The organism is Nonomuraea sp. NPDC050790 (assembly GCF_044456745.1).
Classification (GTDB): Bacteria; Actinomycetota; Actinomycetes; order Streptosporangiales; family Streptosporangiaceae; genus Nonomuraea.
The window spans coordinates 166830-224500 of the sequence record NZ_JBITGF010000011.1; the positions used below are offsets into that span (position 1 = coordinate 166830).

The 57671-nt window shown below is 73.6% G+C and carries 30 protein-coding genes (2 of these 30 cut by a window edge); 25 read left to right on the top strand and 5 right to left on the bottom strand.

Annotated features, from left to right (window positions below):
• The 16 genes in view from ACIBEJ_RS43370 to ACIBEJ_RS43445 are tightly spaced (at most 11 nt apart) and all read left to right on the top strand, a layout consistent with a single transcriptional unit that may run on beyond the window.
• Positions 1-2228, top strand: the 3' portion of a protein-coding gene (locus ACIBEJ_RS43370) for a beta-ketoacyl synthase N-terminal-like domain-containing protein (RefSeq protein ID WP_397188803.1). The gene continues 76 nt to the left of window position 1, outside the view; the window shows 2228 of its 2304 coding nt (coding positions 77-2304); its start codon lies off the left edge, out of view; its stop codon occupies positions 2226-2228.
• Positions 2225-2974 (top strand): nitroreductase family protein, encoded by a 750-nt coding sequence (locus ACIBEJ_RS43375; protein WP_397188804.1) that lies wholly within the window; start codon positions 2225-2227, stop codon positions 2972-2974. The genes ACIBEJ_RS43370 and ACIBEJ_RS43375 overlap by 4 nt, the downstream gene beginning before the upstream one ends.
• Positions 2971-4203, top strand: coding sequence for an NAD(P)/FAD-dependent oxidoreductase (locus ACIBEJ_RS43380; protein ID WP_397188805.1), 1233 nt, complete (start codon positions 2971-2973; stop codon positions 4201-4203). Before ACIBEJ_RS43375 ends, ACIBEJ_RS43380 begins: the two co-directional genes overlap by 4 nt.
• Complete coding sequence (locus tag ACIBEJ_RS43385; protein ID WP_397188806.1) at positions 4200-5066, top strand: alpha/beta fold hydrolase; 867 nt, start codon at positions 4200-4202, stop codon at positions 5064-5066. Before ACIBEJ_RS43380 ends, ACIBEJ_RS43385 begins: the two co-directional genes overlap by 4 nt.
• A gap of 10 nt (positions 5067-5076) precedes the next feature.
• Positions 5077-5982, top strand: coding sequence for an ACP S-malonyltransferase (locus tag ACIBEJ_RS43390; protein ID WP_397188807.1), 906 nt, complete (start codon positions 5077-5079; stop codon positions 5980-5982).
• Positions 5979-6395: a phosphopantetheinyl transferase gene (locus ACIBEJ_RS43395; RefSeq protein ID WP_397188808.1), complete on the top strand. Its 417-nt coding sequence runs from the start codon at positions 5979-5981 to the stop codon at positions 6393-6395. The genes ACIBEJ_RS43390 and ACIBEJ_RS43395 overlap by 4 nt, the downstream gene beginning before the upstream one ends.
• 1 nt (position 6396) lies before the next feature.
• A complete protein-coding gene (locus ACIBEJ_RS43400; protein WP_397188809.1) occupies positions 6397-7236 on the top strand; it encodes an ester cyclase in 840 nt (279 codons plus the stop codon).
• 11 nt (positions 7237-7247) lie between these two features.
• On the top strand, positions 7248-8030 hold the full coding sequence (locus tag ACIBEJ_RS43405) for an alpha/beta fold hydrolase (RefSeq protein WP_397188810.1): 783 nt from the start codon (positions 7248-7250) through the stop codon (positions 8028-8030).
• Complete coding sequence (locus tag ACIBEJ_RS43410; RefSeq protein ID WP_397188811.1) at positions 8027-8467, top strand: hypothetical protein; 441 nt, start codon at positions 8027-8029, stop codon at positions 8465-8467. Before ACIBEJ_RS43405 ends, ACIBEJ_RS43410 begins: the two co-directional genes overlap by 4 nt.
• Positions 8467-9453 (top strand): nitrous oxide reductase family maturation protein NosD, encoded by a 987-nt coding sequence (locus tag ACIBEJ_RS43415; RefSeq protein ID WP_397188812.1) that lies wholly within the window; start codon positions 8467-8469, stop codon positions 9451-9453. Before ACIBEJ_RS43410 ends, ACIBEJ_RS43415 begins: the two co-directional genes overlap by 1 nt.
• Positions 9450-10388 carry an ABC transporter ATP-binding protein gene (locus ACIBEJ_RS43420; protein ID WP_397188813.1) on the top strand — a complete coding sequence of 313 codons (939 nt, stop codon included), beginning with the start codon at positions 9450-9452 and terminating at the stop codon, positions 10386-10388. The genes ACIBEJ_RS43415 and ACIBEJ_RS43420 overlap by 4 nt, the downstream gene beginning before the upstream one ends.
• A 5-nt stretch (positions 10389-10393) precedes the next feature.
• The gene (locus ACIBEJ_RS43425) at positions 10394-11518 is read left to right on the top strand and encodes an ABC transporter permease (RefSeq protein WP_397188814.1); all 1125 of its coding nucleotides are present in this window, start codon (positions 10394-10396) and stop codon (positions 11516-11518) included.
• The gene (locus ACIBEJ_RS43430) at positions 11515-12729 is read left to right on the top strand and encodes an ABC transporter permease (RefSeq protein ID WP_397188815.1); all 1215 of its coding nucleotides are present in this window, start codon (positions 11515-11517) and stop codon (positions 12727-12729) included. The genes ACIBEJ_RS43425 and ACIBEJ_RS43430 overlap by 4 nt, the downstream gene beginning before the upstream one ends.
• 5 nt (positions 12730-12734) lie before the next feature.
• Positions 12735-13664: a dTDP-glucose 4,6-dehydratase gene (gene rfbB, locus ACIBEJ_RS43435; RefSeq protein ID WP_397188816.1), complete on the top strand. Its 930-nt coding sequence runs from the start codon at positions 12735-12737 to the stop codon at positions 13662-13664.
• Positions 13661-14545 carry a glucose-1-phosphate thymidylyltransferase RfbA gene (gene rfbA / locus ACIBEJ_RS43440; protein ID WP_397188817.1) on the top strand — a complete coding sequence of 295 codons (885 nt, stop codon included), beginning with the start codon at positions 13661-13663 and terminating at the stop codon, positions 14543-14545. The genes rfbB and rfbA overlap by 4 nt, the downstream gene beginning before the upstream one ends.
• A 3-nt stretch (positions 14546-14548) precedes the next feature.
• Positions 14549-15547 carry a hypothetical protein gene (locus tag ACIBEJ_RS43445; protein WP_397188818.1) on the top strand — a complete coding sequence of 333 codons (999 nt, stop codon included), beginning with the start codon at positions 14549-14551 and terminating at the stop codon, positions 15545-15547.
• Positions 15548-15845: 298 nt separating this feature from the next.
• Here ACIBEJ_RS43445 and ACIBEJ_RS43450 read toward each other — a convergent pair whose 3' ends face one another.
• The 3 genes from ACIBEJ_RS43450 to ACIBEJ_RS43460 are packed head-to-tail and all read right to left on the bottom strand — an operon-like array spanning position 15846 to position 19583.
• Complete coding sequence (locus tag ACIBEJ_RS43450) at positions 15846-17012, bottom strand: cysteine desulfurase family protein (protein WP_397188819.1); 1167 nt, start codon at positions 17010-17012, stop codon at positions 15846-15848.
• 4 nt (positions 17013-17016) lie between these two features.
• Positions 17017-17877: an LPD16 domain-containing protein gene (locus tag ACIBEJ_RS43455; RefSeq protein ID WP_397188820.1), complete on the bottom strand. Its 861-nt coding sequence runs from the start codon at positions 17875-17877 to the stop codon at positions 17017-17019.
• Positions 17874-19583, bottom strand: a complete 1710-nt coding sequence (locus tag ACIBEJ_RS43460; RefSeq protein ID WP_397188821.1) for a condensation domain-containing protein — start codon at positions 19581-19583, stop codon at positions 17874-17876. Before ACIBEJ_RS43460 ends, ACIBEJ_RS43455 begins: the two co-directional genes overlap by 4 nt.
• Before the next feature lie 139 nt (positions 19584-19722).
• On the opposite strand from ACIBEJ_RS43460, the gene ACIBEJ_RS43465 reads away from it, so the two are divergent.
• Entirely contained in the window at positions 19723-19965 is a 243-nt protein-coding gene (locus ACIBEJ_RS43465) for a phosphopantetheine-binding protein (protein ID WP_397188822.1), read from the top strand.
• Here the strand turns inward: ACIBEJ_RS43465 and ACIBEJ_RS43470 are convergent.
• On the bottom strand, positions 19933-21309 hold the full coding sequence (locus tag ACIBEJ_RS43470) for an AMP-binding protein (protein WP_397188823.1): 1377 nt from the start codon (positions 21307-21309) through the stop codon (positions 19933-19935). The genes ACIBEJ_RS43465 and ACIBEJ_RS43470 overlap by 33 nt on opposite strands.
• 20 nt (positions 21310-21329) lie before the next feature.
• Positions 21330-22682, bottom strand: coding sequence for a condensation domain-containing protein (locus ACIBEJ_RS43475; protein WP_397188824.1), 1353 nt, complete (start codon positions 22680-22682; stop codon positions 21330-21332).
• 175 nt (positions 22683-22857) lie between these two features.
• Here ACIBEJ_RS43475 and ACIBEJ_RS43480 point away from each other — a divergent pair, with 175 nt between their 5' ends.
• The 8 genes in view from ACIBEJ_RS43480 to ACIBEJ_RS43515 are tightly spaced (at most 33 nt apart) and all read left to right on the top strand, a layout consistent with a single transcriptional unit that may run on beyond the window.
• The gene (locus tag ACIBEJ_RS43480) at positions 22858-31521 is read left to right on the top strand and encodes an SDR family NAD(P)-dependent oxidoreductase (RefSeq protein WP_397188825.1); all 8664 of its coding nucleotides are present in this window, start codon (positions 22858-22860) and stop codon (positions 31519-31521) included.
• Positions 31511-36754, top strand: coding sequence for an SDR family NAD(P)-dependent oxidoreductase (locus ACIBEJ_RS43485; protein WP_397188826.1), 5244 nt, complete (start codon positions 31511-31513; stop codon positions 36752-36754). The genes ACIBEJ_RS43480 and ACIBEJ_RS43485 overlap by 11 nt, the downstream gene beginning before the upstream one ends.
• A 24-nt stretch (positions 36755-36778) precedes the next feature.
• The gene (locus tag ACIBEJ_RS43490; protein WP_397188827.1) at positions 36779-41974 is read left to right on the top strand and encodes an SDR family NAD(P)-dependent oxidoreductase; all 5196 of its coding nucleotides are present in this window, start codon (positions 36779-36781) and stop codon (positions 41972-41974) included.
• Between the two features lie 33 nt (positions 41975-42007).
• Positions 42008-46876, top strand: coding sequence for an SDR family NAD(P)-dependent oxidoreductase (locus ACIBEJ_RS43495; RefSeq protein WP_397188828.1), 4869 nt, complete (start codon positions 42008-42010; stop codon positions 46874-46876).
• Entirely contained in the window at positions 46869-56330 is a 9462-nt protein-coding gene (locus tag ACIBEJ_RS43500) for an SDR family oxidoreductase (RefSeq protein ID WP_397188829.1), read from the top strand. The genes ACIBEJ_RS43495 and ACIBEJ_RS43500 overlap by 8 nt, the downstream gene beginning before the upstream one ends.
• A gap of 13 nt (positions 56331-56343) precedes the next feature.
• Positions 56344-57186, top strand: a complete 843-nt coding sequence (locus ACIBEJ_RS43505) for a 3-hydroxyacyl-CoA dehydrogenase family protein (protein ID WP_397188830.1) — start codon at positions 56344-56346, stop codon at positions 57184-57186.
• Positions 57187-57201: 15 nt separating this feature from the next.
• Entirely contained in the window at positions 57202-57450 is a 249-nt protein-coding gene (locus ACIBEJ_RS43510) for an acyl carrier protein (RefSeq protein WP_397188831.1), read from the top strand.
• A protein-coding gene (locus ACIBEJ_RS43515) for an acyl-CoA dehydrogenase family protein (RefSeq protein WP_397188832.1) crosses the window boundary here: on the top strand, positions 57447-57671 show its beginning. The gene runs 900 nt beyond the window's last position; only the first 225 of its 1125 coding nucleotides appear in the window; the start codon lies at positions 57447-57449; its stop codon lies off the right edge, out of view. The genes ACIBEJ_RS43510 and ACIBEJ_RS43515 overlap by 4 nt, the downstream gene beginning before the upstream one ends.

Below are 57671 nucleotides of genomic sequence, written 5' to 3' on the forward strand. Positions count from 1 at the left end.
AGCGGCTCCTCTCCGGCCAGGGCGGTCTCGCCCCGGTCGCGGACGAGGCCTACGCGGTGTTCGAGGCCAGGTACGCCGGCCAGGTCCCGGACGAGTGGATCACCAGTCAGCTCACCGGCCCCGACGCCGACCTGGACCGCACCGCCCAGCTCGCGCTCATCGCGGCCCGGCAGGCGGTCGAGGAGGCGGGCCTGAACGGGTACGACCCCGACCGGTTCGGCATCATCCTCGGCAAATGCCAGGCCACCCCCGACGCGGCCGGGCTGTACCAGCCCATGCACCGCACCCAGGACGTCGTCGCCGAGCGACTCGGCCTGGGCGGACCCCGCATCCTCGTGTCCACGGCGTGCGCGGCCGGCGGCAACGCCGTCGGCCTCGCCAAGGACAAGATCCTCACCGGCGAGGCCGACATGGTGCTCGCCGGCGGCGTCGACCCGCTGCTGTTCGGCACGTACGCGGGCTTCGCCGGCCTCCAGGCGCTCAGCACCGGACCCTGCCGCCCCTACAGCCACTCCGACGGCCTCAACCTGGGCGAGGGCGCCGCCTTCCTCCTGCTGGAGCCGCTCGACCTGGCCCTGGCCAGAGGCGCGAGGCCGCTGGCCGAGGTCGCCGGGTACGGGCTGTCGGCCGACGCCTACCACGCCACCGCCCCCGACCCCACCGGCCGAGGCGGCGCCAGCGCCGTACGGCGGGCCCTGGCCGACGCCGGCCTCACCACCGCCGACGTGGGCTACGTCAGCGGCCACGGCACCGGCACCCCCGCCAACGACGCCATGGAGGCCAAGGTCATGCGGGTCGTGTTCGGCGAGCGCGCCGGACAGGTCCCGACCAGCAGCATCAAGTCGTACGTCGGCCACACGCTCGGCGCCGCCGGCGCCGTGGAGGCGGTGGCCAGTGTGCTGGCGCTGCGTCACGGCATCGCGCCGCCCACCATCGGCTTCGACGACGACGCCGAGCCCGGCGACCTGGACTTCGTGCCCAACAAGGCCAGGCCGATGCCCATCGACACCGTCGTCTCCAACAACTACGCCTTCGGCGGCAACAACGTCTCGCTGGTGCTGACCACCCCCCAGTCGCCACGCGAGTACGAGGAGCTCCCGAGGCGCGAGGCCGTCATCACCGGCCTCGGACCCGCTCTCGGGACCGCCACCGGCATCGCCGAGCTGAGCGCCGCCATCCTGACCGGCCGCGAGGCCACCGGCGAGGCGCCCTCGCTCGAAGGCCGCACGTTCGCGCCGCGCTCCCTTTGGCGGCACATGAACCACCTCTCCCGCATGGCCATCGCCGCCTCCCGGCTGGCCTGGGAGGACTCCGGGCTCAAGCTGCCCAGGAAGGCGCTCGACGACGTCGGCCTGGTCTTCGCGACCGGCGCCGGATCGGCCGAGAGCACCGGCGGCTTCGACGAGAGCATCGCGCTCAACCCCAACAAGCCCGCGGTGCTGAGCTTCTCCAACGTCGTGCTCAACGCCACGGGCGGCGCGGTCTGCCAGACCCTCGGGCTGCGCGGGCCGACCACCACGATCTGCAACGGCGCCGCCTCCGCCTCGATCGCGCTGGACTGCGCGGTCGAGATGATCAGGGCGGGCAAGGCGGAGGTCGTGCTCGTGGTCGCCGCCGACGAGGCCGCCCACGGTACGGCCCAGCCGCCCGGCGAGCCGGTCAAGGCGTCGGGGGCGGTGGCCTTCGTGGTTGAGTCCGCCGAGCACTGCGCCGGGCGGGACGGCACGCCGTACGCCAAGATCCTGGGGACCGGCCACCACCCCGGCGACCTCACGGGACCCGGGCTCACCCGCGACCTCGACCGGCTGCACGGCCCCGAGCCCGCGCTCACCCGCGGTCTCGACCGGCTGCACGACGGCGGGTCCGCGCTCGTCCTGGGCACGGGCGCAGGGGGAGAGGCGGCGGCGGTGCGCGAGGCGCTGCCGCACGCGGTCCTGACCACGAGCACCCGGCTGGCGGGCGACTGCCAGGCGGCCACGGGCGCACTCAACCTGGCCCTGGGCGCCCTGGCGATCCGCGACGGCATCGCCCCCGCCCACGAGAGCACGACGGCGGACTCGCCCGACGGCAGCGCGCCCGCCCACGACGGGTCGCGTGACGGCAGCGCGCCCGCCCTGGAAGGCGGGTTCGTGGGTGAGCCGGAGCTTGGGGCGCCGGTGGAGCGGGCGCTGGTGTTGTCGGAGTCGCCGGGATCGGTGCGCGGCGCGGTGCTCCTGGGGGCGGCATGACCGCGCCCGTGGAGATCATGACCGGCCTGCCGTTCGACGTGTCGGAGACCGACCGCCTGCTGACCACCACGAGGTCGGTACGCCGCCGCCTCGACCTCGACCGGCCGGTGCCGCGCGAGGTGGTGGAGGAGGCGCTGGAGATCGCCATCCAGGCGCCCAGCGCCAACAACCACCAGAACTGGCGGTGGATGGTCGTCACCGACGACGCCGTCAAGGCGCGCATCGCCGAGCTGACCACGCTGTCGTGGCAGTTCCACCGCATGGACATGTGGACCAACGCCGGCCGGCGGCGCACCGACCGGCAGGCCCGCAAGAACTACGAATCGGCGCAGGCGCTGGCCGAGGCGATCGCCCGGGTACCCGTCCTGGTCATCCCCTGCGTGCTGGGGCGGCCGCCGGACATCTCGGCCATCGACGAGGCGTGGCGCAGGCGGATGGCGACCAAAGAGGACGACGACCCCGGCCACCGTTCCACCCACGGCTCCATGCGGGCCAGCATCTTCTACGGGTCGATCTTCCCCGCCATCTGGTCCTTCCAGCTCGCGCTGCGCAGCAGAGGGCTCGGCAGCACGATCACCTGCCTGCACGTGGCCCACGAAGGCCCGGTCGGCGAGCTGCTCGGCATCCCGTCCGGCGTCACGCAGGTGTGCATGATCCCGGTCGCCTACACGGTGGGCACCGACTTCCGCCCGGCCGATCGCGTCAGCGCCAAGGAACGCACGTTTTGGGAGAGGTGGGAGTCATGACCGACGTCGTGATCGTCGGCGGTGGCATCGCGGGAGCGTCGGCGGCGTGCAAGCTGGCCGCCGGAGGGCTCTCCGTCGTGCTGCTGGAGAAGCAGGAGAGCTACAACGACCTGGTACGCGGCGAGTGGCTGGCCCCCTGGGGCATCAGGGAGGCCCAGCGCCTGGGCGTCTACGACTGCTTCGGAGCCGGTGGCGCCTGGGAGATCCGCGAGTGGATGACCTGGGACGAGGCGGTCGAGCCGCACGAGGTCGAGGCCGTGGACATGACCCGGTTCATCCCGGGGATCGGCGGGCCGTACTCGTTCCCGCACCACCAGGTCTGCGAGCTGATGGCGGCCCAGGCCGTCGACAGCGGCGCCACGCTGATCATGGACGCGGCCAAGATCGAGGTGACCGCGGGCCCGCGGCCGTCGGTCAGCTACATGAGCTCCGAGGGCCGCCGCGAGGAGATCCGGCCCAAGATCGTGCTCGGCGCCACCGGCCGAGGCTGCACGGTCGGCCGCCAGGTCGGCATCACCATGCGCAACCACATGCACCACTGGGGCGGCGGGGTGATGGTCGAGGGCCTGGACGACTGGCCCGCCGACGTGCAGGCGATGGGCACCGAGGGCGACGTCATGTTCATGGTCTTCCCCCAGGGGTACGGCCGCGCCCGCCTGTACCTCAACTTCGGCACCAAGGACAGCCGCAAGTACCGGGGCCCCGGCGCCATGGACCGCTTCCTCAAGGCGTTCGAGCTGGAGTGCCTGCCCGACCGGGGCCGCGCCGTGGTGGAGTCGCGCCAGGCGGGCCCGTTGTCGGTGTGGCCGTCGGTCTCCAGCGTGCCCGAGGGCCCGCCGCTGACCGAGGGCGTGGTGCTGATCGGCGACGAGGCGGGCAACGCCGACACCGTGCTCGGCACCGGCCTGTCGTGCGCCATGCGGGACGCCAGGACCGTCTGCGAGATCCTCCTGGACGGCGACGACTGGTCGCCGCCGGTCTTCGAGCCGTACGTGAAGGAGCGCGAGTTCCGGCTGTCCCGCCTGGACTTCGGCGCCCAGATCATCAGCCGGCTGCACGTGGAGTTCGGCCCGGCCGCCACCGAGCGGCGGCGCAGGGTGCGCAAGCTGATGGCGAAGAACTTCGCCGCACAGGTGACCGGCCTGCTCAACATGGTCGCCCCCGAGGAAGTGCCCGAGTTCGGTTTCAGCGAGTTCTTCGCCGAGCGGTTGTTCAGGGAGTCGGCATGACCGAGAAGAAGATCATCCACGTCAACGACGTGGACATCGCCTACGTGGACGAGGGGGAGGGCGAGACCGTCTTCCTGCTGCACGGCTTCCCCGACTCCTCCTACCTGTGGCGGCACCAGATCCCCGCGCTCGTCGAGGGCGGCTTCCGGGTGATCGCGCCGGACCTGCGCGGCTTCGGGGACTCCAGCAAGCCGCAGGAGGTCGAGGCGTACACGATGCAGACGATCGTCAACGACATCGTCGCCATGACCATCCAGCTCGGCGTCAAGAAGCCGCACGTGGTCGGCCACGACTGGGGCGCGGCGATCGCCTGGATGTACGCCTTCCTGATGCCCCGCCGCATCGACCACCTGGCGGTGCTGTCGGTCGGTCACCCGGGCGTCTTCTCCTACCCGACGCTGGAGCAGCGGGCGGCCTCCTGGTACATGCTCTTCTACCAGTCGCCGGCCGCCGAGGAGCTGCTCAAGCGCAACGGCTGGCGGCTGTGGAAAGAGATCATGGGCCGCGAGGGCGACTACGACCGGCACCTGCGCGACATGGCCAGGCCGGGCGCGCTGACCGCGGGCCTGAACTGGTACCGCGCCAACCGCTCGCCCGAGGCGGAGCTGCGCCACCAGCGGCCCTTCCCGCCGATCTACGCCCCGACGCTCGGCATCTGGTCCACCGACGACAAGGCGCTGCTGGAGGAGGGCATGGCCAACTCCGGCAAGTTCGTCAAGGGCCCGTGGCGCTACGAGCGCGTCGAGGACGCCGGCCACTACATCCCGCTCGACGCCCCCGACACGGTCAGCAAGCTCCTGCTGGGCTTCCTCGGCACCGAGCAGCCCGCAGAGCCGGAGCGGCGGCCCCGGCGCCGCCTCTAAGGAGCAGATCATGGTCGGCTACCTCTTCCCCGGGCAGGGCACGGTCCGCGTCGGCATGGGCGCGTGGCTGCGGCGCAACCCGGTGGCCAGGAGAGTGCTCGACGAGTTCGACGAGCGGCTGTCCCGGCCGATCTCACCCATCTGCACGCGCGGGCCGCTCGACCGGCTGGTCTCGACCGAGCACGCCCAGATCGCCGTCACCGCCTGCAACCTGGCCACGCACGCCGTGCTGGCCGAGGAGGGGTTCGAGCCGCACGTGGTCGCCGGGCACAGCGTCGGCGAGCTGAGCGCGCTCTACGCCGCGGGCGTCCTGGACCTGGCCGAGACCGCCCGGCTTGTGGAGCTGCGGGCCCGGCTGATGTCGCGGGTGCACGTCATCGGCGGCATGCACGCGGTCATGGGACTGGAGGTCGAGCAGGTCGAGGAGATGGTCGGGTGGGCCGCCGGCCCGGACGAGCCGCTCGTCGTCGGGCTGGAGAACGCGCCGGGCCACGTGGTGGTCTCCGGCGCCATGGGCGCGCTCGACCGCCTGGCCAAGCTGGCCACCTCGGCCAGCAAGATCGTGGAGCTGTCCGTGGGCAACGCCTTCCACTCGCCGCTCATGGACCCGGCCGTGCCCGAGTGGAGCGACGCGGTCGAGGCGGCCCAGATGCGTCCGCCGCGGGTGCCCGTCGTGCCCAACGTCACCGCGGAGCTCACCACCGACCTGGACGTCATCAGGCGGGCGCTGGTCGCCCAGCTCACCGGGCGGGTCCTGTGGACGCGCACGGTGACCCTGGTCGACGCGCTCGGCCCCAGCGTCGAGGTCGGCGACAGCAAGGTGCTGGCCGGGCTCTCCCGCCGCTCCGGCGCCCGCTGCCTCAGCATGGCCGAGCCGAGCGCGCTGCGCAGGCTCGCCAGGGAGGTGGCGGCGTGAACCGGTGGGGCAGCGCGCTCGTCCGTTTCGGCGACCTCACCAGGCCGCAGGACCTGGTCGGGGCGATGGCGCTGGACGCCGTCTACACCCCGGCCGAGCGGCTCAGGTCGGGCGCCGGGCGGACCCTGCAGCACTGGGCGGGGCGGCTGGCCGGCAAGTACGCCGTCCTGCGGCTGCTGGACCTGCCGCCGACCGCGGAGCTCCTGGGGTCGGTCGAGGTGCTGCCCCGGCCCACGCCCGCCTGCCGGCAGTCGGCGGCCTGCATGGACGGGCATCCGCCGGCCGTACAGCTGAGCGGGGAGCTGACCGCGCGGGCGCGGTCGGGGGAGCGGATCCGCATCTCGCTCAGCCACACCGACGCCCACGCGCTGGCGGTCGCGGTCGCGGCCGCGCAGCTTCCGGAGGACGACTGACATGGACGCCAGGAAGATCGCCGAGGAGCACCTGGACGCGTGGCGGCGCGAGGACCCGGCCGCGGTGGCCGCCTGCGTCACCGGCTACGAGGACCCCGACTCCGGCGGGCCGCTGGGCGGCGCGGAACTGGCCGCGCACGCCGGCGGCCTCATGGACAGCTTCAAGGGCCTGCGCTTCGAGGTCGAGCGGGTGACCGGCGACGAGGACGCGGTGACCGTCTCCTGGACGCTCACCGCCGACCACCGCGCCGCCTACCTGGGCATGCCCGCGACGGGCGGCGCCGCCCGCGTGTCCGGCACCGACCTGGTGACGGGCGACGGGCTGGTGCGGCGCACGTTCGACCGGCTGGCGCTGGCCGAGGCGCTCGGCTACTCGGCCAGGTTCGTGCCGGAGGCCGATGACGTGCGCGAGTTCGGTGTGAGCGCGCGGGCCTCGGTGGACCGCACCGACCGGCCCGGCGCCTTCTCCCTGACCTGGCTGGAGATCCGCGACGCCGCGGAGGCGGCCGACGTGGACCTGCTCAGCGTGGAGATCGTCAAGTCGCTGCGCGCCTCGCGCGGCTTCCTCGGCGTCACGACCGTGGACGTCGGCAACCGCAAGTACACCCTGAGCGCCTTCGACCGGCCGGAATCGGTGCGCGCGGTGCACGCCAGGCCGCACCAGCGGGCCATGCGCCGCTTCTTCAAGAGCGGGCTGTGCACCCGCGTCCACACGAGCATCTGGGTCCCCGCCAAGTCGCGGGAGTACGCCCGCTGCCCGAGCTGCGAGTCGGTCGTGCCGGTCGGCACCGGTACGGCCTGCGGCTGCGGATGGATCCCCGACGACGCGTCCCTACTGTGAACGGAGCCCCGATGACCGACTTCACGACCGAGCACCGGCTGGACGGCGGGAGCAGGCCGGCCGTCGTCTTCATGTCCGCGTTGTTCGCCGGCGGCTGGATCTGGGAGCACCCCTACCGCCGCCTTGCGGAGCAGGGCTGGCCGGTGCTGCGCACCAACGAGGCCATCTGCGCGCTCGACCGCCGGGTGGCGGGCTCGATCGAGCGGCTCGGCGACTCGTTCCTGGCCTCCTGTGACGAGGCGGGCGCGGGCGAGGTGATCGTCTGCGCCAACTCGCTCGGCGGGCTGGTCGCCATCGACCTGGCCGGCCGCTACCCCGACCGGGTACGCGGCATCGTGGTCAGCGGCGCCCCCGGCCTGACCCCCGACCCCGACGTCGGCCTCAGCTTCGACCGGCGCGGCAGCGTGCAGCCCTTCGGCCAGGAGTTCGGCGACCGCATGCTGGCCGCGCTCTTCCACGACCGCTCCCGGGCCTTCTCCGACGAGCGCAAGGACGAGGTCGGCGAGATGCTGCGCCAACCCGAGTCGATGGTCAGCATGGCCCGCAGCCTCAAGGCCACCCGCACCTACCAGGTCAAGCCCGCGCTCGACCGGGTGGCCTGCCCGTCGATCTACATCTGGGGCCGCCACGACCGCATGACGCCCGTGGACCCGTGGCTGGAGGTGCTGGCCGACTACCCGGTGGAGATCGTGGTCGTCGAGGACAGCGGCCACATCCCGATGATCGAGTGCGGCGAGGAGTACACCGCGGCGCTGGAAGGCTTCGCCGGCCGCTGCGCGGGGGCCCTGGCATGAGCCTGCCCGCCGTCCTCCTGGGGGTCGACATCGTCGCCGCCGACCGGCTCGCCGTGGCCGCGCGGCGCGGTGGCGAGACGTTCGACCGCGTCATGGGCGGCGGCGGGCCGACCTTCTCGGTCAAGGAGAGCTTCATCAAGGCCGTGGGCGGGCGGCCGCCCGGTTTCAGCTGGCTCGACTTCCAGGAGACCGGCGAGCAGCCGTCCGGCTGGGCCGGCCGCCTGCTCGACGAGGCCGCGGCGGAGCTGATCGCCTCCACCGGGCTCGACCTGCCCGGACGCGCGGTCTTCACCGTCGGCGGCGCCAGCGAGAAGGCCGCCCTGGTACGGCTCCCGCCCCACGCCGGCCGGGTGCGCGGCGCCGCCCGCTGGGGCCACGGCTCCGGCCTGTTCGTCTCCCTCGCGATCGTTTACGTCCGTCGGAAGGGAACCCAGTGATGCACGTGGTCAAGCCGGGCGAGTCCATCCAGCGCGCGCTCGACGAGGCGGGCCCCGGCGCCGAGATCCTCGTCGAGGACGGCGTCTTCGAGGAGACCCTCTGGATCAGGCACGACGACGTCACGCTGCGCGGCGCCGGGATGGGCAGGACGGTCCTGGTTCCGGGCGGCGACGTGCTGCCCGACATCCCCAAGCTGCACGACGCCGACGCGAGCGTGCTGAGCGGCATCAGCGCCAACGGCGTCGCCCGCGTGAGGATCTCCGGCCTGACCGTGCGCGGCTTCACCGGCGCGGGCGTCTACGCCCACACGGTCGCCGGCGTCGCGGTGCACGAGGTCGAGGCCGTGGACAACGCCGTGTGGGGCGTCTACCTGCGCGAGTCGAGCGGGTGCGAGGTCGTGGGCTGCCGCGCCTCCGGCACCCAGTACGGCGGCATCGCGCTCAGCTTCTGCCCGGAGGCGGGCGGCGAGGTCGCCGGCAACGAGGTCTTCCGCAACGCGTTCGGCATCTTCGTCGACAACTCCTCGCGGACCCGGGTGACGCGCAACTCCTGCCACGGGAACGCGATCGGCATCATGCTGCTCAACCAGATCTACGAAGGCGAGCCGGAGGGCGGCGTACGCGACTGCCTGGTGGCCGGAAACGAGCTGTTCGGCAACAACCTGGCCGCCGGCATCCAGCCCGACGGGCTCGGCGCGGCCGGTCCGCCGATCTCCGGCGTCGGCCTGGCGCTGATCGGCACCCACCGGGTGAGCGTCGTGGACAACCGCATCCACGGCAACCACCCGAGCGGGGAGTCGGTCATGGGCGCCGCCTTCACCATCGGATCCTCCAAGGACTGGGGCGGCGACGACGCCCTGGACAACCACGTCCTGTGGAACCGGATCACCGGCAACAGCCCGCTCGACTACCAGCTCGGCTGCGAGCTGGACCGCCAGACCGTCTGCGGCAACCGCGCAGACAAGGGCGAAGGGGGGACCCTGTGACCGCGACCCTGTCCTGTCAGGGGCTGAGCAAGCGTTACGGTGACGTCGTCGCCGTACGCGAGGTCGGCTTCTCCATCGCGCCCGGCCAGGCGTACGGGCTGCTCGGCCCGAACGGCGCGGGCAAGACCACGACCATCTCCATGCTGGTCGGACTGCTGCGCCCCGACGCGGGGAGCGTCACGGTCGGCGGCGTTGACCTCGGCGCCGACCCGCTGCGCGCCAAGGCCAAGATCGGCTACGTGCCGCAGGAGATCGCCCTCTACCCCGAGCTGACCGGGCGGGAGAACCTGCGCTTCTTCGGCCGCCTGTTCGGCCTGCCGCGCAGGCGGCTGGCCGGGCGCGTGGACGAGGTGCTGGAGCTGGTCGGGCTCACCGACCGCGCCGACGGCAAGCTCGACACCTACTCCGGCGGCATGAAGCGGCGCATCAACATCGGCGCCGCCCTCTTGCACCGCCCCGAGATCCTCATCCTCGACGAGCCCACCGTCGGCGTGGACCCGCAGAGCCGCAAGGCCATCCTGGACGGCGTCGAGAGCCTGGTCGCCGAGGGCATGGCGCTGCTCTACACCTCCCACTACATGGAGGAGGTCGAGCGCGTCTGCGACCGCGTGGCCATCATCGACCACGGCCAGATCGTCGCCGACGGCACCCGACAGGAACTGGTGGCCATGGTCGGCAGCGCCGACAAGATCGAGCTGGTGCTCGACGGCGACGTGGACGCCGCCTTCGCGAAGCTGCGTACCGTCGAGGGGGTGCGGGAGGCGGTCAGGACCGGCGACAACTCGGTGCGCCTGCTCGCCGAGGGCGGCCGCTACCTGCTCCCCGCGCTCATCACCACCGTGGAGGGGTACGCCACCGTCACCGCCACCGAGGTCATCGAACCCGACCTGGAGGCGACCTTCCTCCACCTGACCGGCAGCACGCTCAGGGACTGACGACGATGCGACCCCTGCTGACAGTGAGCGCCCTGGAGCTGCGTACGCGGTTGCGGGACGGCACCGCGCTGATCATCGCCGTCCTCGTGCCGGTGGCGCTGGCCACGTTGTTCGGGCTGGCGCTCGGCGGCGACGACCCGCCGCTGCGCGCGACCGTCGGCGTCGTTGACCTCGACCGCGGCCCGCTGCCGGCCGAGGTGCGGCGCGAGATCGGCGCGGCGGAGCAGTTCAAGGGCGTGCTCACGCTGCGCGACCTGCCGAGCGAGCAGGCGGCGCGGCAGGCGGTGGACGGCGGCGCACTCGGCGCCGCGATCGTCTTCGGCCGCGACTTCAGCCGCACGGTCGGCGCCGGCGGCTCCGGACAGGTCTCCGTGCTCACCTCGCCCGAGTCGCCGCTGGCCGGCGTCGTGGCCAGGTCGCTGGTGGAGCGGATCGCGGTGATGGTGGAGTCCAGGGCGCTGACGGAGCGGTTCGCCGCGGCCCCCGCCGAGCCGCTGAGCGTCGTGAGCGACCCGCTGGCCGGGGGCAAGGTGGACCTCTCGGTCTACTACGGCTCCGGCATGGCGGCGCTGTTCGCCTTCTTCGTCGTGGGCGCCTCCTTCCGCAGCCTGCTCACCGAGCGCAAGCTGGGCACGCTCAACCGGATGCGCGCCGGGCCGCTGGCTCCTTGGGTGCCGGTGGCGGGCAAGGCCGTCGTCGGCTTCGCGCTCGCGCTCTTCGGCGTCTGCGTGACCTGGCTCTCCTCGACCCTGATCTTCGGCACCACGTGGGGCGACCCCGTGGCCGTCTTCGCGGTGCTGTGCGCGCACGTGCTGGCCGCCGCCGCGATCACCATGCTGGTCGCCAGCCGGGTCAAGACGGACGCGCAGGCCGACGGCGTGATCATGGCGGTCTCGTTCGTAGCCGCGTTCTTCGGCGGCAGCCTGGTGCCGATCCCCAACCTGCCCGACGCCCTCCAGGTCGTGGCCCTGTTCACGCCCAACGGCTGGACCTCGCACGCGCTGGTCGGCCTGGCCGGCTCCGGCGACGGCCTGGCCAGCGTGGCGCTGCCGATCGGCGTGCTGTGCGCGATCGCGCTGACCGCGGGCGGGCTGGCCGCCGTGGGACTCAAGAAGGGACTGCTCGGATGAGGCCCCGCCCCGTGCTGGCGCTCGTGCTGGCCAACCTGCGCCGCCACACCCGTGACAGGACCGGCCTGTTCTTCATGGCCGTCATGCCGTTCGTCTCGATCATCTTCGTCGGCATGGCGCTGGGCGGCGGCACCACGGGCGAGCGGCTGTCCGTCGGCGTGGTCGCGCCCGGAGCCGCCGCCACTTCCCCAGCCGCTTCCACCGCCACCGCCAATTCCACCGCCACCGCCACCGCCACCTCCGCCGACGCCGTCACCGCGGCGGTGCTGGCCGAGTTGCGCCGGCACCCCGACCTGGAGGTCACGCCCGTGGCCGACAAGCCGGGGCTGGAGTCGGGCGTGCGCGAGGGCTCGCTGGCCGCCGGACTCGTGATCACCCCCGGCACGTCCCGCCTGGACCTCGTCGCGACCGAGAACAACGGCAGCGGCGTGGCCGCGCGAGCCGCGATCGAGGTCGCCGTCGGCCGCGCCTCGGGCGTGCTCGCCGCGACGGCCGCCGCCGAGCGCGCGGGCGCCACCCCCCAGCAGGCCGCCCTCCAGGTACGGCAGGCGCGGTCGCAGACCGGCCGCGTCACCGTGGTCGACACCGAGTCACCCGACGGCGAACCCCGCGGCTTCGCCTACACCGCTCCCGCCAACCTGCTCCTGTTCACCTTCATCAACTCCATGGCCGTGGCCGCCGCCATGGTCGAGAGCCGACGTCTCGGCATGCTGCAGCGGGCGCTGACCGCTCCGGTGCGGCGCGGAGCCGTACTCATGGGCGAGGCACTGAGCCGGTTCGCGGTCGCGATCGCGCAGGCGGTGCTGATCGTGGTGGTCAGCTCGCTGGCCTTCGGCGTGCGGTGGGGCGACCCGCTGGGCGTGGCCGCGGTCGTGGGCGTGTTCGCGCTGGTGGCGACGGCGGCGGCGATCCTCGTCGGCACGCTGCTCAACAACCCCGACCAGGCCCCGGCCATCGGGCCGTCGCTCGGCGTCGTGCTCGGCATGCTGGGCGGCTGCCTGTGGCCGCGCGAGGCGGCGGGCGAGACGCTCAACACCATCGGCCACCTCTTCCCGCACGCGTGGGGCATGGACGCGCTGCTCGCGCTGTCGCGGCCGGGCACCGGCCTGCTCGCGGTGCTGCCGGAGCTGGGGGTGCTGTCGGCGATGGCCGCCCTGCTGCTGGGCGCCGCCCTCATCCTGTTCAGCCGGCGTACGAGAGCGGGGACCTGATCGCCATGCGCACCCTCGTCACCGGCGCGGCCGGGTTCATCGGATCCGCGTACGTCAGGCACCTGCTCGGCCGCGACGCCGGGCGGGTCACCGTGCTGGACAAGCTGACCTACGCCGGTGACCCGGCCAACGTGCCGGCCGACCCGAGGGTGCGCTTCGTCAAGGGCGACGTGTGCGACACCGGGCTGCTGGCCGAGCTGGTGCCCGGCCACGACCTCGTGGTGAACTTCGCCGCCGAGACCCACGTGGACCGCTCGATCGCGGGCGCCGCGGAGTTCGTGCGGACGAACGTCGTGGGCACCGAGGCGTTGCTGCGGGCCGCGCTGGACGCCGGAGTAGGGCGATTTATCCAGATATCTACGGATGAGGTGTACGGCTCCATCGAGACCGGCTCCTGGGACGAGACCTGCCCCCTGAAGCCCAACTCGCCCTACGCCGCCGCCAAGGCCGCCGCCGACCTCCTGGCTCTCGCCTACCACCGCACCCACGGCCTCGACGTGCGCATCACCCGCTGCGGCAACAACTACGGCCCGCGCCAGTACCCCGAGAAGATCATCCCGCTGTTCGTCACCAACCTCCTGGCCGGCAAGAAGGTCCCCCTGTACGGCGACGGCCGCAACGTCCGCGACTGGGTCCACGTCGACGACCACTGCCGGGGCATCCTCCTCGTCGCCGACCGGGGCGCGCCCGGCGAGGTCTACAACATCGGCGGCGGCACCGAACTGACCAACCGCGAGCTCACCCACCTGCTCCTGAGGGCCTGCGGCGCGGGCCCCGACCAGATCGACCACGTCGCCGACCGGCCCGGTCACGACCGGCGCTACTCGCTCGACGACACCAAGATCCGCGGTCTGGGCTACCGGCCCGAGGTGCCCTTCGCCGAAGGGCTGGCCGCGACCGTCCAGTGGTACCGAGCGAAAGGCGGACCACGATGAAGGGGATTCTCCTCGCCGGCGGGCGCGGCACGAGGCTGCTGCCGACGACGCTGGCCGTCTCCAAACAACTCCTCCCGGTCAACGACAAGCCGCTCGTCTACTTCCCGCTGTCGGTGCTCATGCTGGCCGGCATCCGGGAGATCCTGGTCATCTCCACCCCGGAGGACCTGCCGCAGATCCGCAAGCTGCTGGGCGACGGCTCCCAGCTCGGCCTGCGCCTCGACTACACCGAACAGCCCGAGCCCAACGGCATCGCCGAGGCGTTCGTGCTCGGCGCCGGGCACATCGGCGACGACAGCGTGGCCCTGATCCTGGGCGACAACGTCTTCCACGGCTACGACTTCCAGGGCGTGCTGCGCCAGGAGTGCCGGGACGTGGACGGCTGCGTCCTGTTCGGCTACCCGGTCAGCGACCCCCAGCGGTACGGCATCGCCGAGACCGCCCCCGACGGCCGCCTGCTCTCGCTTGAGGAGAAGCCGGCCGTACCCAAGTCCAATCGCGCGGTCGTGGGCCTGTACCTCTACGACAACGACGTCGTCGACATCGCCAAGAACCTCGCGCCCTCCGCGCGCGGCGAGCTGGAGATCACCGACGTCAACCGCGACTACCTGCGGCGCGGCAAGGCCAGGCTGGTCGATCTCGGCCGCGGCTTCGCCTGGCTCGACGCCGGGACGCCCGAGAGCCTGCTGCAGGCCGGGCAGTACGTGCAGCTTCTGGAACAGCGCCAGGGGGTCCGGATCGCCTGTCTGGAGGAGATCGCCCTGCGCATGGGATACATCGACGCCGAGGCCTGCCACCGGCTCGGCGTCGCACTGGAGAAGTCCGCGTACGGCCAGTACGTGATCTCGGTGGCCGAGCAGTTCGCAGAACAGGGGAGGTAGATCATGACGACGAGTGCGTTCTTCACGGGACGGGCGCCGGTCGAGGGGGACCACGTGGCGGCCGTTTACCGGTACGCGGCGCGTAAGGGTGCGATCGAGGCCGTCGAGGTGGCCGCGGCCGACCTGGGCATCGGCATCCATGAGATGCGGGAGGCGGTGGACCAGCTCGTCGGCAGCCGCCTGCTGCGGCCCGGCGACGGGCGCGGCCAGCGGTTCCTGCCCGTCGACCCCGAGGTGGCCGCCGCCTCTCTCGTGTCCTTCGTGGAGCGGGAGATCTACCAGCGGCGGGAGCTGATCGACCAGATCAGGGAGCGGATCGACGTCTTCCGCCAGGACTACGCCGGCGACGGCCCCACGCCCGGCGGCTCCATCGACTACCTGGTGGGCAGCATGGAGGTGCGCGGCTTCCTGAAGATGGCCGGTGACGCCTGCCGCGACGAGGTCCTGGTGCTGCAGTCCAGCGGGATCGACGGGGACGAGCTCGCCCAGACCTACCTGACGCTGCTCGGGCGCGGCATCTCCGTCCGCATCATCTGCCAGCACCGCAACCGGGCCGACCTCGCCACCCGGATGAAGATGAAGCGCCTGACCGAGGCGGGGGCCACGGTCTACACCGTCAGCCACATTCCCCGCTCGGCCATCGTGTTCGACCGCTCGCTGGTGGTGCTCTTCGGGGTGTCGGACGGCGAGGCGAACGTGGCGCGTGTCCACAACCAGGGGGTGGCGCAGTTCTTCCTCGACCTGTTCAACCACCTGTGGGAGACGGCGACGCCGCTGGAGGGCATCGAGGCGGGGTACGCCGACGTCGCCGACGACCTTCAGCAGTCCATCGCGGCCCTGATGGCCAAGGGGTACACGGACGAGGTGGTGGCCCGCAAGCTCGGCATGTCGGTCCGTAGCTGCCGGCGCCACATCGCCACCTTGATGCGTGACCTGGACGCCACGAGCCGCTTCCAGGCTGGCGTCCAGGCCGCCCGCAAATTCCTCGCCAACGGCCACTAACCCGCTCCTCCCCGGCCCGACGCCCACCTACGGCGTCGGGCCCTTTCACACCCCGCCTTCCGAACCCGCCCCACACCTCTCGGGCCCGCCTCCCGACCTCCGGGAAACCACGGGGACAACGACCCGAACCTCCGGGTAACCCGACGGACTCCGGATACCCGAAATCCTGGGATGAGCCCGCACATCCCGCCGGGCAGCGTCTCCCCTCGGGGGTGCCGCGCTTCCGGTGGAGTTGCCGTCCTTTCCTGCCGTGTTGTGGGCCTCCGGGGTGGTGTCCCCGCGGGGGTTGGTCGCGGGGTCAGCGGTAGTGGGTGGAGGCGCCGGCGACGACCTCGGCGAGGCCGCGGGCGCGGTCGCAGACGAGTTCCAAGCCCGTTACCAGGTCCTCCTCCGACAACTGGGGGCTCAGGCAGATGCGTACCGAGCTGTTGGCGTCGTCGGCCGACACCCCGATCGCGGTCAGCACGTAGGACGGTTCCTGGGAGTCGGAGTTGCAGGCCGAGCCGGTCGACAACGCCACCCGGTGCAACCCGGCCACCAGGCTCTCGCCGCGCACCCCCGGCAGGACCACGTTGAGGACGTGGGGGACCGAGATGTTCGGGTCGCCGTTGAAGCGGAAGCCGGGCACTCTGGCCGACAGCACCCCCAGTGCCACCTCTCGCAGGCGGGTGATGGCGGACCAGTTGTCGTTCAGGCGCCGCTGGGCCAGGCGGCAGGCCGCGCCCAGGCCGACGACGAGGTGGGTGGGGATGGTGCCGCTGCGGAGTTCGTGCTGGCCGCCGCCGTACATGACGGGGCGCAGCCTGCGGCGCACCTCGCGGCGCGCGTACAGCGCGCCCACGCCCTTCGGGCCGTGCAGCTTGTGCGCGGACAGTGACAGGGTGTCGATGCCTTCCGCGGTGACGTCGACCGGGATGCGGCCGGCGGCCTGCGCGCCGTCCACGTGCAGCAGCGCGCCGGCCTCGTGGCAGAGCGCGGCCATCTGGGCGATCGGCTGGATGGTGCCGATCTCGCTGTTGACCCAGGCCGCGGTGGCCACGCGGGTGTGGGTGTCGAGCTTGGCGCGCAGGTCCGCCAGGTCGGCCTGGCCGTCGTTGCGCACCGCCATCGTCCTGGTCTCCACGCCGCGGGCGGCCAGCGCGCGGCCGATCGACAGCGCGGACTTGTGGTCGGTCGGGCAGAAGACCGCGTTGACCGGCGCCCTGTCCTCGTGCTCGAACAGGCCGAGCAGGGCGATGTTGTTGCTCTCCGTCGCGCCCGAGGTGAACACGATCGTGCTCGGGTCGGCGCCGAGCAGCTCGCCGACCGACGCCGCGGCCAGGTCGACGGCGCGGCGGGCGCGCTTGCCGAGGACGTGCGGCGAGGACGGGTTGCCGAAGTCCTCGCGCAGGTAGGGGAGCATCGCGTCGAGGACTTCCTCGTCCACGCGTGTGGTGGCGCAGTTGTCCAGGTAGATGATGTTCACGGAATCAGCTCCTGATGGTGCACACCGTGACGAGTCCCGCGAAGATCTCGTCGGCCGACATCTCCCCGCTGCCGCCCGGGTCGGTGATGATGACGGTCATGCCGGGCAGGCCGTACAGGCTGAGGGCGATGTCGACGCCGGTCTCGACCGGGTTCAGGCACTCGCCGGGGGCGAAGACGAGCAGGGTGCGGTAGCCGGCGTTGTAGACCTCGGCCACCATCTCCGTCATCTCGCCGGCGCAGCCGGTGATGCCGCAGCTCATCAGCGTGCGGTAGTTGCCGTTGTCGTCGAGGAAGGAGACCTCGGGCTTGCTCTCGCCCGACTCCAGGTAGCGCTTCTCCAGGCGGCCCTGCTTGACGAGCTTGGCGGCGGTCTTCTGGAAGCGGTACTTGAGCCAGGTCTCGGGGAAGGCCAGTGGGTGCTTCCTGCTGGGCAGCATGCTGTCGGGGGACAGGCCGACCGTGCGCAGCTCCTTCTCGTAGGAGGAGGGAAGCTGGTTGAAGCCCTCGTAGTACTCCGCGCGCAGCTCGCTCGCGGGCCGGCCGTTCTGCGGCACGTACTGCCAGTCGTTGATCAGCAGGAGCAGGCGGGCCTCGGGGTGGTTTTGCAGCAGGTCCACCGACATCCGCCAGGTGTAGCCGGGGAAGATGCCGACGCGGCCGGCGATGCGGCGCTTCATCACCTCGGAGTCCTGCTCCTCGATGATGCCCGAGACCAGCTTGCCCTCCTCGTTCTCGAAGAGCATGAAGTGGCCACCCATGATGACCAGGTCGGAGCCTGCGCCTGCACCGGCCAGCTCGCGGTTGACGACGTCGCGGAGCTCCTGCTCGGACGCCACCAGCTCGTGGTTCTTGGAAACGCTCATGATGTGACCACTCCGAGTCTGTTCCGATCTTGCGTGGAAAGGGGGACGAGCCGTCGGGCCAGCGCCCGGAGCGGCGTGGGACCGGCGAGCTGGCAGACGTCGAGTCCGGTCCAGCCCTGGGTGCCGAGTTCTGCCAGCACACGCGGGATCCGCAGGGCGCGGCCGCCGGCGAGCGTGTAGCTGCGCGTGAGATCCGTCTTGCGCAGGCCGTTCACCTGCCGGACGATCTCCGCGAGATCCTGCTCGGCCGCCGGGTCGGCGTCCGAGATTTCGGTGTACGGCCGCGCGGCCGCATGCCCGGAAGCGCCCCCGCGCCCGGAAGCGCTTGCGTGGCCGGAAGCGCCCGCGTGGCCAGAGGCGTTCGACGGGGTTGGGGCTCCGGCGGGTGGGAAGGCGGCCAGGGCGGTGGCGTCGGAGAGGCGGAAGGCGTCGTCGCGGGCGGCCAGCAGCACGGACTCGAAGCCGCGCAGGAACCGCTCCACCGCCTCCCCGTCCATGACCGAGGCGGCCGCGTGCAGCGAGATCGCCACCGCGTCCTTCCACTCGTCCACCCGGACGTAGGTGTCGGTGCCGGTGCGCGCCCACGCCTCGGGCACCGGGTTCGTGGTGTACGCGGTCCTGGCCCCCTTGTACTCGCGGGAGGCCTGCTTGATGAAGTTGAACTCCGAGGCCAGCCGTACCGGATGGGCGCGGCGGGAGCCCTCGCGGGACAGCAGCTCGACCACCTCGTCGTAGGGCAGGTAGGCGTGCTCGCGGGCGCGCGCGAACGCGGCGGCCACGCGCGTCAGCAGCTCGCCGAACGTGGGGTCGCCCGAGCAGTCCACCCGCACGAGCGTCGGCGAGAACATGCAGGTGAGCACGTCGCCGTAGGGGTGGGAGTCGCGGTTGCCGACGAACGACAGGTGCCCGACGGTCTCGCTGCCGGTGTAGGCGGCCATCGTCGCGGTGTAGGCGGTCAGGTGGATGAGCGACGGCCACGCCTGGTGCGCGGCGGCCAGCTCGCGGCTCGCGGCAAGGAGCGCGTGGGAGATGAGCGTCGCGTGGCGGGCCGGCGGGCCGTCCGGCCGGGCGCGCCTGGTGGCGAACAGGTCGTACGGGAGCTGGGCGATCTCGTTCTCCCAGTGCGCGACGGCGCGGGCGGCGGTCACGGCCGCCTCGGCGGAGGACTCGTAGCGCGCCAGGTCGGCCGGCTGGTGCCGGACGGGCTGGATCGCGGCCGGGCGGCGGGAGGCGAAGCCGGCGCGCTGCATCCGCAGCTCGCGCTTGAGCTCGCCGATCGTCCAGACGTCGACGGCCAGGTGGTTGAGCACCACGACCATCTGCTTGGGCACGCCGCCGCTGGTGATCACGCAGGCGCGGATCGGCCACTCGGTCTCCAGGTCGAACGGGCGGCTCGACAGGTCCTCGACCACCTCGGCGGGCGACGGGGTGCCGTCCCGCTCGGTGGTCACCTCGACCGCCCGCACCGGTCCAGGGGGGTCGACCTTCTGGTAGGGGTCGCCGTCGCCGTCGAGGTGGAAGGTCGTGCGCAGCGCCTCGTGCCGGCGGGCCAGGTACGTGAGCGTGGCCCGGCAGTTGGCCAGCGTGATGCCCTCGTGCACGCCCAGCCTGAGCACGACGTGCGTCTCGTGGCGGTGAGCAGGGGGTAGCTGGTGGAATCGCAGCCACATGTAGCGCTGGCCCCAGCACAGCTTCGCAGTCTTCACGCTTTCAGAATTGGGTTTCTCTGGGGTTCCCACAATGGGCGCGCGGTGGCCGCTAGGGGATAGCGAGAAGCTGCCACTAGCGGTTCGCCGGAAGAATAGGGGACGCTTAGTGGTAGGCAGATTTATCGCGAGGTGGCATATGTTGGAAATACCTGATGACTTTCAGCGCATACTGCGTCCGCACCTGCCGTACGCCGATTCCGGCGCCTTCGAGGCGCGCGACGAGCTGGCCGGGCTCGGCCTCGACTCGATGGGCGTGGTGCAGTTGCTCGTCGACATCGAGAACGGCTACGCGGTCGCGCTGCCCGACGACATCCTGGACGAGGAGACGTTCGCCACGGTCGGCTCGCTATGGGAGGCGCTGGTCGTACATATCGGCTAGGGCGCGGCGGTCGATCTTCCCGTTGCCGTTGAGCGGCAGCTCGTCGAGGAGGGTCACCGCGCGCGGCACCATGTAGCGCGGCAGGACCTGCGCGACCCCCCTGAGCAGGGTGGCGGTGTCGGCGCCCGAGCCGGTGCAGGCGGCCTCCAGGACCAGCTCGCCGTCGGCGCCGGGCAGGGCCAGCACGACGGCCTCGCTCACGCCCGGCTGCCGGCGCAGCGCCGCCTCGATCTCGCCCAGCTCCACGCGGTGCCCCGCGATCTTGACCTGCTGGTCCAGCCGCCCGTGGTGCACCAGCAGCCCGTCCTCCCAGGCCACGCGGTCGCCCGTGCGGTACCACTCACCCGTGAAACGTCCCTCGTCGTCGGCCGGGTCGAGGTAGCCGGGGAAGCGCTGCACGCCCTTCAGGCACAGCTCGCCGTCCATGACGGTGTGCTCGACGTGCGGGTACGGCACGCCGATCGGCACCGTCCCGTTGGCCGGCTCCGGCCAGTCGGCGCGCTCGGCGGGCAGGCGGTACTGGGTGCAGCTGATGGTCAGCTCGGTGGGCCCGTACAGGTTCTCCAGGACGCTGGCGGGCGCGGCGGCGTGCCAGGCGCGGGCCTGCTGCAACGTGAGCGGCTCCCCGCAGAACAGGCTCCAGCGCAGCGACGGCATCGTGCCGGTGCCGAGCCTGCGCAGCCGCGCCGCGACCGACACCACCGACGGCACGGAGAACCAGTGCGTCAGCTCGTGCCTGGTCACGAACGTCACCGGCTTGAGCAGGTCGTACTTGAGCGGCACGACCAGCGTCGCCCCGCTGCCCCACGTCGCGAACATGTCGAACACCGACAGGTCGAAGGTCAGGTCGAACGTCTGCGACACCCGGCAGCCCGGACCCAGCTCGTAGCGCGGGATCACGTACGACAGGTAGGCGTCCACGCTGCGGTGGCGTAGCGGCACGCCCTTGGGCACGCCGGTGGAGCCCGAGGTGAACAGGATGTAGGCCAGGCTGTCGGGATCCTGGGCGCCCGCGGGCGCGGGCCGATCGGCGGGCGCTGGCGGGGCGGGCACGAGCCCGGCCGCCCTGGTGATGGTCTCGTTGCGGGCCTGCGGCGCGGCCGGGTTCAGCGGCACGACCGTGCGCCCGAGCCGCTGGATCGCCAGGTAACCGGCGTAGGCGAGCACCGTCCTGTCGGCCCGCAGCCCCACCCGGGGCGCGTCGCCGCGGATGCCGGCGGCGATCCGCCCGGCCAGCTCGTCGAGCTCGGAATAGGTGAGCCGGTCTCCGGCCACCTCCAGCGCCACGGCGTCACCGTGACGGGCGACGCTGTCGGCGAACCACTGGTAGAGGGTCCGTGCCACGGCATATCTCCCGGAAGTGGCTAGCGCGCCGGCCCGGCGGCCTCGCGCGGGAACAGGGACGGGTCGAGCTCCTTGCCGCTCCACAGCTCCTTGAGCCCGGCCTCCGGCTCGGTGGCGGCGAGCTGCACCCCGAGGCCGACGCCGCGCAGGATGTCGAGCATGCCGTCGGCGGGGATCACGTCGGGGTCGGAGAGCATCAGCAGCGAGGTTCTGCCGCGCTGCACCTGCACACGCACGCGGAACGGCTGGCCGTACTGCTGGGCCAGCGGCGTCCACACCAGCTCGGCGGGGCTGTCGTCGGCCGGGTCGGCGATCCTGTCGTCGATCTGCAGGTAGTTGAACCAGCAGCGCAGCAGGTGGTTGAACCAGCAGCCGTGCTCTGGCCTGCCGTACTCGGCGGCCACCTCGGCCATGCGGTCGATGTCGTAGCTGCCGTGCCGGTATGCCTTGGTGCCGGCCCAGTGCAGGCGGCGTACGTGCTCGGCGAGGGTGGCGCCCTGGTCGACCGGCAGGACGACGGGGACGAGCTGGTTGAGCGTGCCGACGGCGCGCCGGTCGGCGGCGGAGAACCGGTTGGAGGCCATCAGGCTCATCGTGACCCGCTCCGCGCCGGTGTGCCGGGCGACGCCGGCCGCGACCAGCGCCATGACGACGGCGGGCGCGGTGACGCCGAGCCGCTTGGCGGCCACGTGGGCCAGCCCGCCGACGCGGCGCGAGTGGAGAGTCGCCTCCAGGCGGTTGCGGTAGGCGCGCGAGGGCAGCGTCGGCAGCTCGTCCATGAGCCCGTCGGCCAGCACGCCGCGCCAGTGCCGCTCGGCGCCCGCGCGGCGGGCCGCCCACTCCTGCTCGCGCTGGCTCAGCGCCAGCGTGCGCGGGACGGGGCCCGGCTCGGCGGTGGCGCCGGGGTCGTCGACCAGCGCGCGGAACTGCGTCCGCAGGTGCTGCACCGACCAGGCGTCCATGATCAGGTGGGAGATCGACAGCGCGAGGAACTTCGGCTCGCCCTTCACGCTGACCAGCAGGCCGCGCCAGTTGAGGTCGCCCGCCATGGGGAAGGGCCGCCCGATCAGCTCGGCCGCGGTGCGCTCCGCCTCCTGCTGGTCGCCGCCGTCGCGCTCGACGAGCTCGATCGGCAGCGCCACCGTCTCGTGCACCCTCTGGTACGGCACGCCGTCCCGCACGTGGTAGGTGGTCCTGAGCGCCTCGTGCCGCTCGACCAGGGCGCGCAGCGCGGCCGTAACCCGGTCGAGGGTCAGCCCGCGCAGGTCCCACATCGCCGGCAGGTTCGCCTCGTGGATCCAGTCGTGCGGGTGCCGCTCGATATCCCGCCAGCTGAACAACTGGCCGAAACTGAGTGGAGCTTCTACGGGCATGTTGCCATTCATTGCCGAGCCGTGCCCATACCGTCAACTCTGGGTGGGCGGCCAAGAGTTGCGGTAACTACGTGCCACCGTCCTTCCATGTGCCTCAGCAAAGTCCGCGATTAGGGTCTTAATTACTGGCCAATAGTCGCGAATATTCAATACCCCGGCTTGAGGTGGCGCATTGATGGTTGGTGAGTCGAATCAGCTGGCTGGGATCGCCGTCGTCGGCATGTCCTGCAGGCTCCCTCAGGCTGCCGACCCGGCCCGGTTCTGGCATCTGCTGCGTGATGGAGTGGACGCGGTCACCGCGGCCCCCGCGGATCGGTGGCCGAACGCCGCCGACTACCGCTTCGGCGGGTTCCTGGAGGACGTGGAGGGCTTCGACGCCGCGTTCTTCGGCATCTCCCCGAACGAGGCCGCGGCCATGGACCCGCACCAGCGCCTCGTGCTGGAGCTGGCCTGGGAGGCCCTGGAGAACGCCCGGGTGCTGCCCGCGGAGCTGCGCGGCAGCGCGGCCGGCGTGTTCCTGGGCGCGATCTCCAACGACTTCGCGGCCCTGCGGGCCGGTGGCCGGCACGGCTACACCGGCGCCAACCGGGCGATGATCGCCAACCGCGTCTCCTACCTGCTCGGCCTGCGCGGCCCGAGCCTCACCCTGGACGCGGGGCAGTCCTCCTCGCTCGTCGCCGTCCAGATGGCCTGCGAGAGCCTGCGCCGCGGCGAGATCGGCCTGGCCGTCGCCGGTGGCGTCAACCTCAACCTCCTGGGCGAGACCACCAACGCCATCGGCGAGTTCGGCGCGCTGTCACCCGACGGCCGCTGCCACACCTTCGACGCGCGGGCCAACGGCTACGTACGCGGCGAGGGCGGCGGGCTCGTCGTGCTCAAACCCCTTGCCGCGGCCGTGACCGACCGGGACGTCATCCACGCGGTGATCCTGGGCGGAGCGGTCAACAACGACGGCGGCGGCGAGGGTCTGACCGTCCCCAGCGGCCGGGCGCAGGCCGAGGTCATCGAGTCGGCCTGTGCTCAGGCGGGGGTCGCGCCCGGTGCCGTGCAGTACGTGGAGCTCCACGGCACCGGGACCAAGGTCGGCGACCCGATCGAGGCCACCGCGCTCGGCTCCGTGTACGGCAAGGCCCGCCCGGCCGCCGAACCCCTGCTGGTCGGTTCGGTGAAGACCAACATCGGCCACCTGGAGGGCGCGGCCGGCATCGCCGGGCTGCTCAAGGTCATCCTGAGCCTGAAGCACCGCGAACTGCCCGCCAGCCTCCACTTCGAGACGCCCAGCCCGGACATCCCCTTCGACTCGCTGCGCCTGCGCGTCGTGCCCGAGACGCTCCCGTGGTCCGCGCGCCGCCTGGTCGCCGGCGTCAGCTCGTTCGGCATGGGCGGCACCAACTGCCACCTGATCGTCACCGAGCCGCCGCGCCTCAGCATCGGCGGCTCCCGGCGGCACCCCGCCCCCAAGGAGCCCGACGGCGGCGCGCCCTGGGTGTTCTCCGCCCGCTCCCCGGAAGCGCTGAAGGAGCTGGCCGGGCAGCTCGCCGACGTCGAGGCCGAGCCCGCCGACGTGGCGTGGAGCCTGGTGCGCAGCCGCGCCGCCTTCGAGCACCGCGCCGTCGTCCTCGGCGCCGCCAAGCGGGAGGCGCTGCTCGCGCTGGCCGCCGGCCTGCCGCACGAGGCGGCCGTCACCGGCACCGGAGCCGGTCGCACCGCGTTCGTCTTCCCCGGTCAGGGCGCCCAGTGGCCGAGCATGGCCCGCGAACTGCTCGCCGGCTCGCCCGCCTTCGCCGAGCGGGTCGCCGAGTGCGCGCTCGCGCTCGCCCCCTTCACCGACTACGACCTCATGGACGTGCTGCGCGAGAAGCCCGGCGCGCCCGGCCTCGACCGGGTGGACGTGGTCCAGCCCGCGCTGTGGGCCGTCATGACCGGCCTGGCCGCGCTCTGGCAGTCGCACGGCCTGCGTCCCGACCTCGTCATCGGGCACTCGCAGGGCGAGATCGCCGCCGCCACCGCCGTCGGCGCCCTGTCCACCCAGGACGCCGCCCGCGTCGTCGGCCTGCGCAGCAAGGCCATAGCCGGGATCGCCGGCAAGGGCGGCATGATGTCGCTGGCCGCGCCGCTCGGCGTGATCGAGTCCACGATGGCGCGCATCTCCCGCCACCTGGCCGTCGCCGCCGTCAACGGGCCCGCCTCCTTCGTCGTCTCCGGCCCGCACGAGGCGCTGGCCGAGCTGAAGGCCCGGCTGCCCGAGCACCGCAGCCGGATCATCCCGGTCAACTACGCCTCCCACTCCGCCGAGGTCGAGCAGGTCCGCGACGAGGTGCTCGCCGCCCTCGCCCCGGTACGGCCCGCCTCCACCTGCACCACGTTCGTCTCCACGCTCACCGGGCGGCCCATCGACACCGCCTCCCTGGACGCCTCCTACTGGTACGCCAGCCTGCGGCGGCCCGTCCGCTTCGGGCAGGCGGTCAGGGTGGCGCTGGAGCACGACGCCGGGGTGTTCGTGGAGTGCAGCCCGCACCCCGTGCTGGTGTCCGGGGTGAGCGAGACCGCCGAGGCCGCGGGACGTGACGTGGCCGCCGTCGGCACCCTGCGCCGCGAGGACGGCGGGGCGGAGCGGGTCATGCGCTCGCTGGCCGAGGCCTACGCGGGGGGCGCCGAGGTCGACTGGGCCGGTCCCTGCGGGGGCGGGCGCCTGGTGGACCTGCCCACCTACCCGTTCCAGCGGCGTCGCCACCGGCTTGCCGTACCTGCTGGTCTCAACGGCGGAACCCAGGCCGGCGTGCTCAACCGCGGGACGCACACCGGTGCGCTCAACGGCGGGACGCACGCCGGTGCGCTCAACGGCGGGGCGCGCTCGCACGCGGCCGACCTCGACGGCGGGCGGTCCTCGGACGCCGCGGCGTCTTATGGCGCGGATCAGGGGTTCTCCGGGGATGTGCGTGAGCTGGTGCTGTCCACGCTGGCGGCGCTGCTCGGGCACGAGGACGCCTCGGGGATCGAGGCCGCCAGGACGTTCAAGAACCTCGGCGTCGAGTCGGCCACCGCGCTCGACCTGCGCAACCGGCTGCGCGCTGCCACCGGGCTGCGGCTGCCGACGAGCCTGCTGTTCGACCACCCGACGCCGCAGAAGCTGATCGACCACCTGCGCGCCCTGCTGGCCGACGAGGCTCCGGTGACGGCGGCCGAGGAGCGGGTGGACCTCGACGGCGACCCGGTCGTGGTGGTCGGGATGGGCTGCAGGTACCCGGGCGGCGTGGCCTCGCCCGCCGACCTCTGGAACCTGGTCAGCGAGGGCGCCGACGCGATCACCGAGTTCCCCGCGAACCGGGGCTGGGACCTGTCCGCGCTGTTCGCCACCGGGCAGGACCGCTCGGGCACCAGCGACACCGGGCACGGCGGCTTCCTGCACGACGCCGACCGCTTCGACGCCGCCTTCTTCGGCATCAGCCCGCGCGAGGCCGCCGCCATGGACCCGCAGCAGCGGTTACTGCTGGAGGTGAGCTGGGAGGCGGTCGAGCGTGCCGGGATCGACCCGGGCGAGCTGCGTGACACCGCGACCGGGGTGTTCGTGGGCGCGATGGCGCCCGACTACGGTCCCCGGCTGCACCAGTCGGGCGGCGTCGCCGACGGCCACCTGCTCACGGGCACCGCGCTGAGCGTGGTGTCCGGGCGGATCGCGTACACGCTCGGCCTGCGCGGACCCGCGCTCACCACCGACACGGCCTGCTCGTCGTCGCTGGTCTCCATCGTGCTGGCCACGCAGGCGCTGCGCCGCGGCGAGTGCTCGATGGCGCTGGCCGGCGGGGTGACCGTGATGTCCACGCCGGGGATGTTCGTGGAGTTCAGCCGCCAGGGCGGGCTGGCCCGCGACGGCCGCTGCAAGGCCTTCTCCGCCGGCGCCGACGGGACCGGCTGGGCTGAGGGCGCCGGCATGCTGCTGCTGGAGCGCCTGTCCGACGCCCGCCGCAACGGGCACCCGGTGCTCGCCGTCATCAGGGGCGGCGCGATCAACCAGGACGGCGCCAGCAACGGCCTCACCGCGCCCAGCGGGCTGGCCCAGCAGGCGGTCATGCGCCAGGCGCTGGCCGACGCCCGCCTCACCGCCGCCGACGTGGACGTCGTGGAGGCGCACGGCACCGGCACCACGCTCGGCGACCCGATCGAGGCCGAGTCCGTCATGTCGGTCTACGACGACGTGTGGCTCGGCTCGTTCAAGTCGAACGTCGGCCACACGCAGGCCGCCGCCGGGGTGGGCGGGGTCATCAAGATGGTGAAGGCGCTGGAGCACCGCGTGCTGCCGCGCACCCTGCACGCCGACGAGCCCAGCCCGCACGTGGACTGGTCCGCCGGCAACGTCCGCCTCCTGACCTCGCCGGTCGAGCTGCCCGACGGCCGTACGCTGCGGGCCGCGGTCTCCAGCTTCGGCATCAGCGGCACCAACGCCCACCTGATCATCGAACAGGCCCCCAGCACGAACCCGCCCACCGAACACCCCGGCCAGAACGCCGAGCTGGGCTCCGTGCCGGGGTCTGGGCTGGGTGCCGGGTCCGAGCCTGTGGCCTGGGTGTTGTCGGGGCGGTCGGAGAGTGCGTTGCGTGCCCAGGCGGTACGGCTGCGTGAGGTGGCGGGCGGGGACTCCGACCTGGTCGCCGTCGGGCGGGCGCTGGCCAGGAAGGCCGCCTTCGCCTACCGCGCCGTCGTGGTCGCCCGTGACCGGGCCGAGCTGGTCGCCGCGCTCGACGCGCTGGCGGCGGGCGAACCCCATGGCGCGCTGGTGACCGGTGTCGCCGACCGTGACGTCCAGCCGGTCTTCGTCTTCCCCGGCCAGGGCTCGCAGTGGGCCGGGATGGCCGTCGAGCTGCTGGACTCCGACGAGGTGTTCCGCACCGAGCTGCGCCGCTGCGACGCCGCGCTCAGGGCGCACACCGGCTGGTCCGTCGAGGACGCGCTGCGCGCCGAGGGCAAGCTGGAGGGCTCGGATGTCATCCAGCCGGTGCTGTTCGCGGTGATGGTGGCGCTGGCCAAGGTGTGGCGTTCACTGGGCGTCGAGCCGTCGGCGGTCCTCGGGCACTCCCAGGGCGAGATCATCGCCGCCTGCGTCGCCGGAGCCCTGTCGCTGGAGGACGCGGCCAAGGTCGTGGTCCTGCGCAGCCGGGCGCTGACGCGGCTCGGCGACCGTGGCGGCATGGTCGCCCTGCCGGTCCCGGTCGAGCGGGCGGGCGAGCTGATCGAGCCTTGGGCGGGACGGCTCTGGCCTGCCGTACACAGTGGGCCGGAGAGCTGCGTGATCGGCGGGGACGCCGACGCGCTGGAGGAGTTCACCGCCGCGCACGGCGAGAGCCTGAACGCCCGGCGGGTCGCCATCGGCTACGCCGCGCACACCCCGCACATCGAGGCGCTGCGCGAGGAGATCCGCACCGCGCTCGCCGGCATCGAGCCGCGCGCCGGACAGGTCGCCTTCTGCTCGTCCTACAAGGGCGGCCCGGTCGAGCACGCCGAGCTGACCGCCGATTACTGGTACACGAGCCTGCGCAACCCGGTCCGCTTCCAGGAGGCCGTGGAGTCCTTCGCCGGGACGCCGCTGTTCGTCGAGACGAGCCCGCACCCGGTGCTGACCGGCCATGTCCAGGACACGCTGACCGCCGCGGGCCGTCCCGGCGGCGCGACGGGCACGCTGCGGCGCGGTGACGGCGGGCGCGCCCGCCTGCTCACCGCGCTGGCCCAGGCGCACGTCCTCGGCGCCCGCGTCGACTGGCCCGCCGCCCTCGGCGCCGGACCGCTCGCCGAGGTGCCGACCTACCCGTTCGAGCGGCAGCGCTACTGGCTCGACGGTACGGCGGGCGGCGCCGACGTCTCCTCGACCGGCCTGGACGCCAGCCGCCACCCCCTGCTCGGCGCGGCCGTACCGCTGGCCGCCGGAGACGGGCACCTGCTGACCGGCCGCCTCTCGCTCGCCGCCGCCCCGTGGCTGGCCGACCACGCGGTGGACGGCACGGTCCTGCTGCCCGGCACCGCGTTCGTGGAGCTGGCGCTGGAGGCCGCCGCCACCGTCGGCGCCGCCTCGGTCGAGGACCTGACGCTGGAGGCGCCGCTGCGTCTGTCGGCGGAGGAGGCGGTCCAGCTCCAACTGACCGTGTCCGCCCCCGGCACCGGCGGCCACCGCGACCTGTCCGTCCACGCCCGCCCCGCGGGCGACCCCGACACCCCGTGGACACGCCACGCGACCGGCGCCCTCTCAGCCGCCCTCCCCACGACAGAACCCTTGACCTCCGAGCACGCGACCGCGGCCGAGCCGTCGACGGCCGGCGGGCCGCTGGGGGCCTGGCCGCCCGCCGGGGCCGTCGAAGTGGACCTTGACGACGCCTATGAGCGTCTGGCCGAGCGTGGCTACTCCTACGGGCCCGCCTTCCAGGGGCTGCGGGCCGCGTGGCGGCTGGGTGAGGACGCCTACGTCGAGGTGGACCTGCCCGAGCACGTCAGCGACGGCGCCGACCGGTTCACCCTGCACCCGGCGCTGCTCGACGCCGCGCTCCACCTGCTCGTGCTCGACGCCGCGGGCGAGCCCGGGACGCTGCTGCTGCCGTTCGCGTGGAGCGGCGTGCACGCGGTCTCCGGCGGTGCGCGCACCCTCCGCGTACGGCTGTCGCCCCAGGGCCAGGACCGCCACGGCCTGACCGTGTACGACGTGTCCGGTGCCCCGATCGCCGTGGCCGGGTCGCTGACCCTGCGTGCCGTACCGCGGACCGGGTTGGCGCCCGCGGCCGAGACCTACGGCGTGGACTGGACCGAGCTGCCCCAGCCCAAGGACGAGCCCACGACCGGACCCGAGCGTTCCGCCGTCACCTGGGCCACGGTCGGCTACGACGCCTTCGCCGACGAGGTCGGCGGGCAGCGCTACTACGACCTGGCCTCGCTGGCCGACATGAGCGTGGAGGCGCCGGATGCGGTGCTGGTCCCGTTCGAGCCGGACGCCGACGACCTGCCCTACTCCGTGCACGACGCCCTCTACCAGGCTCTCGACCTCGTGCAGGGCTGGGTGGGCGACGAGCGGTTCTGGCGGTCCCGGATGGTCTTCGTGACCAGGGGACCCGGGGTCGTCACGGGCCCGCTGTGGGGCCTGGTCCGCTCCGCCCAGGCCGAGCACCCGGGCCGCTTCGCGCTAGCCGACGTGGACGCCGGCTTCACCGACTGGGAACTGCTGGCCGCCACCGACGAGCCCCAGGTGCGGGCCCGCGACGGCGTCCTGCTGGCTCCCCGCCTGACCCGACGGACCGGGGGTCCGGCGGGCGCGACGCCGGCGAGTCCGGGCACGGCGGACCCGCACTCGCCGTCCCCCGCTCAAAACCCGGCTCAGGCCCAGAACCCGGCCGTCGCCTCGGCTGCGGCCCAAGACCCGGCCGTCGCCTCGGCCCCCGCTCAAAACCCGGCTCAGGCCCAGACCCCGGCCGTCGCCTCGACTCCGGTTCGAAACCCGGCTCTGGCGGGTGTGCTGGCTCAGGGGACCGTGCTGGTCACCGGGGGTACCGGTGCGCTGGGTGGGCTGGTGGCCGAGCGGCTGGTCGAGCGGCACGGCGTGCGTGACCTGGTGCTGGTCTCCAGGAGCGGCCCGAACGCGGAGGGCGCCGCAGAGCTGGCCGGGCGGCTGGAGGGCCTGGGCGCCCAGGTCAGGGTCGCCGCCTGCGACGTCTCCGACCGGGACGCCCTGGGCAGGCTGGTCGCCGGGATCCCCGAGCTGGCCGGGGTCGTGCACACGGCCGCCGTCCTGGACGACGCGACGGTCGCGGGCCTGTCGGCCACGCAACTGGACACTGTGCTCGCCCCCAAGGCGGACGCCGCGTGGCGGCTGCACGAGCTGGCCGGTGACCGCCCGCTGATCCTGTTCTCCTCCGTGGCCGGCGTCATCGGCACGGCGGGGCAGGCCAACTACGCCGCCGCCAACGCCTTCCTCGACGCGCTCGCCGAGCACCGCCACACCCTGGGGCTGCCCGCGGTGTCGGTGGCCTGGGGCGCGTGGGAGACGGGCATGGCCGGTGAGCTGTCCGGCGCCGACGCGGTGCGGATGTCGCGCGCCGGCGTCGCCGCCCTCACCGCCGAGCAGGGCCTGGACCTGTTCGACGCGGTCCTGAGCGCCCCGGCGGCCGAGCCGCTGGTGGTGGCGGCCCGCTGGGACGCCGCCGCCCTGCGGCAGCGGGCCGAGGCGGGGGAGCTCGCCTCGATCCTGCGCGGGCTGGTGCGCGCGCCCCGCCGTACCGCGGAGAAGGGCGGCGCGGAGAGGAACGGCGCGGCGCCCGCGGCCGGGCCGATGGCGCTGGTCGAACGGCTGGCCGTCATGGCCGAGCCGGACGCGCGCAACCACCTGACCGGGCTGGTCCGCTCGCACGTGGCGGCGGTGCTCGGGCACGGCGGCGCCGACCGCGTCGGCGTGGACAAGTCGTTCAACGAACTGGGCTTCGACTCGCTCACCGCGGTCGAGCTGCGCAACCGGCTCAACGCCGACACCGGGCTGCGGCTGCCGGCGACGCTCGTCTTCGATCACCCGACGGTCAGCGCGCTGGCCGAGCACCTGTTCCAGTCCCTGGCCCCGCAGACGCCCTCGCCCGAGGACACGCTGCGCGGCGCGGTGGAGAAGGTCGAGTCGATGCTGCTGGCGGCCAACGGGGAGGGCGAGGGGATCAAGGGACGGCTGGTGGCCATCCTGCAGAGCGCCCTCTCCCGGTTCGGCAGCGGTGGCACTGCGGCGAACGGCGCCGCCGAGAAGATCGTTTCGGCCTCCGACGAGGAGATCTTCGCCTTGATCGACAACCGGAGCATGGCGGAAGGACCCGATCATGGCAACTGAGGAAAAGCTCCGCGATTACCTTAAGCGGGCCACGGTCGAACTCGCCGAGACCAGGCAGCGCCTGGCGGACGCGCAGGCGCGCGGCCACGAGCCGATAGCGATCGTGGGCATGGCCTGCCGCTACCCGGGCGGGGTGTCGAGCCCCGAGGAGCTGTGGGACCTGGTGCTGTCCGGGGTGGACGCGATCAGCGAATTCCCCTCCGACCGCGGCTGGGACGAGGACGTCTACGACCCGGACCCCGAGGCTCCGGGCAAGTCGTACACCAGGCACGGCGGCTTCGTGCACGACGTGGCGAGCTTCGACGCCGGCTTCTTCGGGATCAGCCCGCGCAACGCGCTGGCCACCGACCCCCAGCAGCGGTTGTTCCTGGAGGCGTCGTGGGAGGTGTTCGAGCGGGCCGGGATCGACCCGGCGACGCTGCGCGGCAGCCGTACCGGGGTCTACGCGGGGTGCATGTACAACGACTACTCCTCCAGGTTCACCCACGGCGCGATCCCGCAGTCGGTGGAGGGCCTGCTGCTGACCTCCAGCACGCCGAGCGTGCTGTCGGGGCGGGTGTCCTACACGTTCGGGCTGGAGGGCCCGTCGGTCTCGGTGGACACCGCGTGCTCGTCCTCGCTGGTCGCCGTCCACCTCGCGGTACGCGCGCTGCGCAACGGCGAGTGCGGGATGGCGCTGGCCGGAGGCGTGACGGTGCTGGTGCCGCCGGACACGTTCGTGGAGTTCTCGAAGCAGCGGGGCCTCTCGCCCGACGGCCGGTGCAAGTCGTTCTCCTCGACCGCCGACGGGGTGGCGTGGGGCGAGGGCGCCGGGGTGCTGCTGCTGGAGCGCCTGTCGGACGCCCGGCGCAACGGCCGGCCGATCCTCGCGGTCATCCGGGGCACGGCCATCAACCAGGACGGCGCCAGCAACGGCATGACCGCCCCGAGCGGTCCCGCCCAGGAGCGCGTGATCGCGCAGGCGCTGGCGGACGCCAGGCTCACCACGACGGACGTGGACGTGGTCGAGGCGCACGGCACCGGCACCAAGCTGGGCGACCCCATCGAAGCACAGGCCATTTTGTCCACATATGGGCGTAATCGTGCGGCGGATCAGCCGCTGTGGCTCGGCTCGGTGAAGTCGAACATCGGCCACGCCCAGGCCGCCGCCGGAGTGGCCGGCGTGATCAAGACCGTCATGGCGCTGCGCCACCGCGTCATGCCGCCCACCCTGCACGTGGTGGAGCCGACCCCGCACGTGGACTGGTCGGCGGGCCACGTCAGCCTGCTCACCGAGGCCCGCGCGTGGACGCCGGACGGCGAGCGGCCACGCCGCGCGGGCGTCTCGGCCTTCGGCATCAGCGGCACCAACGCCCACGCCGTCCTGGAGGAGTACGCCCAGGAGGACGCCCCCGCCGGGGCGCACGCCGGAGCGGGACCGCTGGTCTGGGCGCTGAGCGCGCAGACGGCGAACTCGCTGCGCGGGCAGGCCGCCAGGCTGCGCGACTTCGTGCTCGACCGGCCGGAGACCGGCGCGGGGGACGTGGCCCACTCGCTGGTCACGCGCAGGGCCGCCTTCACGCACCGCGTCGCCGTACTCGGGGCCGACCGCGAGGCGCTGCTGGCCGGGCTCGGCGCGCACCTGCGCGGCGAGACCCCGGCCGAGGTCGTCGAGGGCCAGGCCAAGGAGCACCTCAAGCTGGCCTACCTGTTCACCGGCCAGGGCGGGCAGCGGCACGGGATGGGCCGCGAGCTGTACGCCGCCTTCCCCGCCTTCGCCAAGGCGCTCGACCAGGTCTGCGCCGAGCTGGACCGCCACCTCGACCGCCCCCTGCGCGAGGTGATGTGGGCCGAGCCGGGCACCCCCGAGGCCAAGCTGCTCAACGAGACCTCCTACACCCAGCCCGCGCTGTTCGCCTTCGAGGTGGCCGCCTTCCGGCTGCTGGAGTCGCTCGGCGTCACGCCCGGCATCGTCGCCGGCCACTCGGTGGGCGAGTTCGCCGCCGCCTACGCGGCGGGCGTCTGGTCGCTGCCCGACGCCGCCCGGCTGATCGCCGCCCGCGGCCGCCTCATGCAGGGGCTCGACACCCCGGGCGCGATGGTCGCGATCGAGGCCACGGCCAAGGAGATCGCCTCGTCGCTGGCCGGGCAGGAGCACCTGGTCGGCGTCGCCGCCGTCAACGGGCCCAGGAGCGTGGTCGTCTCCGGCGAGGTCGCGGCCTGCCTGGAGGTCGCCGAGCACTGGTCTGAGCTCGGCCGGCGCATCCACCGGCTCGCCGTCAGCCACGCCTTCCACTCGCCGCTCATGGAGCCGATGCTGGCCGCCTTCTCCGCCGTGCTGGAGGACGTGGAGTTCGCCGAGCCGAAGCTGGAGTTCGCCACCAACCTCAACGGCGGCTCCTGGGCCGACCGTGAGTACTGGCTGGCCCAGATCCGCCGCGCGGTCCAGTTCCAGGCCATGATCGAGCGCCTCGACTCGCTCGGCGCCGACGCCTACCTGGAGATCGGCCCGCAGGCCGTGCTCGCCAGGATGGCCCACGACTGCCTGGACGGCCGCGACGCCGCCGTCCTGACGCTCAGCCGCCGCCAGCGCTCCGAGACCGACGCACTCACCGCCTGCCTCGCGCAGGGCTGGGTGATCGGCGCCCGCGTCGACTGGGCCGCGCTGACCGGCCCCGGCGCCCCGGTCGACCTGCCCACCTACGCCTTCGACCGCGAGCGCTTCTGGCTCGACCCGCCCGCCAGGGTCGCCGACCTGACCGCGACCGGGCTGCGCGAGGTCACCCACCCGCTGCTGAGCGCCGCGCTCGACGTGGCCGACGACGGCGTGAGCGTGCTTACCGGCCGGCTGTCGCTCGCCGACTCGCCCTGGCTGGCCGATCACGCCGTCAACGGCGCCGCCGTACTGCCCGGCGCCGCCTACGCCGACCTCCTGCTGGAGGCCGGCGGCCAGATCGAGGAACTGGTCTTCGAGGCGCCGCTCGTGCTCGCCGAGCGCGGCGGCGTGACCGTCCAGGTCGTCGCGGACGCCCCCGACGACCAGGGTGTACGGCAGGCCCGCGTCCACTCCCGCCCGGCAGGCGACCCCGACGCCCCGTGGACCCGCCACGTGCGCGCCACCCTCTTACCGGAGCCCGCGCCCCCCGCCGCCTGCGACTGGGCGGCGACCTGGCCACCGCCGGGCGCCGAGCCGGTCGAGGTGGCCTACGGCCCGCTGGCCGACGCCGGCTACGAGTACGGGCCCGCCTTCCAGGGCGTGCGCGCGCTCTGGCGGTCGGGCGAGGAGCTGTTCGCCGACGTGGCGGTGGGCGAGCTCGACGTGGCGGGCCACTGGATCCACCCGGCGCTGTTCGACGCGATGTTCCACGTGCTGCTGATCGGCGCGCCCTCGACGGAGCTGCGGCTGCCGTTCGAGTTCCGCGGCGTGCGGCTGGTGTCGCCCGGTGCGACGGCCCTGCGGGTGCGGCTGACCCGCGACGGCGAGGACGGCTGCGCGATCGAGGCGGCCGACGCCTCGGGGCGGCTGGTGTTCGCGCTGGAGTCGGCGCGCATCCGCGCGGTGGCCGCGGGCGCGCTCGGCGGACCCTCGACCGGTCCCGCCCCCTACGGGCTGGACTGGGTGGAGGTGGGACCCGCCGGCGAGCCGGTGGCCGAGTACACGGTCGTGCCGCTGGCCGGGGGCACGCCGCGCGAGCTGACCGCACGGGCGCTGGCCGCGATGGCCGGGGAAGAGCGCCTGGTGGTCTTCGCGCCGCGTGGCCTGGACGCCGCGGTGGTGCGGGGCCTGGTGCGCACCGCGCAGAGCGAGCAGCCGGGCCGGTTCGTCCTGGCCGACGTGCCCGACGGGTTCGCCGACTGGGAGCGGGTGCTGGCCACCGGCGAGCCGCAGGTGCGGGTGGCGGACGGCAAGGTGCTGGCCCCCCGGCTGGCGCGCAGGTCCGTGGAAGGGAACGCGGCGCTGGGCTCCGGCACCGTCCTGGTCACCGGCGGCACCGGTGACCTGGGCGGGCTGATCTCCCGTCACCTGGTCGAGCGGCACGGGGTGCGCGACCTGGTGCTGCTGTCGCGGCGTGGCCCGGGAGCGCCAGGTGCCGGGACGCTGGCGGCGGCGCTCGAAGAGCTGGGCGCCCGGGTGCGCGTGCTGGCCTGCGACGTGGCCGACCGGCGGGCGCTGGCCTCGGTGGTGGACGGGATCGAGAACCTGACCGGCGTGGTCCACACGGCCGGGGTCCTCGACGACGCCACCCTCGACGGGCTGACGCCCGAGCGGATCGACCGGGTCTTCGCTCCCAAGCTCGACGCCGCCTGGCACCTGCACGAGCTGACCAAGGACCGCGACCTGAAGGTCTTCGTGCTCTTCTCCTCGCTGGCCGGCATCCTCGGCAACGCCGGCCAGGGCAACTACGCCGCGGCCAACACCTACCTCGACGCGCTGGCCGAGCAGCGCAGGGCCGAGGGACTGCCCGCCGTCTCCATCGCCTGGGGGCTCTGGGACGGCGGCATGGGCGGCGAGCTCACCGACCTGGAGATCGCCAGGCTGGCCCGCGCGGGGGTCGCCCCGCTCGCGCCGGAGCACGGGCTGGCCCTGTTCGACGCCGCGCTGGCCGGGGACGAGGCGGTGGTCGTGGCGGCCCGCTGGGACCTGGTCGGGCTGCGCGCCAGAGCCGCGGACGGCAGCCTGCCGCCTCTGTTCAGGGGGATGGTGCGAACGCCGCGCCGTACCTCGTCGCAGAAGAAGGGCGCGGGGCGGCTCACCGAGCGGCTCGCCGCGCTGACCGAGTCCGAGGCGATGCGGTTGCTCACCACCACCGTCCGCGGCCACGTGGCCGCGGTGCTCGCCCACGCCAGCGCCGACCACATCGACGTGGACAGCGCCTTCAACCAGCTCGGGTTCGACTCGCTCACCGCGGTCGAACTGCAGAACCGGCTCAACGCCGAGACCGGCCTGCGGCTGCCCGCGACGCTCGTCTTCGACCACCCGACCGTCTCGGCGCTGGCCAAGCACCTGCACGAGACCCTGGCGCCCGCCACGCCGTCGCCCGAGGACCTGCTGCGCGGGGTCCTGGAACGCGTCGGCTCAATGATCACCACCGCCAAGGACAACGGCGAGGACATCCGCGGCCGCCTGGTCGCCGTTCTGCAGAGCGGCCTGACCAGGTTCGGGGGCACCGCGAGCACCGACGACGACGAGGGCGTCGACATCGACACAGCCTCCGATGAGGAGATCTTCGCACTCATCGACAAGGAACTCTGAACCATGACAGGAAAGGCCCGAGCGATGGGTACCGAGGACAAGCTCCGCGACTATCTCAAGCGCGCCACCGTCGAACTGGCGGAGACCCGTAGGCGCCTGACCGAGGACGAGAGCCGTCGCCACGAGCCCATCGCCATCGTGGGCATGGCCTGCCACTTCCCCGGGGGCGTGACCAGCCCCGAGGAGCTGTGGGAGCTCGTGCGCTCCGGCCGCGACGCCATCGGGGACTTCCCCGACGACCGCGGCTGGAACCTCGATGACCTGTACGACCCCGACCCCGACGCGACCGGCAAGAGCTACACCCGCAACGGCGGCTTCATCCCCGACGCGTTCGACTTCGACGCCGCGTTCTTCGGGATCAGCCCGCGCCACGCCCTCGGCACCGACCCGCAGCACCGGCTGTTCCTCCAGGCCACCTGGGAGGCGTTCGAGCGGGCCGGGATCGACCCGGCGACGCTGCGCGGCAGCCGTACCGGGGTGTACGCGGGCGTGATGTACGAGCACTACTCCAACCGCTTCCTCGACGGCTCGCCCGAGGCGATCGAGGGAACCCTGTTCACCTCCTCCGTGGCCAGCGTGCTGTCCGGCCGCGTCTCCTACGTCTACGGCCTGGAGGGCCCGTCGATCTCCATCGACACCGCCTGCTCCTCCTCGCTGGTGGCCATCCACCTCGCCGCCCAGGCGCTGCGCCGGGGCGAGTGCACGCTGGCCCTGGCCGGCGGCGTGACGCTGATGCCGTCGCCGGTGCCGTTCGTGGAGTTCTCCCGCCAGCGGGCGCTGTCGCCCGACGGGCGCTGCAAGGCGTTCTCCTCCACGGCCGACGGGGTGGCCTGGGCGGAGGGCGCCGGGGTGCTGCTGCTGGAGCGCCTGTCGGACGCGCGCCGCAACGGCCGCCGCATCCTGGCCGTGGTCCGCGGCAGCGCGGTCAACCAGGACGGCGCCAGCAACGGCATGACCGCGCCCAGCGGGCCCGCGCAGGAGCGCGTCATCGAGCAGGCGCTCGCCGACGCCCGCCTCGACCTCGGCGACGTGGACGTGGTGGAGGCGCACGGCACCGGCACCACGCTCGGCGACCCGATCGAGGCGCAGGCGCTGCTGGCCACCTACGGCCGCCGCCGGCCCGGCGACCGGCCGCTCTGGCTGGGCTCGCTCAAGTCGAACCTCGGGCACACCCAGGCCGCGGCCGGGGTCGGCGGCGTGATCAAGATGGTGAAGGCGCTGGAGCACCGGGTGCTGCCGCGCACGCTGCACGTGGCCGAGCCGACCCCGCACGTGGACTGGTCGCAGGGCGGCGTACGGGTGCTGACCGAGGAGGTCGAGCTGCCCGAGGCCGAGCGCCCGCCGCGCGCCGGCGTCTCCAGCTTCGGCGTCAGCGGCACCAACGCGCACCTGATCCTGGAGCGCGGCCCCGACGAGGAGCCCGCCCCCGAGACGGGCGCGCCGCTGGTGTGGACCGTCTCGGCCAAGAGCGACAGCGCGCTGCGCGCCCAGGCCGCCAGGCTGCGCGATCGGGCCGCGAGCGCGCCGCCGGCCGACCTGGCCGCCGCGGGTCCCGTGCTCGCCCGCCGGGCCACGTTCGCCCACCGCGCCGTCGTGATCGCCGCGGACCGGGGCGAGCTGCTCGCCGGGCTCGACGCGCTCGCCGACGGCACCCCGCACCCCGCCCTCCTGGAGGGCGTCGCCGCCGCCGGCGCCCGCACCGTCTTCCTGTTCCCCGGCCAGGGCTCGCAGTGGGCCGGCATGGCCGTCGACCTCCTGGAGGCCAGCGAGGTCTTCCGCGAGCGGCTGCGCGCCTGCGACGAGGCGCTCAAGCCGCACACCGGCTGGTCGGTCGAGGACGTGCTGCGCTCGGGCGAGAAGCCGGTCCGCTCCGACGTCATCCAGCCCGTGCTGTTCGCGGTGATGGTCGCGCTGGCCGAGCTCTGGCGCGCGCACGGCGTCGAGCCCGCCGCGGTCGTCGGCCACTCGCAGGGCGAGATCGCCGCGGCCTGCGTCGCCGGGGTCCTGTCGGTCGAGGACGCCGCCAGGATCGTCGCGGTCCGCAGCCGGGTCATCGCCGAGCGGCTCGGCGGCACCGGCGGGATGCTCTCCGTCGCGCTGCCCGCCGAGCGGGTCAGGGAGCTGGCCGCGCCGTACGAGGGGCGGCTGTGGATCGCCGTGGACAGCGGGCCCGGCGGGTGCGTGATCGCCGGTGACGTGGACGCGCTCGACGAGGTGGCCGCCGCCTGGGAGGAGCCCTACCGGGCGCGCAGGATCGCGGTGGACTACGCCTCGCACACGCCGCACATCGACGTCCTGCGCGACGAGCTGCCCGCCCTTCTGGGCGAGGTACGGCCGGGCCGTACCGACATCGAGTTCTGCTCCTCCATGGCCGGAGGCTTCGTCGACACCGAGCGGCTGACGGCGGACTACTGGTTCGACAACGTGCGCAACCCGGTCCTGTTCCGCCAGGCGATCGGGTCGGTCACCGGCGCGCCGCTGTTCGTCGAGGTGAGCCCGCATCCGGTGCTCCAGGCGGACGTCACCGAGATGAACGAGTCCGCGGGCATCTGCGGCACGCTGCGCAGGGGCTCGGGCGACTGGCGGCGCTTCCTCCTCGCGCTCGGCCAGGCGTTCGTGCTGGGCGCGGAGGTCGACTGGGCCACCGCGCTCGCGGCCACCCCCTTCCGGCACGTGGACCTGCCGACCTACGCCTTCGACCGGCAGCGCTACTGGCTGGACGGCGGCGCCCGGATCGGCCGCGTCCCCGGCGTGGACGGCTCCGACCACCCGATGCTGAACGCGGTCGTGCCCGTGGCCGACGGCGGGCTCGTGCTCAGCGGCCAGGTGTCCGTCAAGGTCGCGCCCTGGCTGGCCGACCACGCGGTCGAGGGCGGCGTGCTGCTGCCCGGCGCCGCCTTCGCCGAACTGGCGCTGGAGGCCGCCGCCGCGGCGGGCTGCGAGCTGGTCGAGGAGCTGGTCATCGAGGCGCCGCTGGTCCTCGCCGGGACCGCCCGCCTCCAGGTCGTCGTCTCCGCCGAGGACGACGGCGGCCGGACGATCACGATCTTCTCCGAGACCGGAGACGCCTGGGTCCGTCACGCCTCCGGCGCCCTGGCCGTCACCGGACCCGCCTCTCCCGGCTGGGCGGCCGTCTGGCCTCCCGAGGGCGCCCAGCCGGTGGAGGTGGACTACGAGCGCCTGGCCGCGCAGGGCTACGAGTACGGTCCCGCCTTCCAGGGCGTGCGCGCGATGTGGCGGTCGGGCGAGGAGCTGTTCGCCGAGGTCGGCGCCCCGGAAGGGGTGGACGTGACCGGGTTCGGCATCCACCCCGCGCTGCTCGACGCCTCCTTCCACCCGCTGGTGCTGGCGGCGGAGGAGGGCGCGCTGCGGCTGCCGTTCGCCTTCCGCGGCGTGCGCCTGTCGGCCGCCCAGGCCGCCTTCCTGCGCGTACGGCTGACGCCGAACGGCGCCGACGACGCCGCCGTCGAGGCCGTGGACGCCGCCGGCCACCCGGTCTTCTCCATCGGCTCCCTCCGCGTCAGGCAGGCGGCGCCTAGGGCGGCGACGTCCCAGGTGGCCCCGTACGGCCTGGACTGGGTGGAGATCGCGCCCACGGCCGACCCGGCCGGATCGTTCACGGTGGTCGCACCGGCCGAGGGCACCCCGCGCGAGCTGACCGCCCAGGCGCTGGCCGCGGTGACCGGCGACGACCACCAGGTGGTGTTCGCTCCTCGTGGCCTGGACGCCGCAGTGGTCCGGGGCCTGGTGCGCACCGCGCAGAGCGAGCAGCCGGGCCGGTTCGTCCTGGCGCACGTGCCCGACGGGTTCACCGACTGGGAGCGGCTGCTGTCGACCGGCGAGCCCGAGGTCCTGGCCCTCGACGGCAAGCTCTTCGCCCCGCGCGTGGCGCGCAGGACCGCGGGCGAGCCCGAGGCCATCGGCTCCGGCACGGTCCTGGTGACCGGCGGCACCGGCGGCCTGGGCGCGCTGGTCTCCCGCCACCTGGTCGAGCGGTACGGGGTCCGTGACCTGGTGCTGCTGTCGCGGCGCGGACCCGAGGCGCCGGGAGCGGCCGCGCTGCGGGCCGAGCTCGAAGAGCTGGGCGCGCGGGCCGAGGTGCTGGCCTGCGACGTGGCCGACCGGCGGGCGCTGGCCTCGGTGGTGGACGGGATCGAGGACCTGGCCGGGGTCATCCACACGGCCGGGGTGCTCGACGACGCGACGATCGAGGGGCTGACGCCCGAGCGGATCGACCGGGTCTTCGGCCCCAAGCTGGACGCCGCCTGGCACCTGCACGAGCTGACCAAGGACCGTGAGCTCAAGGTGTTCGTGCTCTTCTCCTCGCTGGCGGGCATCCTCGGCAACGCCGGCCAGGGCAACTACGCCGCGGCCAACACCTACCTCGACGCGCTGGCCGACCTGCGCAGGGCCGAGGGACTGCCCGCCGTCTCCATCGCCTGGGGACTGTGGGACACCTCCACCGACCTGACCGGCGGGCTCGGCGCCGCCGATCGCGCCAGGCTGGCCCGCTCCGGCGTCGCCCCGCTCGACTCCACTCAGGGGCTGGAGTTGTTCGACGCGGCGCTGGCCGCCGACGAGGCCGTGGTCGTGGCGGTCCGCTGGGACACCTCCGGGCTGCGGGCCAGGGCGGAGAACGACGACCTGCCCGCCCTGCTGCGCGGGCTGGTGCGGGCGCCCCGCCGTACCGCGTCGACGGCGACGGGCGGCGGCGGGCTGGCCGAGCGGCTGGCGGCGCTCCCGCAGGCCGAAAGCCTGCGCCTGCTGACCGCGACCGTCCGCGCGCACGTCGCCGCCGTGCTCGCCCACGCCAGCCCCGACCAGATCGACGTCGGGACCGCCTTCAGCCAGCTCGGCTTCGACTCGCTCACCGCAGTCGAGCTGCGCAACCGGCTCAACGCCGAGACCGGCCTGCGGCTGCCCGCGACGCTCGTCTTCGACCACCCGACCGTGACCTCCCTGGCCGACTACCTGTTCCGCACGCTCGCTCCCAGGACGCCCTCGCCCGAGGACGTCCTGGAAGGCGCACTGGAGCGCGTCGAGGCCATGCTCACCAGCGCCAACGGGGAGGGCGAGGCCATCCGCGGCCGGCTCGTCCCGATCCTGCAGACCGCCCTCGCCAGGTACGGCGCGGGCCAGCACGACGCCGACGGCATGGTCGAGAAGATCGACGCCGCCTCCGATGAGGAGATCTTCGCGCTCATCGACAACGAACTGTGACCCATGACTCCCGTTACCGGAAAGGTTCGCCCGATGGGGACCGAGGAAAAGCTGCGCGCCTACCTCAAGCGTGTGACCGTCGAACTGGCCCAAGCGCGCCGGAACCTCACCGAGGCCGAGGACCGGCGCCACGAGCCCATCGCCGTCGTCGGCATGGCCTGCCGCTACCCGGGCGGCGGCGACACGGTCGAGGGCCTTTGGGAACTGCTGCGCGACGGCAGGAACGCCGTCGGCGAGGTGCCGCCCGCGCGCTGGGACATCGATGACTACTACGACCCGGACCCGCAGAAGCCGGGCGGCATGTACACGCGCTACGGCTGCTTCCTCGACGACGTGACCGGATGGGACGCGGAGTTCTTCGGCATCTCGCCGCGCGAGGCGCTGCGCATGGACCCGCAGCAGCGGCTGCTGCTGGAGCTGGCGTGGGAAGGCTTGGAGAACGCGGGCCTGGCCCCCGACCGGATGGCCGGGAGCAGGACCGGCGTGATGGTCGGCTACATGGACACCCTCCAGTACGGCCGGCTCCAGATGGAGCTCCAGGGCCGGGACGCGGTCTCCGACCCGTACCTGGGCCAGGGCGCGATCTCCAGCGTGGCGGCCGGCCGTATCGCCTATCAGCTCGACCTGGTCGGCCCCACGATGACCGTGGACACCGCCTGCTCCTCCTCCCTGATCGCCGTCCACCTGGCCGTCGAGAGCCTGCGCCGGGGCGAGTGCGACCTGGCGCTGGCCGCGGGCTGCTCGCTCACGCTGCACCCGTCGATGTTCATCCAGGCGTGCGCCGGGATGATGATGTGCTCCGACGGCCGCTGCAAGACCTTCGACGAGGGCGCCGACGGCTACGTCATGGGTGAGGGCGGCGGCCTGGTGGTGCTGGAGCCGCTGTCGAAGGCGCTGGCCAACGGGCGGCGTATCCGGGCGGTCATCCGGGGCTCGGCGGTCAACCAGGACGGGCGCAGCAACGGGCTCACCGCGCCCAGCAGGAGCGCCCAGGTCGACGTGATCACGCGCGCGCACGCCGCCGCCCGCGTCCGCGCCGACGAGGTCGACTACGTGGAGGCGCACGGCTCCGGCACCCAGCTCGGCGACGCGATCGAGCTGTCGGCCCTGCACGACGTGTTCGGCGAGCGCCCGGCCGACCGGCCGCTGCGGGTGGGCGCCATCAAGACCAACATCGGCCACACCCAGGCCGCGGCGGGGGTGGCCGGGCTGATCAAGACCGTGCTCGTGCTGGAGAACGGCGTGGTCCCGCCCAACCTCAACCTCGACAGGCCCGCGACCGCCATCCCCGAGGACGGCACCGTCCAGCCGGTCACCGAGGCGCTGGAGCTGGCGCCGCGGCTGGCGGGCGTCAGCTCGTTCGGGCTGTCCGGCTCCAACGCCCACGTGGTCGTGGAGGTGGCCCCCGCCCCCGAGGCCGACCCGGTCGCGGCCCCCGCCTACGCCCTGCCGGTCTCGGCGGGCAGTGCGGCGGCGTTGCGCGAGCACGCGGGCCGGCTGGCCGCCCACCTGGACGAGCGCCGGGACCTGCGCGCCGCCGACGTGGCCCGCACCCTGCAGCACGGCCGCGCCCACCTGGACCACCGCCGACTGCTGGTCGTGGGCGACCTGCGCGAGGCGGTCACCCGCCTGCGCTCCCTGGCCGAGGGCCCTGCCACGCCGCGGGCCAAGGACGACCCTCGGATCGCGTTCCTGCTGCCCGGCGTCGGCGACCAGTACGCGGGCCTCGGCAAGGAGCTCTACGCGAGCGAGCCCGTCTACGCACAGGCTGTGGACGAGTGCGCCGAGCTCGTCCTGGCGCACGCCGAGCTGGACCTGCGCCCCTTCTTCGAGGCCGACGCCGCGCCGAGGCAGGACGACCTGGCCGCGATGCTCGGCCGCGACACCGGCGAGCGCGCCGACGACCCGCTCGACCACGCCCCGATCGCGCACCCCTTCCAGTTCACCGTCGAGTACGCGCTGGCCAAGCTCCTCGCGCACTGGGGCGTCACCCCCGACATGCTGATCGGCTACAGCCTCGGCGAGTACGTGGCCGCCTGCCTCGCCGGCGTCTTCACCCTTGAGGACGCCCTGCGCGTGGTGATCGAGCGGGCCCACCTGATCAACGCGGTGCCCGCGGGCCGCATGGTCGCCGTGGCCGCGTCCGAGGAGCGGATCCGCGCCGCCCTGCCCGACCTCGAAGTGGACATCGCCGCGCTCAACGGCCCCTCGATGACGGTCCTGAGCGGACTGCCCGGCCAGATCGAGCAGGCCACCGCCGCGCTGATGGCCGCCGGGCTGGCCTGCCGCCCGATGCGCTCGGCGCACGCCTTCCACAGCTCGCTGCTCCAGCCGGCCCGCGACAAGCTGCTGGCCCTGCTGGAGACCGTGCCGCGCAGGGCGCCGGCCACCACGATCGTCGCCAACCTCACCGGCGCCACCCTCACCGCAGAACAGGCCGTCAGCGCCACGTACTGGGCCGACCAGCTCGTCAGCCCCGTCCGCTTCGCCGACGGCGTGCGCCACTGCGTCGACCAGGAGATCGACGTCTACGTCGAGCTGGGCGCCGGGCAGACGCTCGGCGGGCTGGTCCGCCAGAACCTCGCCGGCGGCGCCCCCGCCGCCGTCCTCGGCACGCTGCCCGCGCTGTGGACGACCGGCGAGCGCCGCGACGCCAGGACCGAGCTGCTGGAGAGCGCCGGGCGGCTGTGGGAGCTGGGCGCCGCCATCCGCTGGGACCTGACCGGACCGGCGGGCGCGGGCGTGGCCACGCTGCCCGCCTACCCGTTCCAGCGCACCCGCTTCTGGCCCGAGCCCGGCCAGGACGTCGCCCCGGCCACCGTGGTCAGGCCGGGCGCCGCGCCGTCCGGCTCGGGCGAGCCGGCCGACTTCCGCTTCGTGCCCGCGTGGGCGCGCGCCGCCGCCCGCCCCGCCCTCCCGTCCTTCCTCTCGCTGCCGGGCCCGCTGGTCGTCTTCTCCGACGGCCACGCCGGTACGGCTCTCGCCGACCTCGCGGAATCCGGCGGCACCACGGTCATCGAGGTCCTCCCCGCCCCGCTCGCCCAAGGCGAGGCGAGCCCGCGAGCCCACGGCGAGGACACGGGCGGCGCATCCGCTCGTCGTGAGGGCAGGCGGGTGACCATCGATCCCACGGACCCGGCCCACTACGCCGAGCTGTTCGGCGGGCTGCCCGAGGGGCCCGTGCACGTGGCGCACCTGTGGAGCCTGCTGTCCGACCGGGACGACCTGGCGGCGGCCATCGGCCACGGCTTCGACAGCCTGCTGCTGGCCACCCAGGCCATGAACGTCACCCCCGGCTCCCGGCTGCTCACCGTCACCAGAGGCGCCACCGAGATCCTCGGCGGGGACGCGCTCGCGCCCCAGCAGGCCCTGGCCCACGGGTTCGGGCGGGCGGTGCAGCACGAGTTCAAGGAACTGAGCTGGACCGGCGTCGACCTCGACCCCCACGCCCCCGCCGACGGCCCGGCCGACGGCCCCGCCGATGCCCCCGCCGACGGCCGGGTGGCCGGGCAACTGGCGGTCGGACAAGTGGCGGTCGGGCAACTGGTGGCTGGGCAACTGGCGGCCGAGTTGGTCGCCGAGGTCGGCGGCAGCGACGCCCTGGCCGGATGGCGTCGCGGCCACCGCTGGCTGCGCGCCTGGTCCGAGGTGCCGACCGCGCCCCAGGCCGGGGAGTCTCCCTGGCGGGCCGACGGGGTCTACCTGATCACCGGCGGCACCCGGGGGCTCGGGATGGGGCTGGCCAGGCATCTGGTGCGGACCGGGGTCAGGAAGCTGGCGCTGCTGAGCCGTACCCCGCTGGACAGGGGGGTGACGCCGGAGCCCGGCAGCCGGACGGAGCGCACGCTGGGAGACGTCGCGGCGCTGGAGGCGGCCGGCGCGCAGGTGCTGCTGGTGGCCGCGGACACCGGGGACGCGGAGCAGTTCGAGCGGGCCATCGCCGACGTGCGCGACCACTACGGCGCGCTGCACGGCGTGATCCACTCGGCCGGACTGCCCGCGGGCGGACTGATGCAGCGCAGGACCGTCGCCGAGGCCCGCGCGGTGCTCGCGCCCAAGGTCCTGGCCATGGGCCCGCTGGCCAAGCTGGTCGGCCCCGGCACGCCGGAACACGAGCGCCCGGAACTCCTGGTCCTCTACTCCTCGGCCGTCACCGCGTTCGGCGGCATCGGCGAGGGCGACTACTGCGCCGCCAACAGCGTCCTGGACGCCTACGGCGAGGCCCTGGCCGCCACCGCCCCCTCCACCAGGGTCGTCGCCATCTCCTGGGGCCCCTGGCTGCACGACGACTGGCAGGCCGAGAACTTCAAGGGCACCGGCGGCCTGGCCGAGCGGGTCCGCGCCTATCGCGAGCGGTACGGCTTCGCCGAGGAGGCGGGCAACGAACTGCTCGACACGATCATCCAGGGCGGCCACGGCTACGTGCTGGCCGCCAGGCAGCCGCTCGGGGACGTGGTCCGCGAGTGGACGGCGATGCTCGACATCGACAACCTCATCGGCGCCGCCTCCGCCGTACCGCGTGGCGAGCGCTTCCCCCGCCCGCAACTGCGCACCGACTACGCGGGACCGCGCAACGAGCGGGAGGCCCTGATCGCCGAGATGTGGGGCGCCTACCTCGGCATCGCCCAGGTGGGCGTGCACGACCCGTTCTTCGACCTCGGCGGCAACTCCCTGGTCGGGATGGCCATGGTGCTCGCCATCGAGAAGGAGCTCGGCGTCCCGATCGCCCCGGCCGTGCTGTTCGAGCACCCGACCGTGGCCGCGTTCGCCGCGGCCGTCGACGGCGGCGATTCGGCCACGCAGGAAGTACTGACCAGCAGCTCGGCGAGGGGTCAGCGGCGGCGCCGCGCCCGGTCCGCAAGCGGAAGGCCCAGCACCGGAAGGGACAAGAACCGTGAGTGACGAGAGCGCCGGCACCGACATCGCGATCGTCGGGATGTCCGGGAGGTTCCCGGGCGCGCCCGGCGTCGCCGAGTTGTGGTCCGCCATCAGGGCGGGCAGATCGGGGATCACCCGCTTCACCGACGAGGAACTGCGCGCCGAGGGTGTCACCGAGGAGCAGCTCCAGGACCCGACCTACGTCAAGGCCAACCCGGTCATCGAGGGCATCGACCTGTTCGACGCCTCGTTCTTCGGGCTGGGCGCCAAGGAGGCGCAGATCCTCGACCCGCAGCACCGGCTGTTCATGGAGCACAGCTGGGCGGCGCTGGAGGACGCGGGCTGCGACCCGACCCGCTTCGACGGCTCCATCGGCGTCTTCGGCGGCTGCGCCCACAGCTCCTACATGCAGAACAACCTGCTGCCCGGCGGCATCGGCGAGGTCATGGGCCACCTGGCCCTCGGCCTGGCCAACGACAAGGACTCGCTGACCACCCGCGTCGCGCACACGCTCGGCCTGTCAGGACCCAGCTACGGCGTCCAGAGCTACTGCTCGACCTCGCTGGTCGCGATCTGCGCGGCGGCCACGAGCCTGGCCGGGTTCGAGTGCGACATGGCGCTGGCGGGCGGCGTCGCCGTCAACGTCCCCCACCGGGTCGGCTACGTCTACCAGCCCGGCGGCATCGCGCCGCCCGACGGCGAGTGCCGCGCCTTCGACGCCGCCGGTCTCGGCAGCCCGCTCGGCAGCGGCGTCGGCGTCATCGTGCTGCGCCGCCTGGAGGACGCGCTGGAGGCCGGCGACCAGATCTACGCCGTCATCCGCGGCTGGGCGGTCAACAACGACGCCGGCAAGAAGGTCGGCTTCACCGCGCCCGGCGTGCAGGGGCAGGCCGCGGTCATGGCCGAGGCGCTGGCCGCCGCCGACCTCGCGCCCGCCGACATCGACTACGTGGAGGCGCACGGCACCGGCACCGCGCTCGGCGACGCCGCCGAGCTGGCCGCCATCCAGCAGGTCTTCCGCGGCGAGTCGCTGCTCGTCGGCTCCGTGAAGACCAACCTGGGCCACCTCGACCGGGCGGCCGGGGTGACCAGCCTCATCAAGGCGGCGCTGGCGCTGCGCAACGACGAGATCCCGCCCACGCTCAACCTGGTCACGCCCAACCAGCAGCTCAGCAGCGGCGAGGCCGAGATCGAGGTCGTCACCGAGCTGCGCCGCTGGCCTCGGGCGGCCGGCCGTACCAGGAGGGCGGGGGTCAGCGCCTTCGGCATCGGCGGCACGAACGCCCACGTGGTCCTGGAGGAGGCGCCGCAGGTGCCGCGGCCCGAGGCGGCGCCGAGGGCCGAGCTGCTCGTCTGGTCGGCGCGCACCGCCGAGGCCGCGGACGCGATGACCGGCCGCCTGGCCGCCCACCTGGAGGGCGAGGACGCCAGCCGCTTGGCCGACGTCGCGCACACGCTCCAGTCGGGCCGCCAGGTGTTCGGGCACCGCAGGATGCTGGTCGCGGGCACCGTCGCCGAGGCCGTGGCCGGGCTGCGCGAGCCGGCCGTGCTGGCCCGCTCCGACACCCGCGACGACCGGCCCGTGGCCTTCCTGCTCGCCGGGACCGGAGAGCAGTACGCGGGCATGGCCGCCGACCTGTACGACACCGAGCCGGTCTTCCGCCAGACGCTCGACCGCTGCCGCACCGCGCTGCGCGGGATCATGGACGGCGCCGACCCGCTCGCGGGCATGCTCCGCCCCCGCGTGACCGGCGAGGCGGGCGCGCTGGCCAGGATGCTCGGCCGCGCGGAGGCCTCCGACGCCACCTCGACCGACCTGCTCCAGCCCGCGCTTTTCGCGGTGGAGTACGCGCTGGCGCGCCTCGTGCGCTCCTGGGGGATCGAGCCGTCGATCCTGGCCGGATACAGCCTCGGCGAGTACGTGGCCGCGACCCTGGCCGGGGTGCTCTCCCTGGACGACGCGCTCGCGCTGGTCGCCCACCGGGCCAAGCTGATCAACCAGTTGCCCGCCGGTTCCATGAGCGCGGTCCCCCTGGGCGAGGCGCAGGTGCGGGCGCGCATCGCCGCCGTGCCCGGCGTGGATGTCGCCGCCGTCAGCGGACCCGAGCTGACCGTGATCGCCGGCGAGCCCGAGGGCATGGAGGCCGTGCGGGCGCTGCTCGAAGCCGAGTCGATCCCGTGCCGTCCGCTGGCCACCACCCACGCCTTCCACTCCCGGATGATGGAGCCGATCCGCGGCGAGCTCACCGCGTGGATCGGCGCCAACATCACGCTCAACCCGCCCCGCCTGCCGTACGTCTCCAACGTGACCGGCGCGCCCGCCACCGAGGAGCAGGTCACCGACCCGGGCTACTGGGCCGAGCACATGTGCGCGCCCGTCCAGTTCGACAAGGTCATCGGGACGCTGCTGGAGCACGGCGAGGCCGCGCTGCTGGAGATCGGCCCCGGGCCGTCGCTGGGCGCGATGGTGCGCGGGCACCGCGACTGCCCGCGCGAGCGGTGGCCGCTCATCGTGCAGTCGCTGCCCGCCGAGAGCGACCAGCGGCCCGCGGGCAAGGTGCTGACCGAGGCGGTCGGGCGGTTGTGGCTGGCGGGCGTGCCCCTGGACTGGGCCGCCTACCAGCAGGACCGGCCGGTGGCCAAGGTGTCGCTGCCGCCGTACCCGTTCCAGCGGACCCGCTACTGGGTCGACGCGCCCGGCGCGGGGCTGCACGGCGCTGCGGACGCCCGCGTGGTGGCCGGCGCCGCCGCGGGGACGGACGGCCGCACCGCGACGAGCCCGGCCGGGCGGAACGGCACGGCTGCCGGTATCGGCGCGGCCGGGGGTACGGGCGCGGCTGTCGGGACGGGCGCCGCCGGAGGTACCGGTTCCGCCGAGCCGGTGCCGCACGTCCAGGTGATGGCCGCGAAGTGGACGGCCGCCCCGGTGGCGGGCGCGTCCGCGCAGGGGGCCGGGGCGTCTGCTCCTGGGGCCGGGGCGTCCGCGCCGGGGGCCGGGGCGTCCGCGCCGGTCGGGCGGGCCGTGCTGGTCGCCGACCGCGGCGGCGTGGCCGACTCCCTCGCCAGAACCCTGCGCGCCACAGGCGCCGACGTCGTGCTCGACGCTGGGCCGGGTACCGCCGGCGTCGAGGTGGGCGCTGGGCCGGGGGCCGCTGATGTGGTGATCGACCTGCGCATGCTCGACCACACCGACGGCGACAGCGACGGCCGTGAGGCCCTGCTGCCCGTCTCCGCCCTCCTGGACGGCTGGGCCGAGAGCGGCGACAACACCCGGATCATCGTGGTCACCTCGGGTGGCCAGGCCGTGCTGCCGGGCGAGAGCCCCTCGCCCGCCCAGGCGGCGGTGGCGACGCTTCCGCTGGTCGCCAACCAGGAGTACCTGAACCTCGACTGCCGCGCCGTCGACCTGCCGCCCGGCCTCGGCGCGGAGGAGTCCGCCGCGCTGCTGGTCGCGGAGCTCTCCGCGCCGCAGGGCGAGGTCCTGGCCGCCTACCGCGACGGCCGCCGCCTCGTGCGCGACTTCGAGCCGGTACGGCCCAGCCCCGAAACCCCGACAGGCGTCAAGAAGGGCGGCACCTACCTGGTCACCGGCGGCCTGGGCCCGGTCGGGCTCCTGCTGGCCGACCACCTTGCCGCCTCCGGCGCCGCCCGCCTCGTCCTGACCAGCCGCTCCGGCCTGCCAACCGGCACCGGACAGACCGGCACCGGACAGACCGGCAACGGGCAGACCGGCAACGGGCAGACCGGCAACGGGCAGACCGGCAACGGACAGAGCGGTGATCCGCGGCTGGCTGGGGTCGAGCGGCTCAGGGGGCGGGGGGTCGAGGTGGTTACGCCGGCCGTGGACGTCACCGACCCGGTCGCCATGCGGGCCGTCCTCGACGGGGTGGACGGTGTGGTTCACCTGGCCGCCGAGAGCACCCCCGACACCTTCGTCTCCCTGCGCGACCTCGACCAGAGCGCCGTGGACAGGCACTTCGCCGCCAAGGTCGCCGGTGCCAAGGTCCTGGAGCGGGTCTTCGACGAGATGGAGCGCCCTCCGGCGTTCTGCGTGCTGTTCTCCTCCACTTCCGCGATCCTCGGCGGCATCACGTTCGGCAGCTACGCCGCCGCCAACGCCGCCCTGACCGCGCTGGCCCACCGGGTCGACGCCCGCCGTACCCCGACCACGTGGGTGGCGGCGGGGTGGGACACCTGGGCGGTGTCGCTGGAGCGGCTGGGCGGCGGGCTCGGCGCGGCGATGGTGGCGCACTCGATGAGCACGGAAGAGGGCATGGCCGCCTTCGACCGGCTGCTGTCCGCGCCCGAGCCGGGCCTGGTGGTGGCCGCGGGCGGGCTGGACGACCGGCTGCCGCGCGCCGCGGCGGCCGTCTCCTCGGCGCCCAAGGGGGACCGGTTTCCCCGGCCTGAGCTGCCGCAGCCTTACAGTCCGCCGCTCACGGACGCCGAGCGCGGCCTGGCCGAGCTCTGGTCCGAGGTGCTCGGCGTCGAGCCGGTCGGCACCAGGGACAACTTCTTCGACCTGGGCGGCAACTCGCTGGTCGCGCTGCAGATGCTCCGGCTGGTGAAGGAGCGGTTCGGCGTGGCCGTACCGACGGTGATGTTGTTCGAGGCGCCGACGGTGAACCGGCTGGCGGCGATCCTCGACGAGCGCGGCGCGGCCCTGCCCACCGCGGGCGCAAAAGCGGCCGCGAACACGGCCGCGAAGACGGGCGCGAGAACGCCCGCGAGTGCGTCCGCGAGGGTGGCCGAGCGGGCCGCGCCCAGTCAGGACGACGACGACCGGCGCATCGCGATCGTCGGCATGGCCGGGCGGTTCCCCGGCGCGTCCGACGTCGGCGCGTTCTGGCGCAACCTGCGCGACGGCGTCGAGTCCATCACGTTCTTCTCCGAGGAGGAGCTGGTGGCGGCGGGCGTGGACCCCGAGCTGGTGCGCGACCCCGCCTACGTGCCCGCGCGGCCGGTGCTGGACGAGGTGGCCGAGTTCGACGCGGCCTTCTTCGGGATGAGCCCGCGCATGGCCGCGATCACCGACCCGCAGCAACGCGCCTTCCTGGAGGTCTGCTGGGAGGCCCTGGAGCAGGGCGGGTACGCCGCGCCGGAGCACCGGGGCCGGGTCGGCGTGTTCGGCGGCGCCAACATCAGCACCTACCTGCTGCGCATGAGCGACCACCTGCTGGGCGCCGACAGCGATGACTTCAGCGACTTCGAGGTCATCATGGGCAACGACAAGGACGCCCTGACCACGGTGGTCTCCTACCTGTTCGACCTGTACGGGCCGAGTGTGGCGGTGCAGACGTTCTGCTCCACCTCGCTGGTGGCCGCGCACATGGCGGTGCAGAGCCTGCGGGCCGGGGAGTGCGAGCTGGCGCTGGCCGGCGGCGTCTCGATCCGGGTGCCGGACCGGGTGGGCCACAAGTTCGGGCCGGGCGGGCAGGAGTCGCCCGACGGGCACGTGCGCACGTTCGACGCGCAGGCGCGGGGCAGCATGTTCGGCGACGGGGCGGCGGCCGTACTGCTCAAGAGGCTGCCGGACGCGATCCGCGACGGCGACCACGTGTGGGCGGTCATCCGCGGCGCGGCCATGAACAACGACGGCGCGCTGAAGGTCGGCTACACCGCGCCCAGCGTGGTCGGCCAGGCGCGGGTCATCTCCGACGCGATGGAGGACGCCGGGGTCACCGGCGACGACATCAGCTACATCGAGGCGCACGGCACCGCCACCGAGCTCGGCGACCCGATCGAGGTGGCCGCGCTGACCAGGGCCTTCGGCCGGACCAGCGACAAGCGGTACTGCCCGATCGGGTCGGTGAAGACCAACGTCGGCCACCTCGACCGGGCGGCGGGCGCCAGCGGCCTGATCAAGACGGCGCTCGCGCTGGACAGCGGCCTGATCCCGCCGAGCCTGCACTACACCAGCCCCAACCCCGAGATCGACTTCGACGACAGCCCGTTCTACGTCAACACCGAGCTGGCCGAGTGGCGCACCCGCGACGGGCGCCCGCGCATCGCCGGCCTCAACTCGCTCGGCATGGGCGGCACGAACGTGCACCTCGTCGTCGAACAGGCGCCTGCCAGGGACACCGCCCCCGAGTCCCCGCGCAGGTACCAGGTGCTCCCGCTGTCCGCGCGCAATGCCACGGCGGCGGACCAGGCGTGTCGACGCCTCGGCGAGCACCTGACCGAGGCGACCGGGGCCCGGCTCGCCGACGTCGCGTACACCCTTCAGGTGGGACGCAAGACGTTCGAGCACCGCCGGGCCCTGGTCGCCGCCACCGTCGCCGAGGCGGCGGAGGAGCTGACCGGCACCGGAGTCCTGAACCGGGTCGACACCGTGCAGGGACGGCAGGTCGCCTTCCTGCTGGGCGGCGTCGGCGAGCAGTACCCGGGCCTGGTCGGCGGCCTGTACGCGCACGAGCCGGTCTTCAGGTCCCACCTCGACGCCTGCCTGGAGCGGCTGCCCGAGCTGGACCTGGCGGACCTGCTGACCGGCGAGCGGGGCGGCGCCCCCGGCCTGGCCGCGCTGCTCGGCCGAGGCGGCGCCACCGACGAGCGGGCGGCCCGGCTGGAGCGCACGGAGCTGGTGCAGCCGGCGCTGTTCGCGGTCGAGTACGCGCTGGCCCGCACGCTCATGGACTGGGGTGTCCAGCCGCGGATCATGCTCGGCTACAGCCTCGGCGAGTACGTGGCCGCGACCCTGGCAGGGGTCCTGTCCCTGGAGGACGCGCTCAAGCTGGTCGTCCACCGCGCCCGGCTCATCGCCGGGCTGCCCGTTGGCGCCATGCTGGCGGTCTCCCTGCCGGAGGCCGACCTGCGCCGCCGCTTCCCACTGGACGGCCTGAGCGGCGTGAACGGCCAGAACGGCGGGAACGGTCTGGACGGTCTGGACGTCGCCGCCGTGAACGGGCCGCAGGTGACGGTCGTCGCCGGGCCCGGCGAGGCGGTGGACGCCCTGGCCGAGCGGCTGCGGGCGGCCGAGGTGCCGTGCCGGCCCCTGCAGACGACCCACGCCTTCCACTCCAGGATGCTGGAGCCGATCGCGGCCGAGCTCACCGACTGGGTGAAGAAGAACGTGCGGCTCAACGCGCCGGCGCTGCCGTACGTGTCGAACCTGACCGGCGAGGTGGCCGGCGCGGAAGTGCGCGACCCCGGCTACTGGGCCAGGCACATGTGCGAGACCGTGCGCTTCGCCGCCGGGCTGGAGAGCCTGCTGGCCGACCCCGAGCTGGCGATCGTGGAGATCGGGCCCGGCCAGTCGCTCGGCGCGCTCGTGCGCGGCGCGGGCTGCCCGCCGCAGCGCTGGCCGCTCATCTCGCACGTACTGCCGGCCGCGAGCGACAGCCGCCCCGACGACGAGGTGTTCGCCGGCTGCCTGGCCCGCCTGTGGCTCGGCGGCGTCACCCTCGACTGGGACGCCTACCACGGCCGCGTCGAGGGCGCTGACCCCGCCGGGCTGCCCGGCAGGGTGCCGCTGCCCACCTACCCGTTTCAGCGGCTGCGCTACTGGATCGACCCGCCGGCGGGCAAGAGCAGGAAGAAGACGGTCGAGGACGCGATCGCCGAGGGCTCGCTGTTCGACGCGATCACGAGCCTGGCCAAGCTGCCCGAGGACCAGTGGCTCTACCAGCCCGTCTGGCGCCAGGTCACCGCCGCGCCGCGGGTCGAGCCGGCCTCCTGGCTGGTCTACGCCCGTGACGGGCTGGCCGAGCGCGTGGTGGACGAGCTGCGCCGTACCACGGACAGACCCGTCTCCGTCGTACGGCCGGGCGACGCCTACACCGCCTCCCAGGAGGGCTACACGATCAGGCCCGGCAACGTGGCCGACACGGCGTCCCTGCTCAGAGACCTGCGCGCGGCCGGCCGCCCCTTGGACCGGGTGGTCCATCTGTGGGGCCTCGACGAGACGCCGGGCCACGGGCAGGGACCGCACTCGCTGGTCGCCCTGGCCAGGGCGGCCGGCGAGTCCGGAGTGGACGGCTGGTCGCTGGACGTGGCGGTCACCGGCACCCAGCAGGTGCTCGGCGAGGACGTCACGAACCCGGACGGCGCCCAGCTCATCGGTCCGTGCCTGGTGATCCCGCTGGAGTACCCGAACGTCCGCACCCGCTTCGTCGACGCCGAGCGCGACGAGCCGGGCGACCTGGTGGCCGAGCTGCTGCGCGAGCAGTCGGCCAGGACCGTGGCGCTGCGCCGAGGCAGGCGCTGGGTGCCCGGCTACGACCGCATGCCGCTGCCGGAGGCCGAGCCGCTGCGCGAGGGCGGCGTCTACCTGATCACCGGCGGCCTGGGCGGCATCGCGCTCGGCCTGGCCGAGCAACTCGCCAAGGAGTCGCGGGCCAAGCTGGTGCTGCTGGCCAGGAACGGCCTGCCCGAGCGCTCCCGCTGGGCCGCGATCCTGGGCGGCGCCGAGCAGGCGGGCGAGACGGTCCGCCACCGCGTCGAGCGGGTGCTGGCGATCGAGGCGGCGGGCGGCGAGGTCGAGGTGGTCGTCGGCGACGTCGGCGACGCGGCCGCCGTCACGCGCGCGGCCGAGGCGGCCCGCGAGCGGTTCGGCGCCCTGCACGGCGTGCTGCACGCGGCCGGCGTGCCCGGCATGGGCCTCATGCAGTTCAAGCGGCCAGAAGAGCTCGACGAGGTGATGGCGCCCAAGATCGCCGGCATGCGGGCGCTGACCGAGGCGCTGCGCCTGGGCGAGCGGGACGAGGTGGAGCTGGACTTCCTGGTCCTGTTCTCCTCGATCACCTCGGCCACCGGCGGCGGACCCGGCCAGGTGGACTACTGCTCCGCCAACGCCTACCTCGACGCCTGCGCCCACCGCCTCGCCGCCACCGGCCGCCGCGTCGTGTCGGTCGACTGGGGCGAGTGGACCTGGAACGCCTGGGAGGCCGGCCTGGCCGGCTACGACGAGGGGCTCCAGGACTTCTTCCGCAAGAACCGGGCGCGCATCGGCATCGGGTTCGAGGACGGCTGGCGCTCGCTGCTGCGGGTGCTGGCCAGCGGCGAGCCCCGCGTCGTGGTCTCCACCCAGGACTTCCCGACGCTGGTCGAGGGCAGCTCGATGTTCACGCTGGAGGCGGTCACCGCCGCCGAGGGCGGTGGCGAGCGGCACCCGAGGCCCGAACTGGTCACCTCCTACCAGGAGCCCACCGGCCCCGCGGAGGAGAAGATCGCCGGGATCTGGTGCGACCTGCTCAAGCTGGAGCGGGTCGGCGTCCTGGACAACTTCTTCGAACTCGGCGGCAACTCGCTGCTCGGCGTCACCGTCGTGGCCGCGGTCCGCCGCGCGTTCGAGCTGGCGGAGCTGCCTCCGCACATCCTCTACGAGGCGCCCACGGTGGCCGCGCTGGCCCGGACCGTGGAGGCGATGGCCTCGGGAGAGACCCAGAACGAGGGCGGCGCCGAAGGCGGCAGCCAGGTGCGCGCCCAACTCCGCAGATCAGGACTCGAAGCCTCGGCCGCCCGCAGGCGTGGCCGGTAACGAAAGGAATGTCATGGCTTTGATCGGCGTAATCGGCGCGGGCGTCATGGGCGTCGGCGTCGCGCAGAACCTCGCGCAGACCGGGCACGACGTGGTCCTGGTCGACAAGGACGAGCAGATCCTCAAGGAGGCGCTGGAGACCATCTCGCGCAACGCGCGGATGAGCCGCCTCATGGGCGGACCGGCGCTGGACGCCGACGAGATCCTGTCCAGGATCACCACGTCGGTCGGCGTCGGCGGCGCGGCGAAGGCCGAGGTCGTCATCGAGAACGTCACCGAGAACTGGGACGTCAAGCGGGCCGTCCACGAGGAGCTCGACCAGGTCTGCGGGCCCGACACGGTCTTCGTGGTCAACACCTCGGCCATCCCGATCACCAAGATGGCCTCGGTGACCCGGCGCCCCGACAAGGTGGTCGGCGTCCACTTCATGAACCCGGTGCCGGCCAAGCCCGCCTGCGAGCTGATCCCCGGCTTCCACACCTCGGCGGAGACCGTCGAGCGTACGCGCGACCTGCTCAAGGCCATGGGCAAGAAGGCCATCGACGTCAAGGACGCCTGCGGCTTCGTCTCCAACCGGGTCCTCATGCTCACGGTCAACGAGGCGGCGTACCTGGTCCACGAGGGTGTGGCCACCGCCGAGTCCGTCGACGAGGTCTTCCGTAGCTGCTTCGGCCACCCGATGGGCCCGCTGGAGACCGCGGACCTGATCGGCGTCGACACCATCCTCTACTCCGTCGAGGTGCTTTACGAGCACTACGCGGACAGCAAGTACCGGCCGTGCCCCCTGCTCAAGCAGATGACGGACGCCGGGCTGCACGGCCGCAAGTCCGGCCGCGGTTTCTACACCTACAACTGAGAAGGGTTCACCACCATGTCCAACACCGCTCAGGGCCAGATCCTCGACTTCGTCCGTGGCCGCTTCCCGCAGGCCGAGCTCGACGCCTCCCAGGACATCTTCGCGCTCGGCTTCGTCAACTCGCTGTTCGCGATGGAGCTGGTGATGTTCGTCGAGAAGACCTTCGGCGTCACCATCCCCAACGACGAGCTGCGCATCGACAACTTCCGCACCGCCGACTCGATGGCCGAGCTGGTCGACAGGCTGGCGAGAGTGGCGGCGTGACCACGAGCAGGGTCACCGACCGGCGCTCGGCCCGCGAGTTCGTCGACGCGCACATCGTCCCCCACGCCGACGCCTGGGACCTCGACGGCCGCGTGCCCGAGGACCTGATCCGCAAGGCGAGCGAGGCGGGCCTGTGGGCCCCCTTCCTGCCCGAGCAGTACGGCGGCGCCGGCATGGACATGGTGACGCTGGGCGAGGTGCACGAGGAGGTGGGCCGGGGC

Bases quoted from the DNA above. Each gene is read 5' to 3' on its own strand.
- rfbA (WP_397188817.1), top strand. From the start codon at position 13,661: ATGAAGGGGATTCTCCTCGCCGGCGGGCGCGGCACGAGGCTGCTGCCG.
- ACIBEJ_RS43430 (WP_397188815.1), top strand. From the start codon at position 11,515: ATGAGGCCCCGCCCCGTGCTGGCGCTCGTGCTGGCCAACCTGCGCCGC.
- ACIBEJ_RS43410 (WP_397188811.1), top strand. From the start codon at position 8,027: ATGAGCCTGCCCGCCGTCCTCCTGGGGGTCGACATCGTCGCCGCCGAC.
- ACIBEJ_RS43375 (WP_397188804.1), top strand. From the start codon at position 2,225: ATGACCGCGCCCGTGGAGATCATGACCGGCCTGCCGTTCGACGTGTCG.
- ACIBEJ_RS43380 (WP_397188805.1), top strand. From the start codon at position 2,971: ATGACCGACGTCGTGATCGTCGGCGGTGGCATCGCGGGAGCGTCGGCG.
- ACIBEJ_RS43390 (WP_397188807.1), top strand. From the start codon at position 5,077: ATGGTCGGCTACCTCTTCCCCGGGCAGGGCACGGTCCGCGTCGGCATG.
- ACIBEJ_RS43385 (WP_397188806.1), top strand. From the start codon at position 4,200: ATGACCGAGAAGAAGATCATCCACGTCAACGACGTGGACATCGCCTAC.
- ACIBEJ_RS43495 (WP_397188828.1), top strand. From the start codon at position 42,008: ATGGGGACCGAGGAAAAGCTGCGCGCCTACCTCAAGCGTGTGACCGTC.
- ACIBEJ_RS43490 (WP_397188827.1), top strand. From the start codon at position 36,779: ATGGGTACCGAGGACAAGCTCCGCGACTATCTCAAGCGCGCCACCGTC.
- ACIBEJ_RS43505 (WP_397188830.1), top strand. From the start codon at position 56,344: ATGGCTTTGATCGGCGTAATCGGCGCGGGCGTCATGGGCGTCGGCGTC.
- rfbB (WP_397188816.1), top strand. From the start codon at position 12,735: ATGCGCACCCTCGTCACCGGCGCGGCCGGGTTCATCGGATCCGCGTAC.
- ACIBEJ_RS43455 (WP_397188820.1), bottom strand. From the start codon at position 17,877: ATGAGCGTTTCCAAGAACCACGAGCTGGTGGCGTCCGAGCAGGAGCTC.
- ACIBEJ_RS43425 (WP_397188814.1), top strand. From the start codon at position 10,394: ATGCGACCCCTGCTGACAGTGAGCGCCCTGGAGCTGCGTACGCGGTTG.
- ACIBEJ_RS43465 (WP_397188822.1), top strand. From the start codon at position 19,723: ATGTTGGAAATACCTGATGACTTTCAGCGCATACTGCGTCCGCACCTG.
- ACIBEJ_RS43475 (WP_397188824.1), bottom strand. From the start codon at position 22,682: ATGCCCGTAGAAGCTCCACTCAGTTTCGGCCAGTTGTTCAGCTGGCGG.
- ACIBEJ_RS43445 (WP_397188818.1), top strand. From the start codon at position 14,549: ATGACGACGAGTGCGTTCTTCACGGGACGGGCGCCGGTCGAGGGGGAC.
- ACIBEJ_RS43485 (WP_397188826.1), top strand. From the start codon at position 31,511: ATGGCAACTGAGGAAAAGCTCCGCGATTACCTTAAGCGGGCCACGGTC.
- ACIBEJ_RS43405 (WP_397188810.1), top strand. From the start codon at position 7,248: ATGACCGACTTCACGACCGAGCACCGGCTGGACGGCGGGAGCAGGCCG.
- ACIBEJ_RS43510 (WP_397188831.1), top strand. From the start codon at position 57,202: ATGTCCAACACCGCTCAGGGCCAGATCCTCGACTTCGTCCGTGGCCGC.
- ACIBEJ_RS43415 (WP_397188812.1), top strand. From the start codon at position 8,467: ATGCACGTGGTCAAGCCGGGCGAGTCCATCCAGCGCGCGCTCGACGAG.
- ACIBEJ_RS43400 (WP_397188809.1), top strand. From the start codon at position 6,397: ATGGACGCCAGGAAGATCGCCGAGGAGCACCTGGACGCGTGGCGGCGC.
- ACIBEJ_RS43480 (WP_397188825.1), top strand. From the start codon at position 22,858: ATGGTTGGTGAGTCGAATCAGCTGGCTGGGATCGCCGTCGTCGGCATG.